At 44.9% G+C, this 57,671-nt stretch carries 50 protein-coding genes and 1 tRNA gene (1 of these 51 running past the window's edge); 15 read left to right on the plus strand and 36 right to left on the minus strand.

Annotation, left to right across the window (positions count from 1 at the left end; all coding sequences use genetic code 11):
• Positions 1-39 precede the first annotated feature (39 nt).
• On the minus strand, positions 40-417 hold the full coding sequence (locus V7Q33_RS08720) for a response regulator (protein WP_331975201.1): 378 nt from the start codon (positions 415-417) through the stop codon (positions 40-42).
• A gap of 415 nt (positions 418-832) precedes the next feature.
• Positions 833-1,084 carry a hypothetical protein gene (locus V7Q33_RS08725; RefSeq protein ID WP_333819590.1) on the minus strand — a complete coding sequence of 84 codons (252 nt, stop codon included), beginning with the start codon at positions 1,082-1,084 and terminating at the stop codon, positions 833-835.
• 242 nt (positions 1,085-1,326) lie between these two features.
• Here V7Q33_RS08725 and V7Q33_RS08730 point away from each other — a divergent pair, with 242 nt between their 5' ends.
• From V7Q33_RS08730 to V7Q33_RS08740, 3 genes are all read left to right on the plus strand, one after another.
• Positions 1,327-2,442, plus strand: coding sequence for a Gfo/Idh/MocA family protein (locus V7Q33_RS08730; protein WP_331975205.1), 1,116 nt, complete (start codon positions 1,327-1,329; stop codon positions 2,440-2,442).
• Positions 2,443-2,686: 244 nt separating this feature from the next.
• A complete protein-coding gene (locus V7Q33_RS08735) occupies positions 2,687-3,697 on the plus strand; it encodes a manganese catalase family protein (protein WP_331975207.1) in 1,011 nt (336 codons plus the stop codon).
• The gene (locus V7Q33_RS08740; RefSeq protein ID WP_333819591.1) at positions 3,642-4,352 is read left to right on the plus strand and encodes a DsbA family protein; all 711 of its coding nucleotides are present in this window, start codon (positions 3,642-3,644) and stop codon (positions 4,350-4,352) included. The genes V7Q33_RS08735 and V7Q33_RS08740 overlap by 56 nt, the downstream gene beginning before the upstream one ends.
• A 334-nt stretch (positions 4,353-4,686) precedes the next feature.
• Here V7Q33_RS08740 and V7Q33_RS08745 read toward each other — a convergent pair whose 3' ends face one another.
• The gene (locus V7Q33_RS08745; protein WP_333819592.1) at positions 4,687-5,604 is read right to left on the minus strand and encodes an NAD(P)H-binding protein; all 918 of its coding nucleotides are present in this window, start codon (positions 5,602-5,604) and stop codon (positions 4,687-4,689) included.
• A gap of 84 nt (positions 5,605-5,688) precedes the next feature.
• Here V7Q33_RS08745 and V7Q33_RS08750 point away from each other — a divergent pair, with 84 nt between their 5' ends.
• Positions 5,689-6,084, plus strand: coding sequence for a winged helix-turn-helix transcriptional regulator (locus V7Q33_RS08750; protein ID WP_333819594.1), 396 nt, complete (start codon positions 5,689-5,691; stop codon positions 6,082-6,084).
• 89 nt (positions 6,085-6,173) lie between these two features.
• Positions 6,174-7,694, plus strand: a complete 1,521-nt coding sequence (locus V7Q33_RS08755) for an MFS transporter (protein WP_333819595.1) — start codon at positions 6,174-6,176, stop codon at positions 7,692-7,694.
• Between the two features lie 389 nt (positions 7,695-8,083).
• Here V7Q33_RS08755 and V7Q33_RS08760 read toward each other — a convergent pair whose 3' ends face one another.
• Both V7Q33_RS08760 and V7Q33_RS08765 read right to left on the minus strand, forming a co-directional pair.
• A complete protein-coding gene (locus V7Q33_RS08760) occupies positions 8,084-10,324 on the minus strand; it encodes a hypothetical protein (protein WP_333819596.1) in 2,241 nt (746 codons plus the stop codon).
• Positions 10,278-11,288, minus strand: a complete 1,011-nt coding sequence (locus V7Q33_RS08765; RefSeq protein ID WP_331975219.1) for a hypothetical protein — start codon at positions 11,286-11,288, stop codon at positions 10,278-10,280. The genes V7Q33_RS08760 and V7Q33_RS08765 overlap by 47 nt, the downstream gene beginning before the upstream one ends.
• 131 nt (positions 11,289-11,419) lie before the next feature.
• Here V7Q33_RS08765 and V7Q33_RS08770 point away from each other — a divergent pair, with 131 nt between their 5' ends.
• Together V7Q33_RS08770 and V7Q33_RS08775 are read left to right on the plus strand one after the other, a co-directional pair.
• Positions 11,420-12,055, plus strand: coding sequence for an ABC transporter ATP-binding protein (locus tag V7Q33_RS08770; protein WP_333819597.1), 636 nt, complete (start codon positions 11,420-11,422; stop codon positions 12,053-12,055).
• Complete coding sequence (locus tag V7Q33_RS08775) at positions 12,052-13,170, plus strand: hypothetical protein (protein WP_333819598.1); 1,119 nt, start codon at positions 12,052-12,054, stop codon at positions 13,168-13,170. Before V7Q33_RS08770 ends, V7Q33_RS08775 begins: the two co-directional genes overlap by 4 nt.
• A 123-nt stretch (positions 13,171-13,293) precedes the next feature.
• Here the strand turns inward: V7Q33_RS08775 and V7Q33_RS08780 are convergent, their stop codons facing one another.
• Positions 13,294-14,094 (minus strand): SDR family NAD(P)-dependent oxidoreductase, encoded by an 801-nt coding sequence (locus tag V7Q33_RS08780; RefSeq protein WP_331975225.1) that lies wholly within the window; start codon positions 14,092-14,094, stop codon positions 13,294-13,296.
• A gap of 145 nt (positions 14,095-14,239) precedes the next feature.
• Positions 14,240-15,229 carry an ABC transporter ATP-binding protein gene (locus tag V7Q33_RS08785; protein ID WP_333819600.1) on the minus strand — a complete coding sequence of 330 codons (990 nt, stop codon included), beginning with the start codon at positions 15,227-15,229 and terminating at the stop codon, positions 14,240-14,242.
• Between the two features lie 287 nt (positions 15,230-15,516).
• Between V7Q33_RS08785 and V7Q33_RS08790 the strand changes: the two genes are divergently transcribed.
• Complete coding sequence (locus V7Q33_RS08790; protein WP_331975229.1) at positions 15,517-16,476, plus strand: DUF4097 family beta strand repeat-containing protein; 960 nt, start codon at positions 15,517-15,519, stop codon at positions 16,474-16,476.
• 121 nt (positions 16,477-16,597) lie between these two features.
• Positions 16,598-18,517 carry a tetratricopeptide repeat protein gene (locus V7Q33_RS08795; RefSeq protein ID WP_333819601.1) on the plus strand — a complete coding sequence of 640 codons (1,920 nt, stop codon included), beginning with the start codon at positions 16,598-16,600 and terminating at the stop codon, positions 18,515-18,517.
• 76 nt (positions 18,518-18,593) lie between these two features.
• On the opposite strand, the gene V7Q33_RS08800 is transcribed toward V7Q33_RS08795, so the two are convergent.
• The 4 genes from V7Q33_RS08800 to V7Q33_RS08815 all read right to left on the minus strand — a co-directional run bounded on the left by V7Q33_RS08800 (position 18,594) and on the right by V7Q33_RS08815 (position 22,282).
• Complete coding sequence (locus tag V7Q33_RS08800; RefSeq protein WP_333819602.1) at positions 18,594-19,592, minus strand: aldo/keto reductase; 999 nt, start codon at positions 19,590-19,592, stop codon at positions 18,594-18,596.
• A gap of 159 nt (positions 19,593-19,751) precedes the next feature.
• Positions 19,752-20,699 carry a helix-turn-helix domain-containing protein gene (locus V7Q33_RS08805; protein WP_333819603.1) on the minus strand — a complete coding sequence of 316 codons (948 nt, stop codon included), beginning with the start codon at positions 20,697-20,699 and terminating at the stop codon, positions 19,752-19,754.
• A gap of 70 nt (positions 20,700-20,769) precedes the next feature.
• On the minus strand, positions 20,770-22,053 hold the full coding sequence (locus V7Q33_RS08810; RefSeq protein ID WP_333819605.1) for a PQQ-dependent sugar dehydrogenase: 1,284 nt from the start codon (positions 22,051-22,053) through the stop codon (positions 20,770-20,772).
• 61 nt (positions 22,054-22,114) lie between these two features.
• Positions 22,115-22,282 carry a DUF1328 domain-containing protein gene (locus V7Q33_RS08815; RefSeq protein ID WP_331975239.1) on the minus strand — a complete coding sequence of 56 codons (168 nt, stop codon included), beginning with the start codon at positions 22,280-22,282 and terminating at the stop codon, positions 22,115-22,117.
• 392 nt (positions 22,283-22,674) lie between these two features.
• On the opposite strand from V7Q33_RS08815, the gene V7Q33_RS08820 reads away from it, so the two are divergent.
• The gene (locus V7Q33_RS08820) at positions 22,675-23,472 is read left to right on the plus strand and encodes a prohibitin family protein (protein WP_333819607.1); all 798 of its coding nucleotides are present in this window, start codon (positions 22,675-22,677) and stop codon (positions 23,470-23,472) included.
• Positions 23,473-23,620: 148 nt separating this feature from the next.
• On the opposite strand, the gene V7Q33_RS08825 is transcribed toward V7Q33_RS08820, so the two are convergent.
• The 3 genes from V7Q33_RS08825 to V7Q33_RS08835 form a co-directional block, all read right to left on the minus strand.
• Positions 23,621-23,693 (minus strand) — tRNA-Thr (locus V7Q33_RS08825).
• Positions 23,694-23,904: 211 nt separating this feature from the next.
• Complete coding sequence (locus V7Q33_RS08830) at positions 23,905-25,749, minus strand: DUF349 domain-containing protein (protein WP_333819608.1); 1,845 nt, start codon at positions 25,747-25,749, stop codon at positions 23,905-23,907.
• 54 nt (positions 25,750-25,803) lie between these two features.
• Entirely contained in the window at positions 25,804-26,379 is a 576-nt protein-coding gene (locus V7Q33_RS08835) for a YqgE/AlgH family protein (RefSeq protein ID WP_331975245.1), read from the minus strand.
• 282 nt (positions 26,380-26,661) lie between these two features.
• On the opposite strand from V7Q33_RS08835, the gene pdxH reads away from it, so the two are divergent.
• Positions 26,662-27,303 (plus strand): pyridoxamine 5'-phosphate oxidase, encoded by a 642-nt coding sequence (pdxH, locus tag V7Q33_RS08840; protein WP_333819610.1) that lies wholly within the window; start codon positions 26,662-26,664, stop codon positions 27,301-27,303.
• Positions 27,304-27,329: 26 nt separating this feature from the next.
• Here the strand turns inward: pdxH and bshB1 are convergent, their stop codons facing one another.
• The 7 genes from bshB1 to V7Q33_RS08875 form a co-directional block, all read right to left on the minus strand.
• The gene (gene bshB1, locus V7Q33_RS08845; RefSeq protein WP_331975249.1) at positions 27,330-28,049 is read right to left on the minus strand and encodes a bacillithiol biosynthesis deacetylase BshB1; all 720 of its coding nucleotides are present in this window, start codon (positions 28,047-28,049) and stop codon (positions 27,330-27,332) included.
• An 87-nt stretch (positions 28,050-28,136) separates the two neighbouring features.
• Complete coding sequence (trxB, locus tag V7Q33_RS08850; protein WP_333819611.1) at positions 28,137-29,084, minus strand: thioredoxin-disulfide reductase; 948 nt, start codon at positions 29,082-29,084, stop codon at positions 28,137-28,139.
• A gap of 78 nt (positions 29,085-29,162) precedes the next feature.
• Positions 29,163-30,026: a sigma-70 family RNA polymerase sigma factor gene (locus V7Q33_RS08855; RefSeq protein ID WP_073130761.1), complete on the minus strand. Its 864-nt coding sequence runs from the start codon at positions 30,024-30,026 to the stop codon at positions 29,163-29,165.
• Between the two features lie 81 nt (positions 30,027-30,107).
• The gene (gene pnp, locus V7Q33_RS08860; protein ID WP_331975253.1) at positions 30,108-32,255 is read right to left on the minus strand and encodes a polyribonucleotide nucleotidyltransferase; all 2,148 of its coding nucleotides are present in this window, start codon (positions 32,253-32,255) and stop codon (positions 30,108-30,110) included.
• A gap of 103 nt (positions 32,256-32,358) precedes the next feature.
• On the minus strand, positions 32,359-32,634 hold the full coding sequence (gene rpsO, locus V7Q33_RS08865) for a 30S ribosomal protein S15 (protein ID WP_331975255.1): 276 nt from the start codon (positions 32,632-32,634) through the stop codon (positions 32,359-32,361).
• Positions 32,635-32,722: 88 nt separating this feature from the next.
• Complete coding sequence (locus V7Q33_RS08870) at positions 32,723-34,531, minus strand: LptF/LptG family permease (protein WP_333819613.1); 1,809 nt, start codon at positions 34,529-34,531, stop codon at positions 32,723-32,725.
• 85 nt (positions 34,532-34,616) lie between these two features.
• A complete protein-coding gene (locus V7Q33_RS08875) occupies positions 34,617-35,033 on the minus strand; it encodes an START-like domain-containing protein (RefSeq protein ID WP_333819614.1) in 417 nt (138 codons plus the stop codon).
• A gap of 318 nt (positions 35,034-35,351) precedes the next feature.
• Between V7Q33_RS08875 and V7Q33_RS08880 the strand changes: the two genes are divergently transcribed.
• Positions 35,352-35,864, plus strand: a complete 513-nt coding sequence (locus tag V7Q33_RS08880) for a hypothetical protein (protein WP_331975261.1) — start codon at positions 35,352-35,354, stop codon at positions 35,862-35,864.
• An 83-nt stretch (positions 35,865-35,947) separates the two neighbouring features.
• Positions 35,948-36,805, plus strand: a complete 858-nt coding sequence (locus V7Q33_RS08885; RefSeq protein WP_333819615.1) for a DUF3667 domain-containing protein — start codon at positions 35,948-35,950, stop codon at positions 36,803-36,805.
• On the opposite strand, the gene V7Q33_RS08890 is transcribed toward V7Q33_RS08885, so the two are convergent.
• The 4 genes from V7Q33_RS08890 to V7Q33_RS08905 form a co-directional block, all read right to left on the minus strand.
• Entirely contained in the window at positions 36,806-37,414 is a 609-nt protein-coding gene (locus tag V7Q33_RS08890) for a tetratricopeptide repeat protein (protein ID WP_331975264.1), read from the minus strand.
• A gap of 113 nt (positions 37,415-37,527) precedes the next feature.
• The gene (gene ku, locus V7Q33_RS08895) at positions 37,528-38,385 is read right to left on the minus strand and encodes a non-homologous end joining protein Ku (protein WP_333819617.1); all 858 of its coding nucleotides are present in this window, start codon (positions 38,383-38,385) and stop codon (positions 37,528-37,530) included.
• A 118-nt stretch (positions 38,386-38,503) separates the two neighbouring features.
• Complete coding sequence (locus V7Q33_RS08900) at positions 38,504-39,220, minus strand: LytR/AlgR family response regulator transcription factor (protein ID WP_331977996.1); 717 nt, start codon at positions 39,218-39,220, stop codon at positions 38,504-38,506.
• Positions 39,217-40,245 carry a sensor histidine kinase gene (locus V7Q33_RS08905; protein WP_331977994.1) on the minus strand — a complete coding sequence of 343 codons (1,029 nt, stop codon included), beginning with the start codon at positions 40,243-40,245 and terminating at the stop codon, positions 39,217-39,219. Before V7Q33_RS08905 ends, V7Q33_RS08900 begins: the two co-directional genes overlap by 4 nt.
• A 225-nt stretch (positions 40,246-40,470) precedes the next feature.
• Between V7Q33_RS08905 and V7Q33_RS08910 the strand changes: the two genes are divergently transcribed.
• Complete coding sequence (locus V7Q33_RS08910) at positions 40,471-41,343, plus strand: alpha/beta fold hydrolase (RefSeq protein ID WP_331977992.1); 873 nt, start codon at positions 40,471-40,473, stop codon at positions 41,341-41,343.
• A 72-nt stretch (positions 41,344-41,415) separates the two neighbouring features.
• On the opposite strand, the gene V7Q33_RS08915 is transcribed toward V7Q33_RS08910, so the two are convergent.
• Both V7Q33_RS08915 and V7Q33_RS08920 read right to left on the minus strand, forming a co-directional pair.
• Positions 41,416-42,708: an ABC1 kinase family protein gene (locus V7Q33_RS08915; protein WP_331977990.1), complete on the minus strand. Its 1,293-nt coding sequence runs from the start codon at positions 42,706-42,708 to the stop codon at positions 41,416-41,418.
• 65 nt (positions 42,709-42,773) lie between these two features.
• Positions 42,774-43,445, minus strand: a complete 672-nt coding sequence (locus tag V7Q33_RS08920) for a TetR family transcriptional regulator C-terminal domain-containing protein (protein ID WP_331977988.1) — start codon at positions 43,443-43,445, stop codon at positions 42,774-42,776.
• 21 nt (positions 43,446-43,466) lie between these two features.
• Between V7Q33_RS08920 and V7Q33_RS08925 the strand changes: the two genes are divergently transcribed.
• Positions 43,467-44,723 (plus strand): tetratricopeptide repeat protein, encoded by a 1,257-nt coding sequence (locus V7Q33_RS08925; RefSeq protein WP_331977986.1) that lies wholly within the window; start codon positions 43,467-43,469, stop codon positions 44,721-44,723.
• A 4-nt stretch (positions 44,724-44,727) separates the two neighbouring features.
• On the opposite strand, the gene ligD is transcribed toward V7Q33_RS08925, so the two are convergent.
• The 9 genes from ligD to rpe form a co-directional block, all read right to left on the minus strand.
• Positions 44,728-47,052 carry a non-homologous end-joining DNA ligase gene (ligD, locus tag V7Q33_RS08930; RefSeq protein ID WP_333819618.1) on the minus strand — a complete coding sequence of 775 codons (2,325 nt, stop codon included), beginning with the start codon at positions 47,050-47,052 and terminating at the stop codon, positions 44,728-44,730.
• A complete protein-coding gene (locus tag V7Q33_RS08935) occupies positions 47,052-47,786 on the minus strand; it encodes a DUF4184 family protein (RefSeq protein ID WP_333819620.1) in 735 nt (244 codons plus the stop codon). The genes ligD and V7Q33_RS08935 overlap by 1 nt, the downstream gene beginning before the upstream one ends.
• Before the next feature lie 20 nt (positions 47,787-47,806).
• Positions 47,807-49,342, minus strand: a complete 1,536-nt coding sequence (locus V7Q33_RS08940) for an MFS transporter (RefSeq protein WP_333819621.1) — start codon at positions 49,340-49,342, stop codon at positions 47,807-47,809.
• Positions 49,343-49,488: 146 nt separating this feature from the next.
• On the minus strand, positions 49,489-50,682 hold the full coding sequence (locus tag V7Q33_RS08945; RefSeq protein ID WP_331983018.1) for a tetratricopeptide repeat protein: 1,194 nt from the start codon (positions 50,680-50,682) through the stop codon (positions 49,489-49,491).
• Positions 50,683-50,703: 21 nt separating this feature from the next.
• Positions 50,704-53,331, minus strand: a complete 2,628-nt coding sequence (gyrA, locus tag V7Q33_RS08950) for a DNA gyrase subunit A (RefSeq protein ID WP_333819622.1) — start codon at positions 53,329-53,331, stop codon at positions 50,704-50,706.
• 252 nt (positions 53,332-53,583) lie between these two features.
• Positions 53,584-54,615, minus strand: coding sequence for a hypothetical protein (locus V7Q33_RS08955; protein ID WP_333819623.1), 1,032 nt, complete (start codon positions 54,613-54,615; stop codon positions 53,584-53,586).
• 252 nt (positions 54,616-54,867) lie between these two features.
• Positions 54,868-56,319: a COG3014 family protein gene (locus V7Q33_RS08960; RefSeq protein WP_333819624.1), complete on the minus strand. Its 1,452-nt coding sequence runs from the start codon at positions 56,317-56,319 to the stop codon at positions 54,868-54,870.
• Positions 56,320-56,346: 27 nt separating this feature from the next.
• Complete coding sequence (locus tag V7Q33_RS08965) at positions 56,347-56,919, minus strand: penicillin-binding protein activator LpoB (protein WP_331983115.1); 573 nt, start codon at positions 56,917-56,919, stop codon at positions 56,347-56,349.
• A 100-nt stretch (positions 56,920-57,019) separates the two neighbouring features.
• Positions 57,020-57,671: the 3' portion of a ribulose-phosphate 3-epimerase gene (rpe, locus tag V7Q33_RS08970; protein WP_331983117.1), read on the minus strand. 5 nt of this gene lie beyond the right edge of the window; the window shows 652 of its 657 coding nt (coding positions 6-657); the start codon falls outside the window, past its right edge; it ends in the stop codon at positions 57,020-57,022.

The following is a 57,671-nucleotide window of genomic DNA, read 5'->3' on the forward strand; positions in this document are numbered from 1 at the left end:
TTATCCATCAATAGTTATTAACCTGCAACAAATAACGATTTAACAATTAACCACATTATCGTTATGAATACACTTCTCAACCGAAGTGAGAAGACTGCGAATACCGAATGGCTTTTCGATAAACTCATCTACACCTACAGTTTTTGCACGGTCTTTCAAATAGTGATGCGCCGAGATCATAATAATCGGAATGTGTCGGGTGTTCTCTTTCAGGCGTAGATATTTGCAAACTGCGAGCCCGTCAATAAAGGGCATGTCTTTATCGATGATAAAGAGGTCGGGAGCTTCGTATTTTCCTTCTACAATACGCGATGCCTGCGGTAAAACTTCCACGCTATATCCTGCATCTTCCAATAGCATATTTAAAATGAGGCGGATATCGGCATCATCTTCAGCGATTAGAATTTTTTTTCTCATAGGCAACAGCTTTTAACCAATACTTGAATAACAAAATAAATAAGAATCAGAAAAATCCCAGAACGATTAACTATAAATTTTATATATAGTGTAACACCGGTAAACATGTTCTAACAACGGCTGTAAATAAAGTATATATCATTTCGGATGAGCATAAACTATACATTAAACTGGCCAACAGTATATTCCATACAGCGGTTCCAGCGGGGGATTATATTTTTCTCCACTGAAAAATCAATGCAAGTATACTTCATTGGATACAAGAATGGAGTGTCCGGCAGATTCTTAACAGGATTGTAATTGATGTTGGTATAGAAGAGTCCGGAAAGACAGGAAACCGGAAGAATATAGTGAGCCCATGTACACGCTTGTGTCTTACCCAAACCTCTTGTGGCGCGCAGCCAGAAGCTGGCAGCTAACGGTCTGCTTTCTCAATGATCAATGAAAAAACCTTGCGACCAGATTCATTGCCATCATCTATCTCTATGGGATCGGATACAATAACGGCTGTAGACTCCATATTGAGGTGGGATATACTGACACGTTTTCCTTTATCAAAATCATGTTCCTGACCTGGCGATGCAACGGCACGCACCTGTACGGAATGACCTTCCTGAAATTCGCGGTAGCTCACAGAGTCCGCTTCGGGTATATTTACAGTTGACATAATGCAGCAATTTGACTATAGATTACAGATTATAAAACCATGCCACACAGCGTAACAAATGAGATGGTAATTTCCCGACAATCCCAGCGTAATCTTTTACAAGTTGGATCCTTGTGTGAACAATCATCGTGATGAATTATCCATGCATCCCGTTATATTTCATTTTGTATAAATTTATCAATGAAAAGTATACTGAATTCAATAGCTTGTTTTAATCAATTATATCAACCCCTTAACCCATCATGAACTCTCGCAGAGACTTTCTACAAAAGATAACGGCTTCCGCTTTTGCCTTGCCGTTGTTGTCATCTTTCAAAACAGAAGACCACCCTTACAAACCGCAACCTTACGAAGGCCCCGCGCTGCGTGTAGCCATTATGGGCCTTGGAAGCTATGGTACGCGTGTAGCCGAAGCGATGCAGACCTGCAAATATGCCAGGGTAACCGGTGTTATCAGTGGTACACCTTCCAAGATCAAAGACTGGCAGAGCAGGTATACTATACCCGATAAGAACTGCTACAATTACGAGAACTTCGATCGCATTAAAAGCAATCCTGATATTGATGCTGTTTATGTAATCACACCCAATGCGCTGCACCACGACCATGTGATCCGCGTAGCCAAAGCAGGCAAGCATGTGATTTGCGAAAAGCCAATGGCGGTAAATGCACGCGAGGCACAAGAGATGATAGATGCCTGTAAACAAGCCAACGTAAAATTACTTATTGGCTACCGTATGCACTTTGAACCCAAGACGCTCGAAGTAATACGCATGCGCAAGAATGGTGAGTTCGGTAAAATACTTTTCTTCCAGGGGCTTTCCGGTTTCAGGATTGGTGATCCAACGCAATGGCGTCTCAACAGACAACTCGCCGGTGGCGGTGCCATGATGGATATAGGTATATATTCTATTAATGGTTCGCGCTACATGGTAGGCGAAGATCCAACCTGGGTAACAGCCCAGGAGATAAAGACTGATCCGCAGAAATTCAAAGAAGGTGTTGACGAAACCATCCAGTTTCAATTAGGGTTTCCGAGCGGTGCCGTGGCGTCATGCCTGTCGACCTATAGCATGAGCAACCTCGACCGCTTCTTCCTTGATGGCGAAAAAGGCTATGCGGAGATGCAGCCTTCCACTGGCTACGGCCCGATAAAAGGACGTACACACCAGGGTGAGTTAACACAACCGCATATCACGCATCAAACCATACAGATGGATGAAATGGCTGGTATTATTCTTCAAGGCAAACAGCCTGTGGTTCCCGTTGATGGTGAAGAAGGCCTTAAAGACATGAAAATCATTGATGCTATTTACCAGGCAGTACAAAGCGGCAGAAAAGTCGATTTGAAATTATAATGGCATGCTAAATTGTCAGAAGAGGTAATAACTGCTCAGGAGTTGTTACCTCTTTATCCATTTTATTATCCATGCGCTTAGTCACTCCGTTGTATACATCTTTTGTAAAATTTTCATTCATTCCACAGTTGATAATTTCCTGCCTCAATTGAGTAGGAATTGAATCACATATACTTCGTATTTACATCGTTTTCGTAAGGCATACATTTTGGCCATTCAGGGGAATCACTTAAATCCTCCCATTATGTTCTATCATGTAAAAGATCTTCAATTTAATGCGCGTGTTTCGGCACCCGATCCACAATTTGCTAATCTGTTGTTACAACAGTTTGGCGGTCCTAACGGAGAATTGAAAGCCGCTATGCAATATTTTGTGCAAGCTTTCAGCGCCAAAAATCCGTACCCTGATAAATATGACTTGCTAATGGATATTGCCACAGAAGAATTTAGTCACCTCGAAATAGTAGGTGCCACTATTCAGATGCTGCTGGCAGGAGTTAACGGCAAATTAAAAGATGCTGCTGATGAGTCTGAGATCATGAAACTGTTGGATGGAAAAGCAGCGAAGGAAAGTGTTATTCACGAAGCAATCTCCAATCCGCATTTCCTGGTAGAAAGTGCCGGAGGCCCTGTGGTGACCGATAGTCGCGGTATACCCTGGAGTGGTACGTATGTTAACGCTAATGGCGATCTTACCGTAGACCTTCGCTCCGATATGGCAGCAGAGTCGCGCGCAAAGATTGTATATGAATACCTGATGAAATTTACCAACGATCCCTATGTGCGCGAAACGTTAACGTTTCTGATGACGCGCGAGGTTGCACACTTCCAGATGTTTGAAGCAGCGCTTGAGACAATACAGCCGAACTTCCCTCCTGGCGTGCTTCAGGCTGATCCGCGCTTTAGCAACACATATTTCAATATGTCGAGTGGTGCAGAATTTCGTGGACCCTGGAATGATGGTGCGAGCACAAAACTTGGCGAGACCTGGCAATTCATTGAAGATCCGATCGCACATGTTGAGTCAACACAAGGATTGACCACACAGGAAATTGCTGGTACCGATCGCACCGCTGCACTGATAGAGAAGATCAATAAAGATCTCAGCCAGGAACGAAGCGAAGAGGTAAACTCAGCTATACCGGAAGGTGAAAATCAGTGGAGTAATTATGCATTAAGCGGAGACGTAGATGAAACCGATGGAGCAGACAGCAAAAAAACAAAAGCAAGAAGTCCACGATCCAAAAACAAATAACAGGCATGAAGCGGATCGGTTGTTGATCACCTATTATACCGATCCGCTTTGTTGCTGGAGTTGGGCGTTTGATAAGCACCTGATGCAATTGCAACATGAATTTGGCAATCGGTTTACTGTGCGGTACGTTATGGCTGGTATGATACGGAATTGGGATTCCTATAGCGATCCGTATAACATCATCAATCGTCCGATGCAAATGGGGCCACTCTGGATGCAGGCAGCGCAAGTGACGCATACTTCTATCAATTTCGATATCTGGCATCGCGATCCTCCCGATTCATCTTATCCGGCATGCCTAGCTGTGAAAACTGCGTCACTTCAGTCGCCTGAAGCAGAAGCATTCTATCTCTACAAAGTGCGTGAAGCAGTTATGACCCGACAATTGAATATAGCCAAATATACCGTATTGTTCCAGATTGCCGAAGAGTTAGAAACATCATGCAATAACTTCAGCGCTGAACAATTTAAAACTGACTGGCAGGAAGGCAAGGCACGCACATTGTTTCGAAAAGATCTGGAGCTGGCAGCGTTTCACAAAATAGGCCGCTACCCTACACTTACCTGTACAGGCACCAATGGAGAAGGTATAATCATGGTAGGTTACAGGCCGTATGAAGTATTGCTGTCAAGCCTGCAGCGAATGGGATTATAGCAGTATACCAAAGTATACCGATCATATACCCGATCGCCGGTATCATCGGTACATTATACCCGTTTGTCTAAATTAAGGAATTTTAAAGGGTACTTTTAGCGATGATATATAGATTTGAAACATTCTTTTACCTCGTATGTTTATAGGTAAGGGTTAGGTTAATTAAAAATGGAGCTTTGCCGGACGGGCACTGCTCCATTTTACTTTTTCAGTTATGAAAGGCTGCTAGCTTCTGGCTACCGGCCACTGGAAGTTTGAGCGAGAGACCAGCGCGTGCGTTTACTCACTATATCCTCCGGACTTCCGGACCTTCCGACTTTCGGTCTCCCAACTTTCACTTCGCTTCCCCCGCCATCGCCAATGCCTGTTTATATATCACAGCAAACTCCTTCGCAAAATCTTCGAGTTTGATAGACCCAAGAGCAGTATGTCGGTTCTTTGCGTAATCGTCAAACAATTTGCTTTCACGAATTGCTCTTCCAATGTCAAGTATATATACTGTTGCCATCTCTTCCGTTAATCCATTCTGTAGCATGCCTTGCAACATCTGTTCATCACTAATGTTTATCCACGCAAGATCAGGTTGACCAATCGCCCGGCCAAGCACAGAGGCAATCTCACTTCCATTCCGTTCATCGCTTGCTATATATTGTATTTTCTTTCCGGAGAACGAACGCGTATGCAGTGCTTCTGCTGCTGCATCAGCAATATCATGTGGATGTGACAGTATCATATTCAACGAAGCATCGAAATTGTTACCAATTATATTCTGATAGCGGATCATGTTCATAGCTCCGAGAAAGTTAGTATAGAACATACCCGGACGAAGATGCAGCACATGTGTATCCGCCAGCGCATTCAATTTTTGTTCTACATAATAATTAGCACCGGCAGGTCCGGCACCATCAGGTATGTGTGCGCCAATGCTGCTAAGGTTTACTACGTATTGCACACCACACCTGGCAATAACTTGTGCATAGCGATCGCCCGCTTCGCGAATATACTTTCGCACATTGGTTGCCGAGGGATCCGGCGGAATCATTATATACACCGCATCAGCACCTGCAAAAGCTTCCTGCAAAAATGCGGCATCCTGCAACGATCCAATCGCTGGTATAGCATGCAAAGCCTCCATGGCGGCAATACGTTCGGGGCTGTGACTTACAACAGTAACTCTATGCCCGCGCGCAACTAATTTTTCAGTGAGTCTGCGGCCAACGTTGCCGAGAGACCCGGTAATGGTAATGTTCATACAATTATTTTTTTTAAATTTTGATAGAACAAACGTATCGCTGTACTTACTTTTGTACAAGTACTTACCCTAAAGTAGGCTCTTATGACCCAGGTAAAAGAAAGCTCAACCATTCAGGCCAACAAGCAGACTGCATTCCAGGAATGCCCCGTTACGTATGTTATGGAAAAGATTGGCGGCTACTGGAAACCGATTATACTTTTTCAGTTATTATCCGGTGAAAAAAGATATAGCGATCTTCGCAAAGGTATACCTTCTATTACGGAGAAAGTGCTTATCCAACATTTGAAACAACTCGAAACGGATAAACTTATCGTGCGAAAAGCAAAGCCTGTAGTGCCGCCCCACGTTACCTATAGCCTTACAGTGGCAGGCCTCGGGTTTAAACCGGTGCTATATGCCATGGCGGTATGGGCGGTAGAAAACAGCGGCAAGCATGCAAAAACCTTTTCGCGCAACCTGAAAAACTTTCCCGCATAAATATACCGGCGCATTCGGCCTTTATTTTTGTCGTATTCAGCCCTGATGCGATGCCGCACTGTTTTGTAGTTTTGATCACAATCTTTACTATGGAAACAGACACAACGCTTCTCTCCTCTCCTATACCACGGGCTGGCCGAAGAGAATGGATCGGACTTGCCGTGCTGACCTTACCAACACTGTTGGTCTCGATGGATGCCACGGTAACGTACCTGGCTATACCTTCGTTGAGTGCTTCGCTGAAGCCCACCGGTTCGCAATTACTTTGGATCACCGACATATTTACCTTTATGGAGGGAGGCTTTCTGATCATTATGGGAGTACTGGGCGATCGCATTGGCCGAAAGCGTTTACTTACCATTGGCTTTGTATTATTTTCGCTCGCTTCCGTAATGGCCGCCTTTGCCGGCAGTGCTATATGGCTAATTGCAGCACGCGCTGTATTGGGAATAACAGGTGCCATTATTCTTCCCTGCACATTATCGCTGATCCGCAGTATGTTTCGCGATGATCGTGAGCGCACGATAGCTTTTGGTATATATACTGCATGCTATGCGGGAGGAACTATGCTCGGTCCGTTGCTCGGAGGTATACTATTGACTCACTTCTGGTGGGGCTCGGTATTTTTGATCAGTGTGCCCTTAATGTGTCTTTTCCTGTTTGCCTCCGGCCTGCTCACCGAATACCGCGATGTGGATGCCAGACAATTCAGTCTTACGAGTGCAGTGCTTTTGCTTACCGGCATGCTGTCGGCTACCGGGGGCATTAAGCATATTGCAGAGTCGGGAGCTTTCCAATGGCGGGCTTTGCTGAGTATAGCTGCCGGTGTAGTGCTGTTTTCTGTATTTGTTCGTATACAAAAGACGATTCGTAACCCGTTGGTGAATTTACATCTGTTTTCAATCCCGGCATTTGGTGCGACTCTGGCTACGCTTTTCCTGTCGCTCTTCTGCTGGTCAGGACTATACCTGTTCATTGCCCAGTATTTACAACTTGTACGGGGACTGGCGCCTATGCAGGCCGGCCTTCTTACCCTGTTGCCGGCAGCCATTACGATGGCAGGCTGCATGTTTGCCCCACAGATTCTGCGCTGGATCTCACGCACGGTAACAATCATTATCGGCAATATAATTATGCTGACCGGCATGCTGATGTTAACACAACTCGAAACCGATACACATCTCTTCCTTCTCATTGCCGCCTGTACTTGCCTTAGTCTGGGATGTGGCTTTATTGTAACCTTGGGCATTGACCTGATTGTATCGGTAGCGCCTCCTGAGCAGGCTGGCGCAGTGTCGGGTATATCGGAGAGTAGCACTACGTTCGGTTCAGCACTTGGCGTGGCACTTCTGGGAAGTATAGGCACTGCGATATACCACAGTCACATGGCGGCAGCCAAGACTTCTGGTATATCTGTTATCACCGAAGATGCACGCAATACATTGGGAGGAGCACTCGCGGCTTCCCTGCAATTACCTGCCGAAGCAGGCGCTGCACTTCTTGTCCAGGCAAGAGCAGCATTTCTGGTATCATTTCATTCTGCTGCGTTGATCGGTTCTATTGCTATAGTAATGATGGTACTCGTTTTTAGTATTGCTGCTCGTAAATAATGCAAAGAGTCCGAAAGACGAAAAGTCCGGAGTACGGAAGATATAGCGAGCAAGCTCATAGCTATTAAAAAATATTGAACAAGGAACACCGAATAACGAATAACTTATTTTTCTGTGTTCTTCTATTCCCGATTGGCCATCGGGAACAGAAGAACACAGATCGTCTAGGGTAACCGTTAATATACTCTTCCTGATAACGATTAACCTGTAACAATTAACGGATAACGAATGATGAAGTAGCATACACCAACTTGTTCACGTCCAGTAGCCAGAGGCCAGCAGCTTTTGAACATAGAACAAGGAACATCGATCAACGAATGCTGAAGTTAAAACCACACTCCTCCCTCACACACATCCAGCAGTTCGCAGCCAGCAATCACAGCTATTTTTCACTCCATACCCAGAAACTTCCGAAAGTACCCGCATTCGCTGATCACTTCTTTGTAGTATTTGGTATTGCTGTAGTCTGACTTCAATTTCTTAAAGCCGTTCCAGGCAAGAAAGCTTACATCGGGATCGGAATAGAAATCTTCGCGACTGTGATACTTCCCGGTATAAAAGATATTGCGCTCACATTTCGCCATCATATAGGTACACTTCGCTTTCTGTTCGGCCGTGGTGGCAACGTCAAAAGCTTTCTGGTAATATTGATTGGCGAGACTACAATTCAATAATACCGGCTGATAGTATTTGTCAATATAATTACCATATTGATCCATGATGTCACCATAATAAAACACCCGGGCATTGCCAAAGTACGACATGTTATAAAATGCGTTGGCCAGCAACAGGCTATTGTTATATACATCTTCACCTTTATCAACATGATCTTTCATCTCCTTCATCTTTTTCAGGAGCGACAGCTTGGTATATTTTACCTTTTGTGTAGCGGCATGATCGCAATCGTGGCAATCTTTAATCTTCCCATTGAATGGATTACCCAACAGCTCAACATCTTTTCCTTCCTTCGAACGCTCCATGAAGGCAATAGCCTCATCGATCCTGCCAGCATAAGCTGCTATTGTGGACTGATACTCGTAAATATCAGAAAGGGTAATATTATAGATACCGGATGCCAATTGCTCCCACGGAGTTTTTGCTGTTCGCTCCTGGAAAATCTTCATGGCTTCCAGATTGGTATTTGTTTGGTAGAACTTCAGATCGCGATCAAACAATTCTGCCATGACTACGTTCTGCTGCTGTTTGTACAGCGAAGCTATATATTGCCTGCTCCAGCCCAATGCATGACGATAACGGAACGTTTCATCGTTTTGCTTCGCGTTGTATAGCCACGTAAGGTCAACAAGTAACTTATTCTCCGCTTTATCATCCATCTTTGTGATACTGCTCAGCGTATTGATAATTTTAAACAAATGTATCTGCTGCAATGCCAATTCACTTTTTGGACTTTGCTTCTCTGCTTTGTCCAGCAACTGCGATGCTATAGTATAATTGCCTACCAGTATATTCAAATAACCGGCTGCTATATTCCATAGATAGGGCTTCGGTGTCTTTTCTTCTTTTGCAATTGTGTTGACCAATTGCAGCGCGCCTTTGTCCAGCTTTTCCTTGCGGGTGCGCTTGTATTCCTCTGCGGTTTTAAAATCGATTCCGTTGACCGCTACTTCTTCCTGGTTTACAAGTCTTGTTAAAAGGTAATCAAGATGCGGGCTGGCCGGATTTAATTTATATATCTCTTGTATCGCCTGCTTTTCATCGGCATAGTAACCAAACAAAGCCCACAAGCCGGCCTTCTCATCATTGTTTTTTGCCAGCGAGAGCGAAGTCTGAAAGTCCTGTTGCTCCTGCGGATGAAAATTATAGGCCGTTACCACGCGCATCTCCGGGCATTTATCAAAGGCTATGCTATATAAATAGTTAGCGGTAGCATAGTTCTTCTTTCGATAATGCGTACCGGCAACGTAGGCCACACCGCGATAGTATAACATGTTTTGAGGAACAGTGGCCTTTGTCTTTTCAAAAAATGGAATTAAACCCTGCTGGTCTTTACCATAAAAGTATGCCTTCATGGTTTGAAACCAATAGCGGTTCTTCAGAAACGGATCTTTGGTTTCAGTATATAGCTTTTCTACCTGCGCAATAACTTTAGGGTCCGTTACCGGAGTTTTTTTCTTCTCATCATAGTCCCAAGAATAGGCAGGTTCCGTGCTATACGCTTCAATCATCTTTGCATAATGCATAAACTCTACAAAGCTCCTGATCCTTTCATCTGCCAGATTGAGTGCGCTGAACCGTGCCGGGGCTTTTGTCTTTTTCCAGATAGCACTATACAGTTGATCAAGCTCTGACGCAGCACTATCATTCAACAACAAATAACGTACCTGCTCCCTGGTAGCTTTGCCCTTCAGGTAGTCTGACCAGTCAATCACGATATCATCGTTGAAGCGGGAAGTATGTACATCATCAAAGCCCACTTTGTAGAACACTTCCTGCGGCGAATAAAATAGCGGTGCATACGATTCGTCTACATATACTTCAGGAGTAAAGTCGGAATCATAATCGTATTCCATAAAATAATCGGCACAGGCCAGCACGATACCACACGTGCCAAAGGCAGCCACACTAAAAAGCGCGACTGATCTTTTGAAAGAATTGTTTTTCTTTCTCATAATGTTTCAGGTTAAAGTGGTCCAGGTCGTAGAATATAATCTCTTGTGGTGGTCGGGGCATTTCATCAGACAAATCATTCGTCATCTCCTGCAGATCGTTTATATCGACACTTTCAATTTTAATCCGATCGCCCTGTTTAAAGTAATGTCCAATCTTAATAACGTTTTCTTTCACTTCAAAAAACGGATCTGCCTTCCTAACAAAATGCTCATCTTCGCTAAACGTGGTATCATCTATTTTGTTCAGTAAGCCGATCACCGTGTTGTTGCGCACATGTATACCCCATGAAAATACCGGCAAGGCAACATCCAATGGCAAAGGATAACCTTTCAGATGCTGTGTATACTTTTGCGCAATTTCCCGATCGTAGATAGAGTTGGATGAATCAGCAGCAATGCGTCCCATGTTATAATACATGAGCACACCTCGGTCAACAGCAGGAATACCGGTTCGCTGGTAATACTTTATTTGATGCAGCCGAATGGTAGCCGACAATGTTTTTCTCCATTGCTTTTTTACCGCTTCAATAAAAATAAAATAATTCTCACGGCTCGTAAGCGTCCAGTCGCAGTCGATCTGTATTTCCTGGCTGGTTATACCTGCGGCATGATTGATCTGATGAATATAATTAACCGTTTGAGTTGCCAACGCTGCTACATCAAGCGAAGGCTGTAACATTACTTCGTTACGCACATATACCACCGGCACAATGGCTGCTGGCAGCAGGGTGTCTTCAAAAACCACGGGCGACAATGGCAGTGCTTCTCCTTTCTGCAAGGCTATGTCCATGTAACGAACATACAGGCGATCAACATTATTTTCTTGCAGCAGGAGCTTCTCGGCATCCGTGAGGTGAAAAACTGTTTTCCAATAGTAAAACGAAACAGAAGTACGGTGCTCCTTCGAATGAGTACAGGCCGAAAACAGAAAACCAAAGACTACGAGGGATTTTATTCGATGCATATCACCAGCAACCAACAAATGTACATATTTACAGGGAAGCTTTTATAATGCGTGCCTTCCGATTTTAAAATAAAAAAAGCATTTACTGTAACTCTCCTCCAGAGAAATATACAAATAGTAAAAAAGCGATTATGCTTCAACTCCGGAACTATCGCAAGCGGTATGGCAACGTGCCTGTACTATCCATCAACACATTAACGCTTAATAGTGGCATTTACTGGATAAAAGGTATAAATGGCTCCGGCAAAAGTACCTTACTGAAAACGATAGCCGGCATTATATCTTTCGAGGGTGATATTGTATTAAATAACACAATCGACATTCGGAAGCAACCTGTGCAATACAGGAAGCAGGTAAACTTTGCCGAGGCCGAACCGCTGTTCCCTCCTTTCCTTACTGGCAGTGAAATGATCCGCCTCTTTGCGGCAGCCAAAAATGCACCATATCAACAGGCCATACCCTTGCTGGAAGCCTTGCACATGCAGGACTATATACACGAACCGGTCGGCACCTACTCCAGCGGCATGCTCAAGAAGTTATCATTGGTAATGGCCTTTACGGGCAAACCCGCGGTAATACTATTGGATGAACCTTTGATCACCATGGATGACGCTGCTCTGGCCGTACTATATGAATGGATTGCGCAGAAGTATACCCGTGAAGGCATCAGCTTTCTTCTATCATCACACCAACTGCTTACGGGCTTACATGCTCCCGTGCAGGAGGTGCAAGTGAGTAATCATACCGTAACGTTAGCGCAGACATGATTGCCCCGCTTACGCGAACGTTGATACGTATACTAGCCATTGGCTTTTATCGTGAACATGCAGGGGTACTCGCCTGCTGCTTTGGAACAGTGCTCTGCTACTGCTTTTTTATAACACCGGCTGGTCATATTGATCCACGCGATCTGGTCATGTATAACCTCACATTTACGCTGGCTGTGTTGGATGCCCCGATTGTGATGTTTACGGTATGCGTGCTCTGGCTTTTGTATACAATCAAAAGCTGGCAATATATAGCAAAGCAATTGCGTGCGCCCGAGAACATGTTTCTTTACTATAGTGTTAATGCATTTTCGCGTTTCCGGCAGTTTGTGAGTTGGAGCCTTGCGCAATTTGTGATCCTGTTACCTATTATTGTTTATGGAATCATGATTCTGGTTGTCGGGATGAGTTATCACTCCCATAAGGTACCGATCATCCTTTGGTTATACATTCTACTGCTGGGGAGCATCAGTGCACGGGTATATATGTATTTTATGTACGAGCAGGCCACAGTGCCAAAAACTGCGCTGTTCACGGAGATATTGAAATCCTGGCCCAAGGCATACTTTAGTTTACCATTTTATAACATGTTGCACACAACTCCGTGGATGGGATTAATCACCAAAGTATTTTCATTACTGGTTTTGATGAGCACATTTTACTTTTTCGATCAACTGGAAAATACAGCCGTGCTGTATATGGTGATATTGATCACCTGCATGAGCCACACCATTTTAATATACAGAGAAAATAGTTTCATGGAAATGTACATGCCGATGGCGCGAAATTTTGCTTACAGCCGCGCGAGAATTTATGGGCAGCATGTTATTTATTATAGCCTGTTGTTGATTCCAGAAACGGTTGTGCTGTTAACGTATACCGACTTGCTTACAACGGCATTGCTATTCACGTTTTCCCTCGGCTGCCTGTTATTGTTGCGAAGCTTGCTATACATCCCTTCCATGTACATGCGAAGATACTTGTGGAGCATAACCGGAATATTTACATTGTCATTCATAGTTATACTTTCCGAAGGCGGATGGCTGCTGATTGCAGCGACAGTAACGACATCCTTTACACTTTGCCACACCTACTACTATCAAAAAGAAACGTAAAAAAAGAGGCTTCCCACAGGAAGCCCCTCACTACATGCATAGCATACTTCTTACTTCTTACTTCTTACTTCTTACTTCTTACTTCTTACTTCTTACTTCTTTACTTCTTACTTCTTTACTTCTTCATTCCTCCTTACTCTCCTCCGACTGTTTCCGCATATTTTCAGCCAGCGTTTTGTCTGACATCACATTGCTCATAACAGACTGCACCTTATTCTTAAACCCGGACACTACTTTGTCATCTCCCCGCATGAGCGCTTCATAACCATCGCGGGCTACTTCAGCAGGATCAGCCAGTTTTGTTTCTTTTACAATTTTAGAGTTTTGTGCGCCGGCTTTGTTGAAGAAATCTGTTTGCGTAGCACCCGGTTGCAAGGCCGTAACGATAACGTTGGTATCTTTTAACTCGTTGATCAAAGCCTCTGTAAACGAAAGTACATACGCCTTTGTTCCACCATATACTGCCTGAAGCGGAGCTGGTATCTCTGATACGATAGAGCCCAATTGAAGTATTCTTCCCTCGTTACGCGATATCATATCCTGCAGGAAAAGATAGGTGAGTGCAGTAAGCGAGGTGATATTAAGTTGTATAAGCCGCAGCTGACGATGTATATCCTCTTCGGCAAATTTCCCATAGACACCTTGCCCGGCATCATTCACCAGTATATTAACGGTGACGCCACGGGCTTTCACCTCGTCATATACTTCAAATGGTGATTGTGGTTCAAACAAATCTTTTGAAATGGTTATCACATCCACACCGTGCAAGCCTTTAAATTCGTTGGCACGCAAATCCAGATCGCTCTGCGATCTTGCTACCAGAATAAGGTTGTATCCATTCTGGGCAAACACTTTGGCTAGCTCATATCCAATGCCGCTGGTACCGCCGGTTACCAACGCATATTGTTGCTGTAGATTTTCCATAAGATTCCCTTTAGAAGATTTTTGAAAATCAGATCAGCAAATAGCATACACACCAACCATGACGATGCGCAGCCACATTCCGGGAAAATAATTACTACCTGGAGAATGATTGCTGTGGAACGATTGACCTATTCAGATAACGTAATTAAATGAATGAAATCTTATCGGCAGTAAGCGAAAGGTATATCACCGCTCCTACTCTGAATTCTTCCGCATCTGTGCGAATAAGAAGAGATGTATCATGTACCGAAACCTTCACCTCGTTATAACCACCGAAATAATATATATCTGTAATACGTCCGGTGAGATTATGCTTGCCCTTCTTCACAATCTTTATGTTTTCGGGACGGATGAACAGATTTTTTCGCCGCGGCTTTAACTTTAACGATTTAACCCATGCTTCCATATTCGCAGGTGGAATCAAAGTATATTTACCAAGCAGACCAGCTGCATATTCATTTACCGGAGAAGTATATACTTTAACGGGCGTGCCTTTTTGCACGATCCCTCCGTCTTTCATTAAAAAAATAACATCCGCCCACGGCAAAATATCGAGTGGGTCGTGTGAGATCAGCGTACACGTAATGCCAAGCCTGTCGTGTATATCATCAATCACCGCCTTCAATGTATTTTTATGAACCATGTCCAGGTTAGAGAACGGTTCATCCAGGAGCAGTAAGCGTGGTGATGTGATCAGCAATCGCGCAAACGCTATGCGCTGACGTTCACCTCCGGAGAGCTGATTAGTTTTGCGCTTAAGCAAATGCGTGATCTGGCATACTTCATAAATAGCATTCGCTTCTTCTGCCCCCAATGTATTCGCATACTCCAGTACCTGTTCTACTCTTAAAAACTTTGGTAACTCAAAATGCTGCGAAAGGTATGCTATACCAGGATGGCCCGGCACCAGTCGCTCGGCTGGTCCCTGAACAGGCTGGTTCTCGAATTTTACTTCACCGGCATCAGGTTGTATAAGACCCGCTATAATTTTCAGCAATGTACTTTTTCCCGAACCTGTTTCACCGGCAATGGCCACACGCTGAAGGCGTTGTTGTGAAAAACTGATATCTTTCAATACAAGATCATTCTCTGTTTCTCCGTATTTACAAATACCTGATACCTGTATAAAAGCCATTCATGATAAATTGAATGCGCAATCTAAAATACTTCTCTCAATATGCCAGCGCAACATCTATAGCACCTGACAGTACTCTGTTCGTTTATGAACAAATTGCCAAAAATCCTGAAAAAACTTTCTTCACGGTGCAACCTCATCCCGTGAAACGAGTCTTATCTTTTAAATAGTCGCAAGCTTCTGATTTCAGTAGCTAGAACTTTAACATACGTTGATCGATGTTCCTTGTTCTATATTTTTATGCAGCTGACCAGAAATCAACGGCCATTGAAAACCCATTACCAACTATGAAAAAGACTTCATTATTTCTGATCTGTTGCCTGCTAATGGCCGGCCTCTGTAACGCGCAAAGTGAATATTCTTTTAAGGAACAATATGACGTTTCAACACCAGCCCGGCTCATCCTGTCATCGTCTGATGGAAACATTTCTGTGAGTGCCGGCAGTGGCAAAAGCATTGAAGTAACGTATGTTGTAAAGAGACGCAACCAGGTACTCAAGATCAACCGCAAGGAACTTGAAAAAGAGCTTACCGTGAACGTTACGAATACAAGCAATTCGTTGGACATCAGTGTAAAGTATCCACTTAACTATGGCACATTCAAAGATGGACTGAAAGTAAATTTCATTGTAACTGTACCCCGCGAAACTGCCTGCGATTTACAGTCGTCCGATGGTAACATTTCTCTTACCGGCCTTACGGGCGATCAAAGCACCAAGACCAGCGATGGTAATCTGAATATATCGTCTATTAACGGTAAGGTAAATAGTAAGACTTCAGACGGTAATATTGATGTAGACGATATCAATGGTTCACTGGAAGCCCGCACAAGCGATGGCAATGTTTCGCTGGAGAGAATTAAAGGCAATGTAAAGTCCGCCACCAGTGATGGTAACATCGTGCTACGACAGATTACCGGAGATGTGTCTGTCAGTACCTCCGATGGAGAGATTACTTTTAATGAGTTATCAGGTTCTCTCACCGCTTCCACTTCGGATGGCAATGTACACGGCACCATGCTTGCCCTTACAAAAAACTTATCTGTAAAAACCAGTGATGGCAACATTGATATTGCTATACCTGATAAACTGGGACTGAACCTTGATATACATGGCGAATCGCTGCATATACCACTCACTAATTTCTCCGGCAGATCGGATGATCATTCTATCAATGGCGCAATCAACGGAGGTGGCATCCCGGTAAATCTTTCTGCCGATGGTAACGTAAGCCTTACCTATCGGTAGCCAACCTGTTAAACAATAGAAGAAAGGGCGCTCTCATCAGCGCCTTTTTTATGTTTACACATCGGCAAAATTAAGTTCATGTATTGCAGTCGCAGCCGTTAGATTATTACTTTTACACACTATGCGACAACTGGCTGCTATTCTTTTTGCTGACATGACGGGCTATACTGCATTGATGCAGGAGAATGAACAACTGGCAAAGCTCAAACGCAAGCGACTGAAGGAAGTGCTGGACACTACGATCGGGCAATTCGGCGGAAGAGTTCTGCAATTTTACGGTGACGGCTCGCTCAGCATCTTTCAAAGCGCTATTGATGGTGTACACTGCGCCATGCGCATACAGCAGGCGTTGCAGCAGGCCCCGAAAGTAGATGTACGCATCGGCCTTCACACCGGCGATGTAACGATCGAAGACGAAGCCATCTATGGAGATGGAGTGAACCTTGCATCACGCATTGAATCATTGGCTGTATCGGGCAGCATCTTTATATCAGAAAAAGTATTTGATGAAATACGTAACCAGGCAGATATACTCACACGCGAGCTGGGCTACTTTGAAATGAAAAATGTAAAGGAACCCGTGCGTGTATTTGCCATTGCCAACCCGGGCATGGTTGTGCCGGAACGTGCAGCCCTCCAAGGCAAAACACGACAACCTGTAAACCGGCTGGCGGTTTTACCTTTTATGAACATGAGTGCTGATCCTGAAAACGAATACTTCAGCGATGGCATTACCGAAGAATTGCTCAATGCATTGACCAAGATCAATGGTCTGCAGGTAACATCGCGCACTTCTGCATTTGCATTCAAAGGCAAGCATGCAGACATCCGCGATATAGCGATTCAACTGAATGTAGACAAAGTATTGGAAGGAAGCGTGCGCAAAGCCGGCAACCGCGTGCGTGTAACCGCCCAGTTGATCAACGCTGCCGATGGCTATCATTTGTGGAGTGAGAACTACGACCGCGATCTTACCGATATATTTGCGTTGCAGGACGAGATCAGCGGCATGATCGCGAATAAACTGCGTGAGAACCTGATCGCACCAACATCACCTTCACCAATAAAGTCGCCACCTTCGCAGAATATAGAAGCCTATACCTGCTATCTCAAAGGGCTTCACTACTGGAACAAAATGACTCCGGGCGACACAAAAAAAGCAATTGAATGTTTTGAGCAGGCTATAGCACTGGAACCTGAGTATGCACTCGCTTATGCGATGACGGCCACCGCGTATAGCCAACTGGGATCAAGCGGACAAATGTTACCCGCCACTGCCTTTGAAATTGCACACCGCTATGCCGACAAAGCCCTGCAACTTGACAGCACCGTAGCTGAAGGATATATAGCCAAGGGAGCAGTTTATTTACTATATGATTGGAAATGGGCCGAAGCACATGAAGCCTTGCAAAAAGCTTTGCATCTTAACCCGGGTGCCACAACCGTATACCGCTGGCTTGGCTTCTACTATGTGTTGATGGGTCAACAGGAGCAAGCCATCACGGTAATGGAGGAAGCATTGAAACTTGATCCATTGTCTACCTTCATCAACCATTCACTCGGAAATATATATGTCTTTGCCGCAAGGTATGATGATGCGATTCGACAGGCCGATAAACTGCTGGAGATCGATCCGCAGATGCGCATGGGCCTGGAGTTGAAAGCCTGGAGCCTGGGTATGAAAGGCAACTGGCCTGCAGCACTGCAGCTCTTTGCTGAAGTACACCGACTCACCAACCACCCACAAAAAGGACTGATGGGATTAGGCTATGCATACGCCATGTTAGGTGAACGCGAGAAGGCCCTCGATTGTATTGCCCGCATCGAACAACGACAGGCGGAAAATCCGGATCTTGTATTGAATGCCGACATGGTGGGCATCTGGTATGCATTAGGCGATATGGATAAAACATTCTATCATATTAACCAATGTGTGGAAAAGCGACTGGCTCCCGTAAATTACTTTTTAGAGTACCCCGTGTTTGCCGAGCTAAAGAAAGATCCACGCTATCTGGAATTGAAGAACAAGGCCGGACTGTAGCATATATATACTTGTAAATCGATACTTCTTCAAAGTAGAAAGACTGCTTATGATGGCAGTCTTTCTTAATTAAAGATCATCGCATCTTCACCCAATACGGATATACCGGTTTCTGTGCACTGGCTTTCTCCAGGCGTTCGATCTGTGTTGTGGTAAGATTCCAGCCTACCGATTCAAGATTGTGAATCAGTTGCTGTTCGTTGCGCGCACCGATCACGACATTAGAAACCGTAGGACGCTGCAGCAACCAATTGATCGCTACTTGAGGAACTGACTTGCCTGTTTCGGCGGCAACTTCATCCAGCACATCTACAACCGTATATAAATATTCATCGGATACCTCCGGGCCATTTGCAGCGCCTCCGTTTTGTATGCGTCCTTCCTGCAACGGCTGGCCTCTGCGGAGTTTGCCGGTGAGGCGGCCCCATCCTAACGGACTCCACACCATGAGGCCTACGTTTTGATCTTGCGCCAGCGGCATTAACTCCCATTCATATTCGCGACCAATGAGCGAATAATATCCCTGGTAAATGACATAGCGCGCGAGTCCATATTTCTCAGCGATAGCCAGCGACTTCATTACCTGCCATCCTGTAAAATTAGAACAGCCTATATAGCGCACTTTACCGCTGCTTACCAGGTTATCCAATGCGGCCAGCGTTTCTTCCATAGGTGTAAACGGATCGTAGCCATGAATAAAATATACATCGATATAGTCTGTGCCCAAACGCCTGAGACTGGCTTCGCATGCTTTAATGAGGTGATAGCGCGATGCACCTTTATCATTTGGGCCATCGCCCATGGCAAATGTACCTTTGGTGGAAATCAGGGCGCGATCGCGTTTTCCTTTCAACGCAGCACCAAGAATTTGTTCTGAGTCTCCCTGCGAGTATACATCGGCTGTGTCGAAGAAATTGGCACCATATTCCAGGCAGATGTCTGCCAGGCGCGATGCTTCCTGTATATCGATTTGTCCCCACTTTTTGAAAAAATCATTGGTACCACCAAAAGTAGCGGTGCCATAACTAAGCACGGGAATGCGTAATCCCGAATGTCCTAACTGACGGTATTCCATACGTTGTCGTTTTAATGATGAATTTGTTTTTCGCATGGCTGAAGTTATCAGCATGATGATGCAAAGTTGATTCTTACGACCACGCTGCTTCAGGAGATAATACGGATATACCGGTACATTTTACAGGTGAGAAAATCCCTGCTCTTTTATGATATAACGTCAGGAGTGCTGGCCGGATGAATGAGCCCGATATGCTGCCGGCGATAATCCTGTTTGACTTTTATAGTATCGCGCGAAGTATGAAGGATCATCGTAGCCAAGACGGTAAGCGATTTCACTGATACTCTTGGAAGAATGTCGCAGGCATATTGTGGCTTGTTTGATCAGGTGATTTTTGATCAGTTGTCCGGCCGATCTTCCTGTAATTGCTTTGATGGTGTCGTTGAGATGATTCTGCGAAACGCCAAGCTCCTCTGCATAGGCAGCAACGCTCTTGAGTTGAATGGCATTACCTGGGCTGATCACTTTAAAGTCGCGCCTATAAAGCGCCGTAAATGCCTTGAGCAACCGTAAGCCGGGATGTAATGATGTCGGTGCATGACTTACCTGCAGGTTATACTGTGCATACGCTTTGTTGAGCACGGCCTGCAGATAACCTCTTAACACATGATCGGAATATTCATTACGCTGATCATGTTCGCGGTGCATCCATTGAAACAAGGTGAGATAATGCTGCGCTTCTTCATCGTTGAGATACAATACCGGTGTGCCATCGATCTGAAAGAACGGAAGTTCGTTTAAGAAGTTCTTGTTCTCTCTCCCCACGTTGTAGAAGTCATCTGAAAAAGAGCAAAAATATCCCCGCTGTTCTTCAGCCTCCGATCGCCAGGAATTGATAACATCCGGTCCTATAAAACAAAGCATATTGCGGGTGAGGTGATGCTCCTGTATTCCGAAGGTATGTCGGCCTTCGCCCTGCATGACCAGGAATATCATATAGAAATCAAGTCGGTGCGCCCCGATGCTGTGCTTGTAGTTGCAGCGCTGATGTATATCAAAATGTTGAATGCCGGGTATAACTTCCTGACAATTGGTTCGGTTATCCTGAAAGTAAGACGAAGCGTATGAAGTACTTCGGAACACAGGAATATTCTGATCTTTCGGCATATGGAATTGGGGTTGGGTAATGTCGATCTAACCGGTGCTGCCTGCGAAAAATTCCAGGCTGGACGGAAATCTACTTATTAACCGAAACCTTCCAGATAACATTGCTCACATCATCGGTAACCAGCAGACTGCCGTCAGGCGTTACGATCACGCACACCGGGCGACCACGAACTTTCTCTTTGCTGAGCTCGGCAATAAAACCGGTAAGAAAATCTTCGCCCTTGCTTTGAGGTTTACCATCGCTGAAAGGAATGAATATTACTTTATACCCGGAGAGTGTGGAGCGATTCCAGGAGCCATGCTGCGCAATAAAGGCGCCATGGTGATATTTCTGTGGAAAGGCTTTCTGATCATAGAAGGCAAGTCCTAATGAAGCAGTATGCGATCCAATGTCAACATCCGGTGTGGTATAGCTCGTCACAACGGCAGGCCTGGGCGCCTTTACACGATCATCAAAACGACCGTGGTACATCCAGGGCCAACCATAGAATCCGTTCTCTTTAACGTGTGTGAAGTAATCCGGCACCAGGTTATCGCCAAGTTCATCGCGTTCATTTACTACAGTCCATAGCGTATTGGTGCCAGGTGCCCAGTCCATACCCACCGGGTTACGCAACCCACTGGCATACACGCGCAGCCCTGTACCGTCCGGATTTACCTCCAGTATATCAGCCCGTAGAAATTCATTCATGATTCCTTTTTCGGCAATGTTGGTACCGGAGCCAACCGCTATATATATCTTTGAACCGTCTTTGCTGGCCAGGAGATTTCTCGTCCAGTGACGATTGGCTTTACCGGCGGGAAGATCAAGAATCTTCTCTCCTTTTCCAGTGATGGCTAATTGACCAACCGTATACGGATATCGCCACAGCCCATCGGTATTGGCTACATAGAACCAGTTGCCCATTACAAGCATACCCAACGGCTGATTCAGATTGCTTAGAAATGTATTACGTACCTCCGGTTTTCCATCACCATCCGCATCACGAAGCAACGTAATGCGGTCTGCGCTGTGACGCAGGCTATTGGATTTGGAAGCCCCGATGATGTGTGCTCCAATCTTCTCAAGAAACGGATGGTTGGAATTACTTTCGGCTACTAGTATATCCTCATTGGAGACTATATAAAGCCACCGGGGATTGTCAAATCCATCTGCATAGCGCGTTACCGTAAATCCTTCGGGCGCCTTCGGCGTTTCTCCGGTCTTCCATCCTATTACATTGCTGAAATTCATCGATGACTTGGTGGCATGCGGTGCCGGCAAGCTATCAGACAAGGTTGTACGCGATTTTCCCTGCGAAAATCCGCACTCCGAGTACAGTATAATTATCAATACCCCAAAAATATACCTCATGGCAATGCCAGTAGATGGATACTATATTTTTACTCCTAATCGTCCGACCTCCGCTACTCCGTCACTTTTTGAACAATGTTGCTCCAAAGGCAATGACGATAATAAAAGCGACCAGGAAGATGAAGAATAAAACTTGTGCGATAGTGGCTGCACCTTCTGCTATACCACCGAACCCAAAGATTGCCGCTACAATGGCAATAATGAAAAATATGGCTGCCCAGCGTAACATATGTTTATCTGTTTTAATGGTGAATAAAATTATATATGGCCTTTACCGGCCGATATACTTCAATTAAAATGTTATGCCATGACGGTGTGTGCAGAGGCCATTAACTTTACATGGAAATGCGTAAAATGATCTACAATCAGGAGATTGTATTTGTATTAGAAGGTATGATTACACGCAGGTCACATACAACATCAGACTTAATTTCACTGCATACTTCGGGGTATATATCCGGCAGTATTTATAGATGCAGAACTGTTAATTTAAGAATCTTTTAAGCGGCCGGGCTCAACATACGTTCGGGCCTGGCGTTACAAGGAGAGGCACGATAACTATATATCATATATCGTGTCGAAAGCAGTATAAATCTTTAACTACTCATCACCATCTAACGTATGAAGAAAGTAATTTTTAAGAAGGCAAGCGCCTTCGTCATGCTCGCACTCCTGATGACACAGTGTGCTATTGTTCGGCCCGGAGAAGTAGGCATTGTACAACGCCTCGGTGTTATCAGAGGAGCTTCCATCACACAAGGTACCCGCTGGTTTAATCCCTTCGTTTCCAAAGTTGTCAAGATAAACGCACGCACTGTTGAAAGCTTCAACACACTCCCACTCCCTACAAAAGAAGGTCTTAGTGTAAATACTGAGATCAGTTTGCTATACCATGTGAATCCGGAGTCTGCCAAAGATGTATATACACGCTTCGGCACGAACTACGAAGAAGTGGTTGTGCTCAGCAACTTCCGGGCTACCGCGCGTGAGGTCTCCGCACGTTACTTAGCTAAAGACCTCTATGCCACGGAGCGTACCAAGATCGAGAAAGCCGTTGCCGATGAGTTGAGCGCACATATAGCGCAATATGGTTTTGTCGTAGATGCTGTGCTGTTGAAAGATATAGACCTGCCGCCTCAACTTGTTCAGGCTATTGAGAATAAAGTAAATGCGGAACAAGCTGTGCTGCAAATGGAGTTTGTAGTAGAGAAACAGAAGAAGGAAGCGGAGCGCCTTGTCATTGAAGCTGAAGGTATCAAAAAAGCGCAGGACATCATCAACCAGTCGCTCACCGAAAAGCTGCTGCAGTATAATAACATCCAGATGCTGAAGAGTCTTGTAAATTCACCCAACTCAAAAGTCATTATCACCGGCAGCAACCAGCCCTCGCAGTTAATGGTGAATACGGAGAAGAATTAATCACGTGTGTACGTGTATGCGTTGATAGGTGTCTATGTTCCGTTTTAACGTAAATACCTATCAACGTGAATATGCTATCAGGAAACTCTGAAATGGACTAAAAATAAAAAGGCAACTACATGTAGCATGTAATTGCCTTTTTATTTTGAGCCCCCTGTCGGAATCGAACCAACGACCTACTGATTACAAGTCAGTTGCTCTACCAGCTGAGCTAAGGAGGCTTTCAGTTTTTAGCGCCTTCTGCGCTAATGAGGGTGCAAAAATAAATCAAGAATGGATTTCAACAAATGTTTCAGCAAAAATAACTATTTAAAAGTTCACTTTTTTTCATTTTCGGACTCTTGTTTTTTAGACGCATTTTTACATGCACTACAATAAAAAAAGTCTCACCCGAAGAGGGATGAGACTTTATGTTTTTGACTGTCAATGCTCCTATATCGTCTTCAGCATCTTCAATTGATCTTTCAACTGCTTCAGGTGCTCGGTAGCTTCCTTAATCTTGTCGTTAAACTCAATGCGAACACTTTCGGCATTTTGTGAGCGAGAGAAGAACTCGAGGTTGTTTCTCCAGAGCGCAATGTCATTTTCAACTTTGCTGATCTTCTTCCGGATGGCCTGCTCCTTCTGAAAAATCTTACGGTCGGCCATCGGATCATTTTTCAGATCGCTCAGCTGATTCTCCAGCAGCAGCTTGCTCTTGTCGTCTTCGCTGAAGCCTTGTATGCGGCTCACAAATTTATCCACTGCTTCGTGGTAGCGATTACGGATCGCGCTGATGTCCTTGCGGGGCACAAAACCAATCGCGTTAAATTGATCCTGCAGCGCTTTCAACACTTCTGGTGAAGCGGTACCGGCTGCTGCATGGCTCTCCAATGTGGTACATATATCCTCCTTGAGTCGCAAATTTTCAGCCTGCTCATTTTCTACTTTGCCATGCTGCGTGCGTCTCTGCTCAAAGAAATAGTCGCAGGCATCTTTGAATTCCTTAAAGACTTTCTCACGGAATTTCTCGGGCACCGGACCAACTTCTTTCCACTTCTGTTGCAGTACTTTTAACTCGTTGGAAGTTTTCTCCCAGTCGTGGCTTTCTTTTAAAGCGAGAGCCTTTTCAACAAGCTCATTCTTGAGTTGCAGGTTCTTCTCACGTTCTTCGTCAAGTTTTTTGAAGAAAGCATTCTTGTTATTGAAAAATGTTTTAAAGGCACCCCAAAACTTCTTGTTAATCTCTTTTGCTTTTGCACGAGGCAGACCACCAATTACTTCCCAACGCTTTTGAATATCAAGAATTTCTTTTGTCTTCTGGTTCCATTCTTTGATGCGATCAGAATTGAAAGTCGAAAACTCCTGCACTTCATCGCTGAGCTTTGCCTTCAGGTCAAGATTGCCATGAAGCTCCTGTTGTAATTTCTGAAGGTATGAATCACGCTTCGCATATACTGCATCTGATGCTGTTTTAAAGCGCTGCCATACTACTTCCTTGTCATCTTTCGGCACAGGACCTATATGCTTGAACTCGTGGTGCAATTCATTCAATTCGCGAATAGCATCTTTAATGATCTCCACTTCAGAAAGCTTCTCGGCACGCGCACAAAGATCCAGTTTCGCTTCCAGGTTTCGCTTGCGATCAAGCTCCTTCAGTTCAAAATATATACTTTGATTATCGTAGAAGCGATCTACCAGTGCATGATAATTTGCCCACAGTGTTTTCGCTTGTGTGCCGGGTACAGGTCCTATCGTTTTCCACTCTTTCTGAAGCTCTTTAAATTGCTCGAACTGCTCATCAGAGTTTTGCGAATCTGCCACGACACGAATCCGTTCCAGCAGTTCCTGCTTTCTGCGAAGGTTATCGTTTTTCTTTTCTTCCTGCAAGCGAATGTGATTCGTCTTCCGATCGCGGATAAGTTTGATATTCGCATCGAAGATCACATCCGATTCATCGCCTTTATATTCGAAGTCTTCTTCTATACCACCGCTGCCGATGAACTTCATGAGCGCTTCCGCTTTTTCCTTTTCGCGGATGTCGTCATATAGCGGTTTTATTTCACGAATGATGTTATCAACACGCTTGAAGTTGTCATCTTTCGCGAGGTCTCTTATAACATTGGCAAGTTGCACCTTTGAGTAATTGCTATAGTCAATATGCTCTTCTTCGATAGTGTCATCAGCACCCTCATGATGATCTGCCAAGTCTATTTCGGAGTTCAACGTATTGCCATGGTTCTCCACCAACCCGGCCTCCTGAACATTTTCCTCTCGTTTATCTCTTTCCATTTCCATGGGTCAATAAGTCAATCTTTGGTACGCGCTTAGCGTAAATTTAACTAAAAAAGCCTAATTCATTCGCGGATCTACAGGGTAGTTAGAATATATCGAGAAACGGCCCCCCATACTGTCGAGGGCTTTTTTCCAGATCATCGAAGGTTCCGTATCAAACAACAGTTCGTCCGTAGCAAAATCACATACAATCCACGAGTCGTCTTCCAGCTCTGTTTCCAGTTGTCCCGGCCCCCAGCCGCTGTACCCCAGATAAAACCGAATATCTTTTGCCTGCACGATTCCGGTATCAATCTGAGTTATCAGCGATTCAAAATCTCCACCCCAATATACTTCGCCCTGGATCTTCACGGCATTTTCCAACACAATATTCCGGTGAAGAAAATGTAATGTATCCTGCTGCACAGGGCCTCCTACATAAACGATGCCTTCAAGCTTTTTGATATCTTCCATCACCTCGTTTACCTTCAGTATAGAGGGCTTGTTTACAACAAAGCCGAAGGAACCTTCTTCATTATGCTCGCACAGCAATACAACGGTGCGCTCAAAATTCGGATCGGGAAGAAACGGCTCTGAGATGAGCAGCCTTCCTTTCTCCGGCTTTATTTGATTTTTATACTTGAAAAACTCCATGGGGTCTTCTTTTTAATGACGGATTTATCCATCAATTGTTATATGAATAAAATACTTAGCCCTCATCTGTGCAAATTTTATTTCCAGAGGCCTGCAGGTTAACAATATCAGTTCTTTAAAACGATTGCTATTTAGGTAGGAAAGTTTTAGAGTATCGTGGCCAATGCTCACACAATTTAAATTTAATTTTGATACCAGTATGATAATTATCATGTTAAGACACTATAAAGATGATGTTCTTTATCGTTGAATTACATTTACAGTTTCAATTATAGAAATACTATGCTCGCTATCGCTGATCTGAGAAACGAATATTCAAAGGCTTCCCTCGATGTAACGAACGTTCTGCCTGATCCTGTCCGGCAGTTTGAAAAATGGTTTCAGGAAGCGGTACAAGCGCAGGTGCCAGAACCTAATGCCATGACACTATCTACCGTCAATGCGCTGGGCGGCCCCTCGAGCAGAATTGTATTGCTGAAAGGTATAGAGAGCAACCGGTTTGTATTTTATACTAATTATCAAAGTGCTAAGGGAAAAGACCTGGAGCGTGTACCTGCGTGTGCGTTAACTTTCTTCTGGCCGGAACTTGAGCGCCAGGTGCGCATTGAAGGTGTAGCAGGTCGTATTGATGCTGAGCGATCTGAACAATATTTTCAAAGTCGCCCGCGCGGATCTCAGATCGGAGCCTGGTCATCACCACAAAGCAGCATCATTGAATCGCGCACTATATTGGAAGAACGTGTCGCACAGATCGAGAAGAAATTCTCTGGCCATGAAGTACTTCCCAAGCCTCATCAATGGGGCGGATTTGAAGTAGAGCCGGTCATGATCGAGTTCTGGCAAGGGCGGCAAAGCCGCCTCCACGATCGCATTCAATTCAATAAAATAGACAACGCCTGGAAAATTTACCGGCTGGCTCCTTAGCGATTGGAAAATATATACCTGCTATATCACAGCAAGTTAAAAAGATTGGTTACACCCGGATACCTACGCACTGTGAATCCCTCACCGTGTGCTGCGCCAATCGCGTGACCGAATTCCAGGGCACGTGATTCAATCATTTTAAGAAATGCAGGGCTGGAAATATAGGTATTCGGTTCCTTACTTGAAGGATCGAAGAATTGCGACTTGAATGCTTTGATGGCTTCCAGTTTGATATCCCAATACCCGGAAATATCCACAATAAAATCCGGCTCTATCAGCTGACTTTGGATATAGTGATATATCGCTTTTGGTCTCCATGCCTGTTGTGGCTTACCTTGTTCATCGGTAGTCTCGATCTTTACCAGCCCGGAGAGAAAGCAGGCATCGTATGCCAGAGATGCTCCTTTACCATGATCGACATGCCTGTCGTATACAGCGTTACAGAGCACTATATCGGGCGTGTACTTGCGCACAGCCTGAATAACTTTGAGTTGGTGTTCCGGATCATTTTGAAAAAATCCGTCTTTAAGTCCCAGGTTCTCGCGAACCGATACCCCCAGTATTTTAGCAGCACTGGCGGCTTCTGCAGCGCGTGTTTCCACGGTGCCTCGCGTACCCAGTTCGCCACGCGTAAAATCAATAAGCCCAACGGTATGACCCAGTGCAATGTGTCTGGCGATTGTTCCTCCGCAGCCAAGCTCCGCATCGTCAGGATGTGCAGAAAGAACAAGTATATCTAATTTCATAGTGGAATTATTAAAATGATATATCCCACCAGCTTCATCATGAACCTGATGGGATACGTCTTGTATAAAAAGCTATTTAGATTTTACTCAGGCAGTCTGCAGCTCTTTTGCTACAAGGAACTTCTCGGCATCGAGCGCGCCCATACATCCTGTTCCTGCTGCCGTGATCGCCTGACGGTATACCTTGTCGGTAGCATCGCCTACAGCAAACACTCCTTCTATGTTTGTTTTGGTGGAACCAGGCTGTACTTTGATATACCCGGTTTCGTCCATCTCGATATAGTCTTTAAAAATATCGGTGTTAGGCTTATGGCCAATCGCCAGGAAGAATCCCTGCAGGGCAACATGCTTCTTCTCGCCTGTCCTGGTGTTCACCAGGCGTACTCCTGTTACTCCGTTATCGTCACCAATAATTTCTTCCGTCTCCGTGTTCCAATGCACTTCGATATTGGGCGTACTCAGCACGCGGTTCTGCATAATCCTGGAAGCACGCATCTCATCACGTCTTACAATCAGGTGTACTTTCGTACAGAGCTTGGCAAGGTATGTTGCTTCCTCGGCTGCTGAGTCACCAGCGCCTACTACGGCTACTTCCTTACCGCGATAAAAATATCCATCGCATACAGCACAGGCCGATACACCGCGGTTATAGAATTTCTCTTCCGATGGTAAACCTAAATATTTAGCTGTTGCCCCGGTAGCTATGATTACAGATTCAGCGATCACTTCGTCTTTCTCATCGATCGTTACCTTTAATGGATAGCCTGAAAAATCAACTGATGTTACCAGACCATAGTTGATCTTGGTTCCGAATCGTTCTGCCTGCTTCTGCAGATCGATCATCATTTGTGGGCCGTTTATACCTTCAGGGTAGCCCGGAAAGTTCTCAACATCATTTGTAGTCGTTAGCTGACCACCTGGCTGGCCTCCTGTGTAAAGAACAGGATTCAAACCTGCACGGGCTGCATAAATCGCAGCGGTATATCCGGCAGGGCCGGAGCCAATGATGAGTACTTTCACTTCTTCTTTTGCCATAAATACATGTTTGATACGATAACAAAATAAAGGGTCTCGTAATTCGAGACCCTCAATATATTCCAAAAATTTGGGATTCTAACCTAAGTAAGGCTTCAAAGCTTTGCTTCTGGAAGTATGACGGAGACGTCTGATAGCCTTCTCTTTAATCTGACGAACGCGCTCGCGGGTAAGGTTAAACTTCTCACCGATCTCTTCAAGCGTCATGGAATGTTCGCCGTTAAGACCGAAGTAAAGCGTAATAACATCTGCTTCGCGTTGGGTAAGCGTAGACAGTGCACGTTGCACTTCTCTGCGAAGTGAATCGTTCATTAAACCAGAGTCAGGAGTCTCTTCGCTATCGTTCTCCAACACATCCAATAAGCTGTTCTCTTCACCTTGAACAAACGGAGCGTCCATGGAAACATGGCGACCGGATATCTTCATGGTATCGACAACTTCTGCTGTTGTTACATCCAGCACTTCGGCAAGTTCTTCCGGAGAAGGCTCGCGTTCATACTTTTGTTCAAGCTCGGAGAATGTCTTTGAAATTTTATTCAACGATCCGACACGGTTCAGCGGCAAACGAACAATACGCGACTGTTCGGCAAGCGCCTGCAGAATTGATTGGCGGATCCACCATACGGCATAGGAGATGAATTTAAAACCGCGGGTCTCATCGAAACGCTGAGCAGCTTTAATCAAACCTAAATTGCCTTCATTGATAAGATCACCCAATGAAAGGCCTTGATTTTGATATTGCTTGGCAACGGATACAACGAAACGGAGGTTTGCTTTGGTAAGTTTCTCTAATGCTATCTGATCACCTTCTTTGATACGCTTCGCCAACTCTACTTCTTCATCTGGCGTAAGGAGGTCAACCTTACCAATCTCCTGGAGATATTTATCCAGCGACTGGCTTTCGCGGTTGGTAATTTGTTTACTGATCTTAAGCTGTCTCATGTTCCTTCTGTACTCTGTTTACGTTCGTTTATCTAACAATATACTGTTAAAAGTTAGTTCCTGTCAATTACTGGTGTACGATTATTCTGCCGCAGTTGTTTCTTTCTTCGGCGGACGAGGCAATAATACTTTTCTGGATAGACGGAACTTGCCTGTTTTTTTGTCTACTTCGATCAGTTTTACTTTTACTTCCTCTCCTACTTCCAGTACGCCTTCCATGGTTTCAAGGCGTTCCCATTTGATCTCGGAGATGTGCAGCAAGCCATCTTTCCCTGGCATGAACTCCACAAATGCACCAAATGGCATAATTGACTTCACTTTTCCATCGTAAACTTCTCCTACTTCCGGAACGGCTACAATGCCTTTAATACGTTTCAACGCAGCATCCATTACATCTTTGCTACTTGCAAACACGTTAACAATGCCTTTGCCATTAACTTCTTCAATAACAACGGTTGCTCCGGTTGTATTCTGTATGTCTTGTACTACTTTACCACCAGGACCGATTACAGCACCGATCATTTCTTTCTCGATGATGACGGTTTCTGCACGTGGTGTATGAGGCTTCAGATCAGCACGAGGTGCAGCAATGGTCTTCTTCATTTCGTTGAGGATATGAAGTCTTCCTTCGCGTGCCTGGTTCAATGCTTCTGCCAGAATTTCGTAAGTAAGCCCATCTACTTTAAGGTCCATCTGGCAAGCGGTGATACCAAACTCAGTACCAGTAACTTTAAAGTCCATATCACCCAGGTGATCTTCATCACCAAGGATATCAGAAAGAATAGCATAACGGCCGGTCTCGCTATCGGAGATCATACCCATTGCTATACCGGATACCGGAGCCTTGATAGGCACACCAGCATCCATCAATGCCAGTGAACCGGCACATACGGTAGCCATAGAGGACGAACCGTTTGATTCCAGTATATCGGATACAACACGGATTGTGTATGGATTCTTTTCATCGGGAGGAAGCACTTGTTTCAGCGCACGGAACGCCAGGTTACCGTGACCCACTTCGCGTCTGCCCGGAGCGCGATTCGGTTTTACCTCACCCGTAGAAAATCCAGGGAAGTTATAATGCAGGATAAACTTGCTTGATCCGGAGATCATAGCGCCATCAATAAGCTGCTCGTCAAGCTTTGTACCTAGTGTTACCGTTGTGAGTGATTGTGTTTCACCACGGGTAAAAATTGAAGATCCGTGTGTTGAAGGAAGATAATCAACCTCGGACCATATTTGCCTGATTTCCTTCGTTTTACGGCCATCCAGACGAATCTGTTTGTTAAGTGACAGATCGCGTGCAGCCTTCTTTAAAATGTCTTTGTAGTAACGCTTCACTAGCGTTTTATCGATCGTGGTATCTTCCGGGAGTGATTCGAGGTATTCATCCAGTGGCTTGGAAAGTGCCTCTGATCTTTCCTTCTTGTTTGTCAGCAGGCGGGAAGCTGCTGCATATACCGGTTCGTAGAATTTAGCCCAAAGCTCGGCCTTGAGTGCCTCATCGTTTGTTTCGTGGCTATAGGTCCGTTTCTCTATTCTTCCAACGGCTTGTGCAAATTCGATCTGAACTTTACACTGTTCGATAATAGCCGCGTGAGCAACCTTCAACGCTTCCAGCATATCGGCTTCGCTCACTTCTTTCATCTCACCTTCCACCATCAATATATTCTCGATAGAAGCTGCCACGATCAGGTCTATGTCGGCACGTTCTTTATCAGCCATGGTTGGGTTGATAAGGAACTTGCCATCAACACGGGCTACGCGAACTTCTGATATCGGTCCCTGGAAAGGAATATCCGAAACAGATAATGCTGCTGATGCTGCAAATGCTGCAAGCGCATCGGGCATAGCGTTGGCATCTCCGGAGATGAGGTAAATCATCACCTGTGTATCAGCATGATAATCGCTGGGAAAAAGTGGACGTATCGCACGATCAACCAGGCGGCTAATCAGAATTTCGTAGTCAGATAATTTGCTTTCACGTTTCAGGAATCCTCCCGGTACTTTACCGGTAGAGGCAAATTTTTCCTGATAATCAACGGACAATGGAAGGAAGTCTGTTCCTTCTTTTGCGTCCTGTGCAGATACAACGGTAGCTAACAGCATGGTGTTACCCATTTTCAATACCACGGCACCGTCTGCCTGGCGGGCAAGTTTTCCGGTTTCAATAGTTATCTCGCGGCCATCCGGCAACTTGCAAGATTTAGTAATAACAGTCGGTTTCATAAAAATAGATGTTAGAGATAAACCTGGTAAGCGGTTTACCTCATTTTTTAAAAATGCAAAAAGGGAACCTTTGTTCGGGTTCCCTTCGGGGAATGTAGAATTCTTATTTTCTCAGGTCGAGGTCCGCAAGAACCGCCCTGTAGCGTTCGATGTTTGTGTTCTGGAGGTAGTTGAGGAGCTTTTTGCGCTTACCTACCAATTTCATGAGGCCTTGTTGTGTAGCGAAATCTTTCTTATGATCTTTCAGGTGATCGGTCAAGTGGTTGATCCGATGAGTGAACAGGGCAATCTGCGACTCCGGAGAACCCGTATCTTCTTTCTTCTTGCCGAAGCCGTGTTTCGAGAACAAACCTTGTTTAATTTCAGTAGTTAAATACATCTCAAAAAAATTTTTATCTCTTTATTCAGGGTGCAAAGGTAAGCCAAAATGGCCGAATAATCCAAAAACTCATTAAACTTTCGACGTTCTAAACCGGTTGCGCTTTGCGTGCGTCCTTTCTTTTCGTAAACCATCGCTTTATCTTATCCGCTGCAACACTATAAAAATCAGCCTCAAACAAACGTGCATCAATTCGGGCTTGTCTCAGAAAAAACATTCCCGTAAGGAGCAATAAAAAATCTGCCATCCACACTCCCGTTGCAATACTCACATTTCCCTGCTTGGCAAGCTTCTCTCCCTGCATGGTTAATACATAGTATATAATAAAGAACAGAATGGACACCAGGAATGGAACTCCCAATCCGCCTCGTTTAATGATAGCGCCCAGAGGTGCCCCGATCAAAAACATGGCAATGCAGGCAAATGAACTCGCAAAGATCTTGTGCCACTGTATCTGGAATGTACGCAGCTCAGTAGTGTAATTTTCAATGCTGCTATTGGCGTTTTCCACTTGGCTTTTCACCTGTCGTGCCATGTTTGCGGCACCTTGCCAGACTTCCTGGCGTGGCTCTAATTTAAATACGCTGTCTATCTTGGCCTGAATGGTAGAGTCCGACACAGGCACTTTCCTGGGAGGCACAACCGGAATAACTTTCGGCTGTGTTTTATATTTCACCGGTCTACGTTTGACGGCCGCATTTAACTTATTAAATCTATTACTGGGCTTTGTTTTTATAGAAGCACTGCTCTTCACCGGAGGCTTGTCATTATCGGGCTTCCTTACTACTACCGGTTTTGATTCTTGCTTTTTGGGTTCCACTTTCTTAGGCTCTTCGGTCTTAGCCGGGGGCGGCAGTGTCTGGGCAACCGGCTGCGGTTCCCGAGTCTTTATCTTATCCCGGTAGGGTAACGCTGTAATTGAATCGCGGTAATGTTTATAGGCCCACACATCAGAGGGCATAATGACTGTATCTTTCCGGAAGTAGAAATTGAAATAACTTGGCCGGTATAAATAATGTGACAGGCGCTGATTCATGATTTCTCTATGCACCGAATCTATATCTCCATCGAGTTGTCCCAGATTTCGCATGATGCGGTTATTCTGAAACCACTTCTTATCTGTGCGATCCATCTGGAACGATGATAAGTCGAACACGACTTGGGTCTTATTGAATTTACTGCGGCTTAGCGTCTCTGAATTTTTATTTCTCTTCTGCCCTACTACTTCGCGCTCGTTGCTGGCACCTTCGGTATAGTTATACCCATTGAACAACTCGAACTTGAGGTAGCGTTCGTTTAATATTGTTTGCATACGACCGGAGTCAGCGATCGTCACTTCTTTGTTGCCATCGTTCTTTCGGTGGTCATACACAATCACATCTTTCAGTGTGATACCATCGGGAAATTTTTTATTGACCTTTATACTGATATCATTAATGCCATTATAGAAGGCCCCTTCACGCAAGTCAAGCGCGGGTTTCTTTTGTTTGATGTCATAGAGGAGACTATAGGCTTCGAGAGCAGCTTTAGGTACCAGGTCGTTGTTGGCATAGAAAGCTACCACCGTAAGGCCGAGTACAAATACGAAAATAGGAAGTAATGCGCGTACAAGTGAAACCCCGGAAGCTTTTATGGCTGTTAGCTCAAAGTGCTCGCCCAGATTTCCGAAGGCAATCAGCGATGAAAGCAGCACGGCCAAAGGCAATGCGGTAGGTACGGTAAATACGGCAAAATGAAAAAACAATTGACCTAACGTCCAGTAATCCAGTCCCTTTCCGATGATGTCATCGAAATACTTGAGCATGTTTACGTTGAGCAGAATAAAAACTACGACCAGGAAGGTAATGAGGAACGGGCCAATAAAGGCACTTAATATAAGCTTGTCGAGTTTCTTCATGCGCGCTATGCACTCAAAAATAAAGCCAATGCAAGGGAATCAAAACGGTGAGCAAAAAATAAATTGGATGAAGAAGAAAGGCGCACTACCCTCCTACAGTCTTACGAAGTGCCTCTATCAGACCATCCCACAGGTCGTGAAGTTCTTTGTGATCATCAAAGTCTGAGTAATCAAATACTTTGAGGTAAACGGATTGTGTTAGTTCATTGAATTCGAGGCGAAGTTCGAAGTATGATGGATCGCGACTGTCGTTATCATTCTCGGGCAGAAATTCGAAGCGTGCAAAGTGATTGGTTCTATGGGCGGTGAGCCGTGCTCTATGTTCTTCGCTATCCCAAAAGAAAGTAAAGGATTTGTCTTCGTTGTTGATAGTTACATCATCTGCAAACCACTCTGCCAGGCCGCTCGCTGTTTGAATGTATGGATACAGCATCTTAATAGAAGCGTGGATCTCATAGTCCGCAATAAATAATTTCTTTTTCGACATGCTTAGCGTTGCCATAGCAAAGGGCTTGGGATTTGAATATATATTATTTTTAGGACTATGACAAAATAAAAAACGTGGCCGCCTTTTGCATCTGTAAAAAGCTCCACGTGCCCGAAAAAAATATAGAAGAAGTTTGTTAAACTTTCAAACGAGCTTTTTTGATAAAACAAAAGATACAGAGACCAATCTGGATTAAAGCGGTAGACAGTAACGCTAACATTACTCCCATAGGTCAGTTAATTCTTAATCAAATGTAACTGACCTTATCAAAAACGTTTATTTTGAGGAGATTATTGGTTGCTCTTTACGATCAATTGATCAAATACCCTTTCAATGGATTTAAGACAGGCATTATTGCGCGAACACTCAAAGAAACAAGCGAGTAAGATAACTGATTATGTGGCTGATAATCCGGTTCGATTTAAAGTGTTGGTTGACATTTACCTGGAAGGTCCATACCGCGTAACGCAGCGAGCCGCATGGCCCGTGGGGCTGTGTGTGGAGAAACATCCGGAGCTTATTCGCCCGCATCTAAAACGAGTGATTGACTATTTAAGGAAGCCCGGTATTCATGATGCCGTAAAGCGGAACACAATGCGGCTGCTGCAGTTCTGCGATATACCGAAGCGCTATCACGGAGCATTGATAGACCTCTGTTTTCAATACCTGCAAGACCACAAAGAGCCGGTAGCGGTAAAAGCTTTCGCGATGACGGTGCTTTATCGCCTGACGCAAACTATACCTGAGCTGAAGAAAGAACTTCAGATTGTACTGGAAGATCAACTGCCTTACGCCTCGCCTGCGTTTACCGTTCGGGCCAGGAAAATATTAAAAGAACTAGCGTAACGGCGCAAGATCGGTTTATACAATACTTATCTATAAGCCAATGCTTTCGTTAGTTTTGTACCAGACAATCTTTAACTACCTGCATGAACGACTTCGCGCATCAGCAGCATGTTTGTAAAAGCTGCAGCAATACTTTCGTTGGACTTTACTGCAACCTCTGTGGTGAAAAAGTAATTGAGCCGAAGGAGCGCAAGATTCAATCTGTTATTGGTCATTTGCTGGTTGCATCTACCATTGTTGATAACAAGTTTCTGAAATCGTTGTGGTATACTGTTACCAAGCCCGGGTTTCTTTCGCGTGAGTATGTGGACGGCCGCAGGGTAATGTACATGCGCCCATTACAAATGTTCTTTATTCTGAACCTGATTTATTTTTTGTTTCCGGTGCTGCAAATGTTCAACTCATCACTGTACACTCAGCTCCATGTACTTCCACACAGCAAGCTGGCACAACGGATAGTTGTACAAATGCTGAAAAAAGATAGCATGACGATGACGGGCTTTGAACTCATGTATAATGAAAAAACCACGAGCCTGGCAAAATTACTGGTTGTAGTTTTTGTATTGCTGGCATCGCTGCCCCTCAGCCTGATCTTCCGGAAGAAGAATCGCTACTTTACCGATCACGTGGCTTTCTCCGTAGAACTTACCAGTTTTAACCTGGCCGTGAATGCAATAGCACTGTCGGTGATCTTTGCGTTTATTAATATGATTTTGCGCATTACGCATACATCAAGTTATGGTATGTACCTGAACGATCTTACGCTTACCATCATCTTTGTATCCACCAATCTATACTTTATATTTTATGCTGCGCGCACCTTCTATAGCCAGCGGGGCAAGCGACTTATACTAAAAGCTTTTGCGGGAATTCTCGGATTGTTTGTGGCGCTGGAAGTGTACCGGTTCTTCCTGTTCTTTATTACAATCTGGACGATGTAACTACCGGTCGGTATTACCAAGCTTGAGGATCAGATCATCTACTTGTGTGTGATCGCTCTTCGGCGTGAGCTTTCTATAGTGCTTTAGTGCTTCGATGGCCTCTGTGAACTCTTTGTTCATAGCCAATGTAAGACCGAGATTGAAATGACTGTTGGGGAACGTTGGTTGAATCTCGATCGATACTCCATAATGTACTTTTGCCAACGCGAAGTTGCCAACTTCGGCATAGAGGTTGGCCAGGTTATAATGCGCTTCAAAGTGACGTGGCTCCTCCTTTAAACACTTGGTAAAGAAATCGATAGCCTTGGTATTTTGTCCTTCCTTAAATTCAAGTATACCTAGGTTGCAATAGGCATCGGCAATGGAGTCAAGCTCTTCGATAGCTTTTAGATAGCGCAGGCGTGCGGAAGCTTTATCGCCCTGATCATCGAGCATCAGTGCTTCTTCAAAAACAGATAATTGATTGAGACGTACAACTTTACCTCCTGTAAAGAGATTCAGTTGGCCCTGCTTTTCCAGTTCCTTTCCCTTCCCATGCTTGACGCGCGCAGGTTGAGGCCCGAATTTCTCCGGAACAGGATTGACTTTAAACTGGATGATTTTTGCCACGGTGCAAAGGTAAATTATATCTGCCAATAGTAATAAACGGTATGCTTTGCAAGCTTGCGATAACCACGCTAACTTAACAAATTACTCTAACAAATTTACCTTATAAAACAACGTTAACTGGCTTTTCGTTTCGCAGTCTTGGCAGGCTTCTCTTTTTCGGTTTTGGCTTTCTTGGCAGTTTCACCTTTTGCTTTTTCCATAGGCTTTTTGGCGGCATCAATGCTGGCCTTCAGGGCTGTCATGATATCGACCACTTTCGGTTCTTCTTCCGACATGGTTACGATTTCTTTGCCAGCAACTTTTGCATCGATTATGCTTTTGAGCGCATCATAGTAATGATCCTTCATTTCAATGTTGGCAAACTTGGTAGTCATGGAATCTACCAAGGTCTTGGCAAGTTTCAATTGCTCTTTGTCGGCTTTCACCTCCAGCAGCTGTGGTACTTCGCGCATGCTTCGTACTTCGTTGGGATAGCGAAGGCGGTACATCACCATGCCACCGTCCATCGGAGCCAGTAGCACCGGGGTTTCGCGATCGCGCAACACCACCTTCCCTACTGCAATGCGCCCGCTCTCTTTTAATGTTTGCGAGAGCAGTCCATACGTCTTGGCAGAAACATCGCCATCGGGTCCTATGTAATAGGGTGTCTCGTACAAAGTAGGATGTACTTCGGAAGAATCAACAAACCCTTCTATCTCAATTACTTTTTCGCTTTTGAGCTTTACCTTATTAAGGTCTTCCTGTTCAATGATCACATATTGACCGGGTTCATATTGATACCCTTTTACTATATCTTCAGTCTTCAACGTCTGTCCGGTCACTTTATCTTTCTTCTCGTAGCTTACCGGATTGTGCCCGTCTTTTGAAAGCAGGTTGAAGCTGATTGTTTGACCAGTATCGATGGCGTTGTAAATTCTAACAGGAATGGTGACGAGTGAAAATTGAATGTGTCCTTTCCAGATGGCGCGCATAGTTACTTAGTTTAAAAAATGAAATGAACACCACTAAAGTACTGATAATGAAATGTATTATCAAAATAAATTTTAATAAATACGAGGCTATTGTAATTGTCTAAATTTGCATGCCTGTTTAGTTCTTCAGCAGGCGATCCAGTATCTCGGTTTTCTTTTCGCGGCTGAGCGGCAGTTTTTTGTTGCCGATCACTACTTCATTTCCGTCAATGGATGAAATGGCTTTGATAGAAGCGATATAGGATTTGTGTATGCGCACGAATGACGTGGCCGGCAAAATCTCTTCTACATTCTTCATGCGCAACAAGGTCATGAATTGTTTAGCAGGTGTGTGAATTACCACATAATTCTCCATTCCTTCTACATATTGCACATCATCGAAGTGTATCTTTTCATAACGGTAGTCGCACTTCACGAAGAAGTAATCTTCTTTAGACTGACTTTCTTCGCGATTTCGTGGCGCTGATTTCAATTCAAAAAAATCGCGCGCTTTATTTACGGCTTTTAGAAAACGGTCAAACGGAAAAGGTTTAACCAGGTAATCCAGCACATCCAGTTCATAACCCTGTAAGGCAAAATTTGGATAGGCCGTGGTCATGATCACCATGGGTGGCTCCTTCAGCGATTTTAGAAAATCGATGCCGGTTATTTTTGGCATTTGTATATCGAGGAACATCAAATCAATATTTCCACCAGACAAGGCTTTGTTGGCTTCGAGCGCATTTTCGCATGCTGCTTTTACTTCCAGAAAATCTATATCTTTTATGTAACTGAGAAGTCCTTCGCGCGCCAGCGGTTCGTCTTCTACAACAATGGTTTGTATTTTTCGGCTCATGCTATTTTCAATGACAAGGTAACAAAATAGGTATCAGGCTTCTCTTCTATCGTAAGTTCATATTGATCAGGGTATAGCAATTCCAGTCTTCGTTTTACATTCTTAAGACCTATTCCCCCCACCGCCCCGGGTGGAAGACTTTCGTGTGTGTTGAAAAACCGAGCCGTGAATTTTTCATTCGAGCGTAAAAACTCTACGCGAATGGTGTTCGGATAATCCGCATAGTTTGAAACATACTTGAAGGCGTTCTCCAGAAAAGGAATCAGCATGAAAGGCGCAATCTGAAATCCGCTCAGGTTGCCTTCCGTAGCGAATTCTACTTTAACACGCTCACCCTTCCGCAGTTTCTCCAATGCCATATAGTTTTGCAGATACTCAAGCTCCTTTTCGAACGGTATCTTTTCGTCAGAACAATCATATAACTGAAAGCGCAGCAAGTCGCTTAGTTTGATCAATGTTTCAGATGCTTTCTCCGGATCTTTTCGAATCAGGAAATAAACACTGTTGATGGCGTTGAACAGGAAATGCGGATTTACCTGTGCCTTCAGGTATTGCAATTCTGTTTCGAGGCGTTGTTGCTCCAATTGCTGGTTGGTGCGGTCTGACTGAATTTTACCTTTGATCAGCTTGGCGGATGCCAATATACCGGTCATCGCTGATGTTGACATGAATGTTACTATAAACGTTTGCCCGAAGCTATAGTTAATCTTGGCACCTGCAACATTCATATTGATAAGCAGCCCCGCAGCCAGCATAGCTGAACATGCCACGATGGTTGCAAAAGCAAAAAGCAGAAACAATCCATACCTCCTTCTGTTCAGATAAACGGGAAACAAGTAATACACAACGGTATAAAAAGCAATCATATTAAAGATGGCATACAAGATGGTATTAATCACCACTCGCCAGAAGGTATACATGGTTTGGTAAAAGGATACCCAGAAAACAAAGTATACCAGCCAAAACAGTATATGATGTATTTTGTACCGGAAGAATGCCTGCCAGAAAGTTGATCTGTTTTTCATATTCGGTCTAAAATACGGAAGAAGAAACGGAGTTCGGGTAAATTCATTGACCAACCGCAGAAAAGCTTTGACCAATTGGTTTTACCCTCCAGATAACCATTCATACTAAAGCAGACTGCGGTATGGAACGGGATCGTCAATCGAAAAATACAGTTAGTCAATAAAAATTTAGCAGACCGATCGCAATGCGTTGTTTTGAATCATCAAACACAAACAAAACCAATTATGAAACGCATCTTCTCTCTTCCCATCATCGGATTGTTCATCGCATTATTCCTTGGAACGCTGATTTCTAAAGCACAACAACATTTTACCGTGGAGGTAAAAGGTAAGGGCAAGCCCATGATCCTGATCCACGGTCTTACCTGCAGCGGTGATGTATGGAAAGAAACCGTTGTCCACTACCAGGATAAGTATGAATGCCACATTGTAACGCTCTCCGGCTTTGGTGGCAACGCTCCTGCCCTCCAGGAAAATTTTCTCTCGGCAGTAAAAGACGATATCATCGCGTATGCTAAAAACAAAAAGCTGAAGAAGCCGGTAATTGTAGGACACAGCATGGGTGGCTTTATTTCGTTTTGGGCGGCCGCATCGGCTCCTGGCCTGTTTGAAAAAGTTATTGCTATTGATGGTGTGCCATTTATGCCTGCCTTGCAAATGCCCGGTGCCACCGTAGAAACCGCCAAACCCGTAGCAGATAATATGTATAAGAACATGAGTTCACAAACGCATGAACAGTTTGAAGCAAATACCAAAATGTATCTCGGCACCATGATTACCAGCCCGCAGCATGTTGATGAAGTAATGGAAATTGTAAAGAAGGCTGATGTAAAAACACAGGCGCAGGTAATGTACGAAATGATGTCTACTGATCTTCGCGCTGCGGTAGCTTCAATCGACTGCCCCGTATTGCTGATGGGCGCATGGATTGCCTATAAGAATTACGGTGTTACACACGATGCAGCACTGGCCGGATATAGTGCACAGGTAAGCAATGTAAAGCAGGCATCTGTCGAGATCAGTGACACCGCGAAGCACTTTATATTCTATGACGACCCGAACTGGTTCTTCGCGAAAGCTGATGCCTTTCTGAAATAACCTCTCAATATATATATCTAAAAAGAAAGGGACCTTGTTCGGGTCCCTTTCCTGTTATATATAGCTTCGTTCTTAGTAACCGGTTTTTACAGTTGCCCCCAGATCGTGCAGAATAGTATAAAGCCCGAAGTACGTGCGATTGATATAGATCGCTTCGCCTACTCCCCTGGCCTTCTTGGATTCACGCAATTCTTTCATATTCGCCAAGCTTTCACCGAAAGAAAATAATTCCTGAAAGTAACCATCGTTTGAAAAGTCAAACGACTCGGTGCGGAACGGCCTGCTCAGCAACTCTACGAGCTTTGTGAAAATGCCCATGAAAAACTCTTTTTCTTTTTCAGTGTCTGACGGGTATATAAAATGTAACTGTTCAAAAACGTAGTCGCGCTTTTTCTTGTCGGTAAGTATATCGGCATCGAGTAACCGGAAGTATATATTATGGAAATTCTCCGGAATTACTTTTACACAACCGAAGTCGATGATACCGAGCTTATAGTCGTCTGTGATAATAAAATTGCCAGGGTGCGGATCGGCATGTACAGCTTTAAGCTGGTGCATCTGGAAGTGATAGAAATCCCACATGGCCTGACCGATCTTGTTTGCAGCTCCGGCCGGTAAATCTTTGGCTACAATCTCGCCCAGCATTTTACCTTCCAGCCAATCCATCGTTAATATCTTGGCACACGAATACTCGGGGTAATAATGCGGGAAAACTATATTCTTTACTTCGCGACTTCGCTGGGAGAGATCGATGGAGCGCTTCAGTTCCAGGCTATAATCTGTTTCCTCCAGCATGCGCACTTCTACTTCTTTGATAAACTCATCATACTCCACCGGGTTGAGATTGAACATGCTGAGTGCGATTGGCTTCACCATGGCCAGATCTGATTTTATACTGTCGCCAACACCAGGATACTGTATCTTTACTGCCAGCTTCTTTCCCTGGAGTGTAGCCTGGTGCACCTGCCCCATGGACGCTGCATTGACTGCTTTTCTGGTAAAGGTTTCGAAGATCTGCTCCGGTCCTTTTCCAAAATGATTTTGAAAAGTCTTTACCACCAACGGATACGATAGTGGCGGAGCACTGTATTGCGCCATCGCGAACTTTTGTTGATAGGCGGTGGGCAACAGGTTTTTATCCATGCTCAACATCTGCGCTACCTTCAGCGCACCGCCTTTTAGTTCACTTAAAGAATTATATATATCCGTAGCATTGTCTTCATGCAACTGTTCTTTGCTCACATCGGGGTTGATGAGCTTTTTACCGTAATGTTTTAAATAGTTCGTCCCGATCTTCGCGCCCGTGGTTATAAATTTTGTGGCTCGCTGCACTTTGGTCACCGGTATCCGCTCAAACTCTTTCATGGGCACTATATAAATTTAAGTATGTAGAGATCGTTATGTTTAGTGTGTGAAGGGTGTCGTGTATATTATCGCTTATTCTGATAGAGGAATTTTCCAAAGTCAATCGCTGCATCTACAGCGCCTTTGCCGATCAGATCAAATGCGAGGTTTACCGATTTCTCAATGGCAGCATCTGTTTTTTCGAATCCTGCGCTGTCGTCTTCTTTCCAGAAGATGAGTATAAAACCGAGGTGCAGCCAGAATAATTGCGGATAACGTTTATCGAGGTAAGGCCGCGTGGCTACTTCGCCTTTGCTTTTTCCCTGGTTGAGTATATTTTCAAAAAACTTCTCAAACGATTCTTTAAAGCCTTTCAGATAGCCGGGTGTAATTTCCATTCGTTTAACGTTGCCCAATTGCAGCAGCACATAGCTGCGATTAGCGCGCAGCTCTTCCAGCAAGGTAAAGTAAAAGGCCAGCACTTTTTCGCGGCTTGAAAACTCGTTGAAGGAAGCATCGGCTTCTAGTCTGCTGATTGTAGTGTCGATGAAGCCTTTCCAGATCGTTCGTTCCAGTGTTTCAAACGATCCGAAGTGTACATAGAAATCATCTTCCTTCATGCCATTGTCGAGGCAGAACTTGAACACCGAGGCCGGCTGTTTTCCTTCCGTGAGCAGGTAGTTGATGTATGCCGATTTTATTTTTTCATCCGAAGCCTTGCTCTCGGATTTTCGAGTGCTTTTCTTAGTGGTTTCCATGCTCCTTTAAACAGGTTTTAGATGCAAAGGGTTTGCAAGAAAGCGATGATTCTTTCGTTATATTTCGTGATGATGAGAGCGTTTCTGTTTTTTTATCTGCTGACATTCGCCACCACTCTGTTTGCCCAGAAAAAAATTCGCACGGAAGACCTTTTCGAACAAGGACAAGAGGCACACGACAAAGGCAACTATACACAAGCGCTGGCGTTGCTGAATGAATGTTTGAAACAAGATCCGGGATTTAGCGATGCCTATTTTCTTCGCGCTTCTACCCGCGAGCAGCTGAAAGACCTGGAAGGTGCCCTGACCGACTATAGTATTTACCTGGAGCAGAATCCGAAAAGCCCGGAAGCTCTTTTCAGTCGGGGACTGGTGCGATATCAATTAAAGAAGTACGACCAGGCGTATGAAGATTTTACACAATACCTGAATGCTCCTGGCGGAGCAACGCAGACTATATTTTTCAATACGAAACCTACTGCCACCGGCAACAATCAGGTGATGACGGCCCAAAGTTCCATTCGCCCGTTAATCTATAATTACCTGGGCGTGATCGATCAGAAACGGAATAATTTTTCCAAGTCGGTAGCGTGGCTCGACTCTGCCATACAACTGGTGCCTAAAGAAGCTGACTACTATGTAAACCGCGGTCTTTCGAAGCAAAGCATGAAAGATACAACGGCCGCGATGGCGGATTTTCAAAAAGCATTAGCGATCAATCCACAACATACGGTTGCGTTACACAACATTGCCGTGTTCAAGCGACAACAGGGCGATAAAAAAGCATCAGCGGATCCGTTGGAGCAGGCAATTGACAGTGATTCCAGCATGCTGGCGCCTTACCTGGAACGCGCGCTTCAGCGTATGGAAGGTGGCTACCTGAAAGGTGCACTCGATGATTATAATAAAGCACTTGAAATTGAACCGAAAGATCCGGAGATATGGCTGGGCCGTGGCGTTGTAAAGGAACGCATGAAGGACTATAGCGGTGCTTTCTCGGATTATACCAAGGCCATCGAAATAAAAGAAAGCTTTGTAAAGGCATGGATCAATCGTGCCAACATTCTGCTGAAGATGGAACGATATAAAGATGCTGTAGAAGATTATACTGCAGCACTCATTTATATACCTGACTCTGCTCCTGCTTATTACAATCGCGCCATAGCAAAGTACAAACTGGACAAACTGCCGGAAGCTTGCGAAGACCTGAAGAAAGCGGAATCGCTGGGCATGAAAGCTGATGCCAAACTTAAAGGCAAGATATGCACTGCAAAATAAGTAATTACAGATCAGGTCTTAACCGAACAAATACCGGTTCGCGAAACATCCGGTCAGGTGTAAATTTGGCGTAGCTGATTTCCGCCATCATTACAGGCACAAGCCACGTGGTTTTATTGGCATCGACAAACTCGCCAATGGCGGTAGTCTTTTTTACTACCTCTACTTTTTTTAACGACTGAAATATCTCTTTCATCAGGGCATCGTCAAAGCCGGTGCCGACTTTGCCGCGATATTGCAACTCGTTGCCTACACGCTCGGCCATTTGCAAGGCACCAAACAGCGTTTGTCTCTCCCCTTTGCCTTGTGTGTATCCAATGATGACTACTTCTGCAGTTTGCCGTATCTTGATCTTGAGCCAGCAATCGCTTCGGCGGGCAGGTAAATATTTACTCGTCTTCTCTTTCGCCATGATGCCTTCGAGTGAATGAAGTTTGGCTGCTTCGAAAAGCGCCTGTCCATCTTCCACATATTCGCTTACACGATACGGTGTGTCGGGCCGCACAGCATCTTTCAACCACTCTTTTCTTTTCAACAGCGGCTCGTTGATCAATACGCGGCCATCCAGGTACAGGCAATCAAATATATAGCAGTATACCGGGTTGGATTTGGCGAGTTTTTGAATGTTGGTTTCACCAGTGCTCGACATGCGATTGATGACGCGTTTGAATACGGGCTTGCCATCGCCATCGAGGCATACAATTTCGCCATCAAACAATCCGTTAGTGGCGCGAAAGGCTTTGCTTCCGTCCAGCAATTCAGGAAACTGAAGTGTTACATCAATATGATTGCGTGTACGCAACGTTACCTGCCCATCTTCGAGCACAATCATAGCGCGTATACCATCCCATTTCATTTCAAAAAGATGTGTATCACGCGCAGGCGGTTTATCAGCCGATTCTGATAACATGGGCTCAATGGTCTGGCGCAGGTAATTTACCTGTGGTTCATCCACGCGTTCCAGCAGCCATTCCTTCTCTTTCATTTTGTGTATGCGGTATTCGCCGCTCACTTCCTTGCTGCTCAATCTAAAATAGAAACCGTCTTTCTTTTCTTTGGTGATCTGATATTTACCTAAAGCATAGATCCACATTTCACCGGCACCGTATTGACCCTTCGGAATTTTTCCATCGAAGGTAAGGTACTCCATGGGGTGATCTTCGGTTTGTACTGCCAGTCGCTTTACTCCGGGGTATGGCGGAAGGCCCTTCGGCACGGCCCATGACTTTAATACACCATCCTGTTCAAGACGAAGGTCGTAATGCAATCGCGATGCGTGGTGGCGATGCACTACAAAACTGTTGCCGGTAGTTTCCACTTTGGCTGCTGCCGGCTCCGGAGTTTTTTCGAAGTCACGCTTTTTCGCATAGGCTTCCAGTTGCTCGGGTGATTTATGTTTCGCCGAAGGTGGAAGTTTCTTGTTCTTCGCCGGTGTCTTTTTCCGATGTGTGTGCAGCTCAACAGCATAAGCGTCAAAGCCTTCCCACACATCGCCATCCTGCGATAATTTATCGAGTACTGTCTTGATAGTATATATCCGCGGATCGGTGAGTTCGCGCAAGTCATCCCACGTAAGGGGCATGGACACCGGCGCACCTACCCTGCCGCGCAAGCTATAAGGCGACACTATACTTTGCCCGGAGCGGATGCGAAATATATCTACGAGCACACGGCCCTTGCGTGCTTCTTTTTTGATCTGCAGTGTTACCCGATCCGGGCGATCTTCTACAAAAGGCTTTGCTATATCTTGCGCTGCTTCAAATACAGTATGAAAATCCCACTTCGCTTCTATCGGACAGCAGATGTGCAGACCCTTTCCGCCGGTGGTCTTTACAAACGGAGTGTAACCGTGCGCTTCGATCAGTTCCTTCAACTCAAATGCGATTGGCACAAGATTCCGAAAAACATATCCTTCCGGAGGATCAAGATCAAACACCATGTAATCGGGAAAATCGAATGTAGGTTTCCTTCCATGCAGTTGATGAAGCTCCAGGGATGCAAGGTTGGCCAGCCATACCAGCGATGCCGGTTCGGTAGCAATGATATAATCTTTCTTCTCTTTGCCGAGCGTTACAAACTCCAGCCAGTCAGGCGCCCACTCGGGCCTGTTCTTTTGATAGAAGCTCTCACCGTGTATACCATCCGGAAAGCGGATCAACGTGAGCGCTCTTCCTTTAATGTGGTGGAGAATGGTAGGTGCAATGGTGAGGTAGTACTGAATGACTTCTGCTTTCAGAATTTCGTCTTCCGGAAACAATACTTTCTCGAGGTTTGAAAGCTCAACCTTTCGTTTTCCTACTTGTGCCCATTGTGTATTTTTCTTGGCCATCAGGCGGTGGTTATACTCCTGAATTTGAGCATTCCGTTAACGATGAGCGCCACACATACACCACTTATACTGCTTACCACCACATTTCCTATATTGTAGTCGGACGAATGGACGGCAAACCTGATCAATACTACCGCCACTGTTATCGCTGCCAGCATCAACCAGTATAGCACCGAAGGCCGTGCATACATGGTTATCGGCTGCGGCTTTCTAAAGAATATATAGGCCACTACCAGCATAAGACCAATTGCCGTGCTGATGTGTTGCAAAGCATAAAACAACGGATAGCGTACACCATCGAACGGTATAGAAATGTGATGATAGAATGGAAGTTCCCGGGCAAAAAAACCACTGGCATGTGTAAAGGAATCCCAAAAGATATGAGAAGCCGAGCCTAACAACGCCGACAGTATAAACAAGATATAGTTTGATCGCAGGTACGCTACCAGATCGAAGTTCAGCGTATCCTGAAAACGCTGCTGCAAATATACCGGCAGGTTGTAAATAAGATTCTGCTTTACCAGGAGATGGAACGATAACGACAGGAAAAACACTACAGGAAGGTCAAAGTATAACAATCCCCAGAGCGTATGGCTGTGGTCGCTCTCCACACTAAGCTTGAAGAAATATTCAAAGTCAGGCGCAATGCTCCCCACCACCAGCGCAGTGGCCGATAGTTTCCTTGTTCGTAAAAAAGGAAGTACAATAGCCGTATGCGCTGGTGTAAAGGGCATATATTTCTACGCTGATTTGGTTATTCGATAGCAGCCTTGGGTTTGTTCTTTAAAAAGATCATCCCTACCACAAATGTAATCGCGGCAACCACGATTGGATACCATAATCCTGCCAACGGATCGCCTGCGGGATTAGTTTCTGATTTACTGAGTTCAAACAAACTCGTTGCCAGCAGTGGTGTAAGACCGCCGAAAATTCCATTGCCAATGTGATAGGGCAACGACATGGAAGTATAGCGGATGCGTGTCGGGAAAAGCTCTACCAGAAATGCAGCAATAGGTCCGTATACCATGGTAACCAGTACAAGCTGTACAAACACCAGGGCGATCACGATATAGAACGGCTTGCTGGCCAGTATAACTTCGCGCCTGGTTTCCGTCTCTGCTTTTCCTGTTTTCTTTTTAACGGTAGTAGCCGATTCCACCAGCTGGGTTCCGTCTTCAAAAACATGAATAGTTTTTTTAATGGAAAGAGAATCTCCTTTTGAGTTGATCTGGCTTGTGCTTGTAATATTCTTCTCGTTGGTAAATTCCTTTTTGCTGCGAACATCGGTGAGCTGGTATAGCTGGTGGTAGATAGGGCGATAAAGAATAACCGCCAGCAGCATACCACTCATCATGATGAACTTGCGCCCGATTCTATCAGACAGCCAACCGAAGTATATAAATAACGGTGTGCCAATTACCAGCGCAATGGCGATGATATTCCGCGTTTGTACAAACTCAATGTTACAGGTCTTTTCAAGAAAAGTCATGGCATAGAACTGACCGGTATACCATACTACACCCTGCCCTGCCGCTGCACCAAACAGTGCAATCAATACGAGCTTGAGATTTTCCTTGTTGCCGAAACTTTCCTTGATGGGGTTCTTCGATACCTTTCCTTCGGCCTTGAGCCTGGCAAACAACGGAGATTCATTCATGCGCATACGGATGAAGATGGAAACGCCCACCAGTATAGCGGAGAGAATAAAGGGTATACGCCAGCCCCAGTCATTGAACTCTGTTATTTCCATTGAACCGCGTACTGCGAGTATAACACCGATGGAAACGAAGAGCCCGAGCGTAGCCGTTGTCTGAATAAAGCTGGTATAATATCCTCGCTGAGAAGCCGGAGCATGCTCGGCTACATAAGTAGCAGCACCTCCGTACTCGCCGCCCAGGGCAAGACCTTGCAGCAGGCGGAGCAAAAGAACAATAATGGGTGCCAGTACACCAATCGTTTCATAGCCCGGCACAAGTCCGATGGCAAACGTAGAACCCCCCATTAAAATGAGCGTAACGAGAAAGGTATATTTTCTTCCTACCAGATCGCCAAGTCGTCCGAAGACTATAGCACCGAAAGGACGTACAATAAATCCGGCAGCAAAAGTGGCCAGCGTTGAAAGGAAGGCTGCGGTTGGATTAGTCTTGGGGAAAAATTGTTCTGATAAAATGGTGGCGAGACTTCCGAATATATAGAAGTCGTACCATTCGATAAGGGTGCCTACAGAGGAGGCCGAAATAACAAACCAGAGCGTTCTCCTTTGCTCTTTCGTAATAGCGGTTTCTGACATGGTATCGGTTGGTTGGTTTTGGTTTTACTTTCCTAGAAATATAAGTAGAAAGTTGAAAGTAGAAAATATATACCTGCAACCTGTGGCCATTAGCAAAAAAGAAAAGGGGCTTTCGCCCCTTTATCAAAATCTTCTTCGTGTTTTTCCTAGTCTTCTACACCAAGGGCTTTCAGCTTCTTGCTTACACGATCGTTGTTCTTATCGTCCGCTATATAGTAGTATAACAGGCTAAGCTTGTGGAGTAATTCGATCTCGGCATCCTGTGAAGGAGCTTTCATTTTTTCAGCTTTCTCCAGGTAAGGAATAGCCGCTTCGCTTTGCTTCACGCGCTTCTGTACAAGTTCCTGCTTTTTCTTGGCATTGGCAGAAGATATACCGAGTGCGTTGATATCCTGAGTAGTTTTGTCAATTTCAATCAGATAATAGTTCGCCAGGTTAAACTGTGCATCGAAGTAATCGGGTTGAATTTTCAACGCGGCTTCGAAGTTCGCCTTGGCATCTTCCATTTTCTTCAATTCAGTATTTAATACTCCTAACAGATATAGGCTTTGTGCATCGTTAGGGTTCTGTTTTACAGCTACTTCAAGATTTTTAGCAGCCTCATCGTAGCGCTTCAACTGGATCAATGAATTCAGCTCTACCACTTTCATATCTTTGTGGTTAGGGAGTATTTTCAGAATTTTTTGTGCGCTGGCAAGAGCCGCTTCAAAGTTCTGATCTTCATACGCCAGCAATGCAGGCATTGTCAACGCTTGTGTTCTTTTTCCACCCAGGTCAGCATACTTCGTCAGGAAGTCCATAGCTTTTTGTCTTTCTTCTGAATTGTAAGCAGCATATCCGGCATACTCATAGAATGTAGTATCAGGCTTGTTAGCTTTGAATGCTATACCTTTCTCGAATTGCTTTAATGCACCTTTGAAATCTTCGGAACTGAAAGCCTTGTCACCTTTTACCAGGTATGCATTACCTATATTCTGGATTACCTGGTCGTAGCCTAAAGGAAGACCATTTTTATCCTGCACGAAGAGTGCACTGGTTTTGCCTCCACTCAGTTCTTCCGCTTTCTTCAATGACTCTCCCGCCACTTTAGACAGATCTTCTGTTGAGTTATAGGATGTTGTTGTATCCAACGCTCCATAGATAATGCCGCGATAGAACCAGGTTTTGCTATCGTTCATTGTTTTTTCGTAAGTAGTAGCCGCATCAATGGTGGATTTAGCTTCGTCAAGCTTTCCATTCTTCAAAGCTGTAAGCGCTTTGTTGATATTCGGCTTTGCTTCTTTCTGCGCCAACACCATTCCTGGTATGATCAGAAGTAATAGAACTGCTATCTTTTTCATTGTTCGTTAGTTAATTGTGGGTTATTGTTGTTCTGTATCGTGGTTGTTCGTGTCATCATTTTCCGGCTCATCGGTATCATTGTCCGGAGTATCATCTATATCCTGTTCAGAGATACTACTTTCGGTATGCACGATTGGCCGCGTTGTTGAATCCAATCCATCACTTCCCTCGTTCTTTACTTCCACAATCTGCTGAATCTTCTCCACAGAGGATATGCGGTCGTCATCATTCAGTTTGATCAGTCGCACACCTTGTGTAGCGCGGCCCATTACACGCAATTCGCTTACTTTAATGCGAATTGTTATACCTGAACGATTAATAATCATCAACTCGTCTTCATCAACAACTTCCTTGATGGCAACAAGTTTGCCAGTTTTGTCTGTGATGTTGAGCGTCTTCACACCCATGCCACCGCGCTTTGTAATGCGATAGTCATCAGTGAGAGATCGCTTGCCATAACCATTTTCTGATACCACCAGCAAGTTGGCATCCGCACGCGTAATGCAGACCATACCAATCACCGTATCGGTTTCAGAGTCAAGTGTAACGCCACGTACACCGGCCGCCATGCGACCCATAGGCCTTACGTCTGATTCATGGAAGTGCACGGCTTTACCTTCACTCTTGGCAATGATGATGTGGTTGTTTCCATTGGTAAGCGAAGCATTCAACAGCTTGTCACCTTCGTGAATGGTGATCGCATTTATACCTCCCTGACGCGGACGTGAGTATGCCTCCAGCGATGTTTTCTTGATGGTACCTTTTACCGTACACAAGATTACATAGTTGTTGTTGATATACTGCTCGTCTGTAAGGTTCTTCACGTTGATGATGGCACGAACAGCATCGCCGGGTTCAATGTTGATCAGGTTCTGCACGGCTCTTCCCTTCGAAGTTTTGTTACCTTCCGGAATTTCGTATGCCTTCTTCCAGTATACTTTACCCTGATCGGTAAAGATCAACAAGTAGTTATGCGCCTGTGCAATGAACAGGTGTTCGGTAAAATCGTCATCTTTCGTGCTCACACCTTTCGAACCAACGCCACCTCTGCCCTGCGTTCTGTATTCGGAGAGTGATGTACGTTTGATGTATCCCTGATTGGAAATGGTAATGACCATCTCTTCGTTCGGAATCATATCTTCGAGTGTGATATCCTCATCGCTGTGGATCACCGTGGTGCGGCGTTCGTCACCGTAACGATCTCTGATATCGGCAAGCTCGTTCTTGATGATCTGCATGCGCAGCGATTCGTTCGACAATATATCTTTCAGACGATCGATGAGCTCTTTTACTTCTTTATACTCTTGCTGAATCTTGTCGCGCTCCAGACCTGTAAGTCTTTGCAAACGCATATCGAGAATTGCTTTCGCCTGTATCTCTGACAAACCAAAGCGTGTCATCAATCCATCTTTCGCAGTTTCCGGATCTTTTGAATTACGGATGAGGCTGATCACTTCATCGAGGTGATCGAGAGCAATCAGGTATCCTTCCAGGATGTGTGCCCTGCGCTCTGCTTCTGCCAACTCAAACTTCGTTCTGCGCACAATCACATCGTGACGGTGCTCTACGAAGTACTTGATCATATCTTTCAGGTTCAGCGTCATCGGGCGGCCTTTTACTAGCGCCACGTTGTTCACACCGAATGATGACTGAAGCTGGGTATATTTATACAGGTTGTTGAGTACAATGTTGGCGATTGCATCTTTCTTCAGATCGTATACAATGCGATATCCTTCGCGATCGGACTCATCGCGGATATCGGATATACCTTCGATCTTCTTCTCGTTTACCAGCGCAGCAGTTTTCTCGATCATCTGCGCCTTGTTCACCATGTACGGGATCTCCGTAACGATGATCTGATCTTTACCCGTAGATGAAGTTACGATCTCGGCCTTCGCACGCATGATCACTCTGCCGCGACCGGTAAGGAAAGCTTCCTGAACACCGGAGTACCCATAGATCAACGCACCGGTTGGGAAGTCGGGCGCAGTGACGAACTTCATCAGCTCCGGTATCGTAATCTCGTTGTTGTCGATATAGGCGATGGTACCGTCAATCACTTCGCGCAGGTTGTGCGGTGCCATGTTGGTTGCCATACCCACGGCAATACCGGAAGAACCATTCACCAGCAGGTTCGGTATCTTGGCTGGCAATACGGAAGGCTCGGTTAACGAATCGTCAAAGTTCGGTTGGAAGTCAACCGTATCTTTGTTGATATCGGCCAGCATCTCTTCCGCAATTCTGCGAAGACGTGCTTCGGTATAACGCATCGCTGCCGGAGAGTCTCCATCAATAGAACCAAAGTTTCCCTGGCCATCTACGAGTGTATAGCGCAGCGACCAGTCCTGGGCCATGCGCACCATGGTATCGTATACAGAGGCATCTCCGTGCGGGTGATATTTACCCAACACTTCCCCTACGATCCTTGCTGATTTCTTATAGGGCTTATTGTAGTTAACACCCAATTCCAACATCCCGAACAACACTCTGCGGTGTACGGGCTTCAATCCATCGCGAACATCCGGAAGCGCGCGTGAAATGATTACCGACATCGAATAATCGATGTACGCACCACGCATTTCATCTTCAATATTGATCGGGATTATACTCTGCCTTCCAGGGGTCAGACCACCAGTTTCTTCTGCCATCTAAAATCGTTTGTTTTGGGCTTAATTAAGCGTTTTTTAAAGCCTCGCAAGATAGCAAAAGTTACCACTCCGCGACTCAAATCAACGCGTTAATATTCACTTTTTTACACGAGTGTTTCAGCCTTTGGAGGAATGAATTTTAGGTCGATCTAACCCGGTATTTCAAGGCCGTTGCAGCAATCAAAATACTATAACAGCATGAAGCGCATAACTGAATGCCGTTCTGTTAGTTGTCACCGGAAATTTAAATTATTAATACGGATTGAGCTTCTTCTTGTTCTTGCCTTTGTACTTGATGAGGTTGGGATAATTCTCACCATAGTGAGGGTTCTGTTTTTTGTAGATGGGATGCACGCGACTTCTGTACTCACGATTACCATGGGCATGGTTCATCTGTGCATGACAGGTTTTAAGGAAACACCGGCGAAGCTCGGGTATGCGATAGGTAGCCCCTACGTTGATGTAAAATGCATTGAGCTTATGCGTGATGCTGGGGCCGCCTTCAGGCATGTTAACCTTGTATCCCTTGAACTCATACGAAGGTCTTACAAAGAGTTTAAAGTACTCTGACATCTCGCGCTCGACAGCAACCCCGAGGTTGAAAAATATACCCTTCTGAATGACGCTGTTGTCGAACTTCTTGCCGAGTTTATAACCACCGAGGTTGGCATCTACCACAAGCAAATATTCATTGTAACGGTAAACCGAAGCTCCAAACATGAGGAAGTACTTCTTCAGGAAGAAGCTTGAAACTTCCGGAGAAAAGTTACTGATCCTATCGCTATACCGGGTGGCCCGGAAATCACCTACATGGGTATATTCGAACGAATATCCTCCCCCAATTCTATATCGGTTAAACTCTACATGAAGCGTGGCACGGAGTGGAATGTTAAAGGATTTACTCTTGAAGCCGATCTTGGCGGTATCAGAGTTCACCAGAAATGCTCCCGGCTGCACGGTATTACCCGATGACTGCACACGGTTAACCCAATTGGAATATCCGGACGATACACTGGCGGGTCTGAACAACTTGGGCGTGGAGTCGGGATTCTGCAATATGCCAAACCCATCGAGCTTATGTTTAAATGGCATGCTGCCATAGCCTGTGCTAAGACCAAACGTGACCTTGCTTAATATCTTTCGAAGAGCACCGGTGCCCTGGCGCTTGATGTAAAAGTTTTCCAGTGGTATAGAGGCATCTTTCTCATTCTCGTATTGAGCGAGCACTTGTGTTGCCGGTATAAGAACGGCGATAAGCAGGGCGGTTGCAGCGTAACGCTTCAAAAAAATGGGGTTAAGCTCCTAAAGTTAAAAAATGTAAGCCGTTCATCCTCTGGCTTTTGAGGATTAAAGGTAAGCTAATTTCAGCAATCATCCTATACCCGGATATCCATCCGCTAGCTAACTGGCTTATTTGGTGGAACCAGTTGCCGTCTGAAAGGTTTACTGACGACCACCTCTTGTTGTTAACTATATTTCCTGCATGTAAAGGAGTATTCACCTGGAGCTTGTATACAATATACTGCGGCATAGCATTCAATAATATCGATAAGGCGCGTTCGTACTTTCCAACGATGAAAAGGTATGAAAAAGTGTTTGTCCTTTCTGCACCTTATAGGTAAAATTATGCGAGGTGGAATGCTGCTCGTCTGCTTTCAGCGTGAGTGTCACGGTGTTTGCTCCCTCTTTCAGGGGCACGCGGGTATAATAAATGCTATGTGGCAATGTTTGCCAGTTGCGTGTATCAGCTTTCTCGGTCATCGCATTTACCAGGCCGAGCACAGCACCTAAACCTTCATCTTCTTTCCGTACGCTTTGCTCTGTTACTTTCTTCATCGCGGCACGGAGCAATCCTTTGCTAAACTCCTGCATCATCCGTTTCTTCAGGCTATAAAAAGCAACCTTGTTAATATCTTCCGCAAGTTCTAATGTATAGGTGTTGCTGTCGAGCTGCACGGTGCCTGTGTTATAATATACCGACCGCTCTACATACCTGGGAAAGGCGACCCGAAACACCTGCAGTTTTTTGAGGTCGGATTGTTTCTTATGATCGTCTTCTTCGAGTTGAAACGGAAATGCAAGGCCAAGCTCAGGGTTGGTAAACACCACACCATTGTTACCAACAGGGTCGATCACAAAATTAACGCTCCACTCATTCTTTACCGGTCCCAGTCCGTTATGCCAGAAGAACACCAGCTCTGCATCAGGCTTCACGGGCGTATAATCCTGTAGACCAAACTTCTCTTTGTATTGCTCGGCTTCGTCTTGAAAGCCCGTCCAGTAAGCTGTGTTGATCAGATCGTACTTGAGCTGCTGTGGTACCTGCATACCAAACATTTTTGCATAATCGTTCTCGTATATTTCTACGGCATTACGGTAGGCTATAAATGCATTGTTATAATCGTTATCCGATTGATATACGATGCCCATCAGCGTGTTGATAAATGCATCGCGCTGATACTTCTCCTCAGCGGAATATTTATCACTCAACTGGTTGAGTCGTATGCTTAACCTGCGACATTCCACCAGTGCTTCTTCGTGCTGGTTCATCTTCAGGTAATTAATGGCTTTGAAATATAGTACCATCAAATGTTCATGATCTTCACCGTGGTAGGTAGTGATGGTAGGATTGGTGAAATAGGAAGCGGCTTCGTTTAAATAGTTGATGTGATAATCTTCACCAAACAAAAAAGCTTTCTCGAAATACTCATTACTTTGTTCGTAACGACCGAGTATTGATAACAACAGTCCGTTGTTTACCATGTACAGAAAACGGGCGCGGCCTTGCTCCTGCTTGCTGTTCTTCTCCAGTGTAGTGAGTGCCTGTTGCAGATCGCCCCGTTCAAACTCGTTATTGAAATTGAAATTCTTCTGGTAGTAGCTGGCACAGGCCGACACCATCAGTATGGTGCTGAACAACCATGCGCCTCGCACAAAAGTATTTCTATACTTCTGCCGGTCAACATGCTGTGCTTTGCTATCGCTCATGGTTGCTGGGAAGGCGACAAAATCAGATCAGTTCTTCACGAGTTTTTTGATCTCATCCTGACCATACCAGATGCGCTTGCTCGTCTCAATGTCGGTCAGGAATAATGTAGTAATATAGTTCACAACACGCTTTCGGTTGTTGGTGTCGGTTTCAGAAGTCATCTCACCAAACAGCATCAGGTCTGCACCAATTTCTTTTCCAAATTGTTTGGCCGTTGCCGAAGAGGCAAAATCCTGCTGCTCGGTGCGTTCCGTTCTAAGTTTATCCCGAAAGTCGCCTGACTCCACAATCTCGGCAATCGCCGAGTTATGGATTACCATTTCAAACTTCTTTACATAATTATCGGCATCAATATGCTCGGAAGTTTTATTACGGATAGGGCCCATTACAATAACCGGCTTACGCCCTAATTGCCTGGCGTAATCTTTAAATGTTTGTGAATCGAAAAGATCATAAATCATTTTGTCAGCTACCATTCGTGAATCGGTATCGTTCCATCGCCCGCTAAGATCTATAGCAGTAGTAGGTTCTACGCGAGTAACCGTACGGGAGCAGGATGCAAAAATTACCAGGAAGAATACAGGCAAGAATTTAGACATAGCGGTAAATTTCAGAGGCAAACTTCAAAAATCCTGCCGAAGATACGCAGAAAGGTATTGCCATGTTACGGGTACAGGGAGCAGTTGTTGCAGGCGGTGATCAACGGACGGCTTTCAGGTTCCTGATCACTTCTTTAGGATCAGCAGCAGAGAAAACAAAGTTACCAGCCACCAGCACATCGGCACCGGCATCGAGTAAGGCCTTGGCATTCTGCTGGTTTACACCACCATCAATCTCAATCAGCGCAGAAGAATTTGCTTCCAGAATCATACGCTTAAGGGCGGCTACTTTCGTATAGGTATGCTCGATAAACTTTTGCGCACCAAAACCCGGATTTACCGACATCATACAAACCATGTCAATATCGGCAATGATGTTTTCCAACACAACAATGGAAGTGTGCGGGTTAATAGCAACACCTGCCTTGCAACCCAGCGCTTTGATCTGCTGAATATTGCGATGAAGGTGCGGGCATGCTTCCACGTGAACCGAGATGATCTCCGCTCCTGCTTTTTGGAAAGCCTCCACGTATCGCTCCGGCTGCATAATCATCAGGTGAACATCCAATGGTTTGCGGGCATGACGCTTTACTGCCTCCACCACAGGCAAGCCCATTGATATATTGGGAACGAAGACTCCGTCCATGATATCAACGTGTATCAGGTCGGCTTCACTTTCATTGAGCATGGTAATCTCACGCTGCAGGTTCGCGAAGTCTGATGCCAGTATGGAAGGAGCAACAAGGGGTCGG

It is taken from the genome of Ohtaekwangia sp., from assembly GCF_036786105.1.
Taxonomy (GTDB): domain Bacteria; phylum Bacteroidota; class Bacteroidia; order Cytophagales; family Cyclobacteriaceae; genus Ohtaekwangia.

Excerpts from the sequence above, each read along its gene's own strand:
- V7Q33_RS08720 (WP_331975201.1), bottom strand. The coding sequence starts at position 417 with ATGAGAAAAAAAATTCTAATCGCTGAAGATGATGCCGATATCCGCCTC.
- V7Q33_RS08725 (WP_333819590.1), bottom strand. The coding sequence starts at position 1,084 with ATGTCAACTGTAAATATACCCGAAGCGGACTCTGTGAGCTACCGCGAA.
- V7Q33_RS08730 (WP_331975205.1), top strand. The coding sequence starts at position 1,327 with ATGAACTCTCGCAGAGACTTTCTACAAAAGATAACGGCTTCCGCTTTT.
- V7Q33_RS08735 (WP_331975207.1), top strand. The coding sequence starts at position 2,687 with ATGTTCTATCATGTAAAAGATCTTCAATTTAATGCGCGTGTTTCGGCA.
- V7Q33_RS08740 (WP_333819591.1), top strand. The coding sequence starts at position 3,642 with ATGGAGCAGACAGCAAAAAAACAAAAGCAAGAAGTCCACGATCCAAAA.
- V7Q33_RS08745 (WP_333819592.1), bottom strand. The coding sequence starts at position 5,604 with ATGAACATTACCATTACCGGGTCTCTCGGCAACGTTGGCCGCAGACTC.
- V7Q33_RS08750 (WP_333819594.1), top strand. The coding sequence starts at position 5,689 with ATGACCCAGGTAAAAGAAAGCTCAACCATTCAGGCCAACAAGCAGACT.
- V7Q33_RS08755 (WP_333819595.1), top strand. The coding sequence starts at position 6,174 with ATGGAAACAGACACAACGCTTCTCTCCTCTCCTATACCACGGGCTGGC.
- V7Q33_RS08760 (WP_333819596.1), bottom strand. The coding sequence starts at position 10,324 with ATGAGAAAGAAAAACAATTCTTTCAAAAGATCAGTCGCGCTTTTTAGT.
- V7Q33_RS08765 (WP_331975219.1), bottom strand. The coding sequence starts at position 11,288 with ATGCATCGAATAAAATCCCTCGTAGTCTTTGGTTTTCTGTTTTCGGCC.
- V7Q33_RS08770 (WP_333819597.1), top strand. The coding sequence starts at position 11,420 with ATGCTTCAACTCCGGAACTATCGCAAGCGGTATGGCAACGTGCCTGTA.
- V7Q33_RS08775 (WP_333819598.1), top strand. The coding sequence starts at position 12,052 with ATGATTGCCCCGCTTACGCGAACGTTGATACGTATACTAGCCATTGGC.
- V7Q33_RS08780 (WP_331975225.1), bottom strand. The coding sequence starts at position 14,094 with ATGGAAAATCTACAGCAACAATATGCGTTGGTAACCGGCGGTACCAGC.
- V7Q33_RS08785 (WP_333819600.1), bottom strand. The coding sequence starts at position 15,229 with ATGGCTTTTATACAGGTATCAGGTATTTGTAAATACGGAGAAACAGAG.
- V7Q33_RS08790 (WP_331975229.1), top strand. The coding sequence starts at position 15,517 with ATGAAAAAGACTTCATTATTTCTGATCTGTTGCCTGCTAATGGCCGGC.
- V7Q33_RS08795 (WP_333819601.1), top strand. The coding sequence starts at position 16,598 with ATGCGACAACTGGCTGCTATTCTTTTTGCTGACATGACGGGCTATACT.
- V7Q33_RS08800 (WP_333819602.1), bottom strand. The coding sequence starts at position 19,592 with ATGGAATACCGTCAGTTAGGACATTCGGGATTACGCATTCCCGTGCTT.
- V7Q33_RS08805 (WP_333819603.1), bottom strand. The coding sequence starts at position 20,699 with ATGCCGAAAGATCAGAATATTCCTGTGTTCCGAAGTACTTCATACGCT.
- V7Q33_RS08810 (WP_333819605.1), bottom strand. The coding sequence starts at position 22,053 with ATGAGGTATATTTTTGGGGTATTGATAATTATACTGTACTCGGAGTGC.
- V7Q33_RS08815 (WP_331975239.1), bottom strand. The coding sequence starts at position 22,282 with ATGTTACGCTGGGCAGCCATATTTTTCATTATTGCCATTGTAGCGGCA.
- V7Q33_RS08820 (WP_333819607.1), top strand. The coding sequence starts at position 22,675 with ATGAAGAAAGTAATTTTTAAGAAGGCAAGCGCCTTCGTCATGCTCGCA.
- V7Q33_RS08830 (WP_333819608.1), bottom strand. The coding sequence starts at position 25,749 with ATGGAAATGGAAAGAGATAAACGAGAGGAAAATGTTCAGGAGGCCGGG.
- V7Q33_RS08835 (WP_331975245.1), bottom strand. The coding sequence starts at position 26,379 with ATGGAGTTTTTCAAGTATAAAAATCAAATAAAGCCGGAGAAAGGAAGG.
- pdxH (WP_333819610.1), top strand. The coding sequence starts at position 26,662 with ATGCTCGCTATCGCTGATCTGAGAAACGAATATTCAAAGGCTTCCCTC.
- bshB1 (WP_331975249.1), bottom strand. The coding sequence starts at position 28,049 with ATGAAATTAGATATACTTGTTCTTTCTGCACATCCTGACGATGCGGAG.
- trxB (WP_333819611.1), bottom strand. The coding sequence starts at position 29,084 with ATGGCAAAAGAAGAAGTGAAAGTACTCATCATTGGCTCCGGCCCTGCC.
- V7Q33_RS08855 (WP_073130761.1), bottom strand. The coding sequence starts at position 30,026 with ATGAGACAGCTTAAGATCAGTAAACAAATTACCAACCGCGAAAGCCAG.
- pnp (WP_331975253.1), bottom strand. The coding sequence starts at position 32,255 with ATGAAACCGACTGTTATTACTAAATCTTGCAAGTTGCCGGATGGCCGC.
- rpsO (WP_331975255.1), bottom strand. The coding sequence starts at position 32,634 with ATGTATTTAACTACTGAAATTAAACAAGGTTTGTTCTCGAAACACGGC.
- V7Q33_RS08870 (WP_333819613.1), bottom strand. The coding sequence starts at position 34,531 with ATGAAGAAACTCGACAAGCTTATATTAAGTGCCTTTATTGGCCCGTTC.
- V7Q33_RS08875 (WP_333819614.1), bottom strand. The coding sequence starts at position 35,033 with ATGGCAACGCTAAGCATGTCGAAAAAGAAATTATTTATTGCGGACTAT.
- V7Q33_RS08880 (WP_331975261.1), top strand. The coding sequence starts at position 35,352 with ATGGATTTAAGACAGGCATTATTGCGCGAACACTCAAAGAAACAAGCG.
- V7Q33_RS08885 (WP_333819615.1), top strand. The coding sequence starts at position 35,948 with ATGAACGACTTCGCGCATCAGCAGCATGTTTGTAAAAGCTGCAGCAAT.
- ku (WP_333819617.1), bottom strand. The coding sequence starts at position 38,385 with ATGCGCGCCATCTGGAAAGGACACATTCAATTTTCACTCGTCACCATT.
- V7Q33_RS08900 (WP_331977996.1), bottom strand. The coding sequence starts at position 39,220 with ATGAGCCGAAAAATACAAACCATTGTTGTAGAAGACGAACCGCTGGCG.
- V7Q33_RS08905 (WP_331977994.1), bottom strand. The coding sequence starts at position 40,245 with ATGAAAAACAGATCAACTTTCTGGCAGGCATTCTTCCGGTACAAAATA.
- V7Q33_RS08910 (WP_331977992.1), top strand. The coding sequence starts at position 40,471 with ATGAAACGCATCTTCTCTCTTCCCATCATCGGATTGTTCATCGCATTA.
- V7Q33_RS08915 (WP_331977990.1), bottom strand. The coding sequence starts at position 42,708 with ATGAAAGAGTTTGAGCGGATACCGGTGACCAAAGTGCAGCGAGCCACA.
- V7Q33_RS08920 (WP_331977988.1), bottom strand. The coding sequence starts at position 43,445 with ATGGAAACCACTAAGAAAAGCACTCGAAAATCCGAGAGCAAGGCTTCG.
- V7Q33_RS08925 (WP_331977986.1), top strand. The coding sequence starts at position 43,467 with ATGCAAAGGGTTTGCAAGAAAGCGATGATTCTTTCGTTATATTTCGTG.
- ligD (WP_333819618.1), bottom strand. The coding sequence starts at position 47,052 with ATGGCCAAGAAAAATACACAATGGGCACAAGTAGGAAAACGAAAGGTT.
- V7Q33_RS08935 (WP_333819620.1), bottom strand. The coding sequence starts at position 47,786 with ATGCCCTTTACACCAGCGCATACGGCTATTGTACTTCCTTTTTTACGA.
- V7Q33_RS08940 (WP_333819621.1), bottom strand. The coding sequence starts at position 49,342 with ATGTCAGAAACCGCTATTACGAAAGAGCAAAGGAGAACGCTCTGGTTT.
- V7Q33_RS08945 (WP_331983018.1), bottom strand. The coding sequence starts at position 50,682 with ATGAAAAAGATAGCAGTTCTATTACTTCTGATCATACCAGGAATGGTG.
- gyrA (WP_333819622.1), bottom strand. The coding sequence starts at position 53,331 with ATGGCAGAAGAAACTGGTGGTCTGACCCCTGGAAGGCAGAGTATAATC.
- V7Q33_RS08960 (WP_333819624.1), bottom strand. The coding sequence starts at position 56,319 with ATGAGCGATAGCAAAGCACAGCATGTTGACCGGCAGAAGTATAGAAAT.
- V7Q33_RS08965 (WP_331983115.1), bottom strand. The coding sequence starts at position 56,919 with ATGTCTAAATTCTTGCCTGTATTCTTCCTGGTAATTTTTGCATCCTGC.